At 36.1% G+C, this 57,671-nt stretch carries 52 protein-coding genes and 1 other annotated feature (1 of these 53 only partly in view); of the genes, 10 read left to right on the top strand and 42 right to left on the bottom strand.

The genetic code is table 11. The annotated features are described in order from the left end of the window. Nucleotides 1-801, bottom strand: the 5' portion of a protein-coding gene (locus tag M2M59_RS07760) for an oxamate carbamoyltransferase subunit AllH family protein (protein WP_249775919.1). It extends 102 nt beyond the left edge of the window; the window shows 801 of its 903 coding nt (coding positions 1-801); it begins with the start codon at nucleotides 799-801; the stop codon falls past the left edge of the window. Nucleotides 802-970: 169 nt separating this feature from the next. Between M2M59_RS07760 and M2M59_RS07755 the strand changes: the two genes are divergently transcribed. Next, a complete protein-coding gene (locus M2M59_RS07755; RefSeq protein ID WP_147193509.1) occupies nucleotides 971-2,629 on the top strand; it encodes a PucR family transcriptional regulator in 1,659 nt (552 codons plus the stop codon). 37 nt (nucleotides 2,630-2,666) lie between these two features. On the opposite strand, the gene M2M59_RS07750 is transcribed toward M2M59_RS07755, so the two are convergent. The 8 genes from M2M59_RS07750 to M2M59_RS07715 form a co-directional block, all read right to left on the bottom strand. Continuing rightward, nucleotides 2,667-4,043, bottom strand: coding sequence for an NCS1 family transporter (locus tag M2M59_RS07750; RefSeq protein ID WP_147193510.1), 1,377 nt, complete (start codon nucleotides 4,041-4,043; stop codon nucleotides 2,667-2,669). Between the two features lie 76 nt (nucleotides 4,044-4,119). Next, nucleotides 4,120-5,475, bottom strand: coding sequence for an allantoinase AllB (gene allB / locus M2M59_RS07745; protein WP_249775918.1), 1,356 nt, complete (start codon nucleotides 5,473-5,475; stop codon nucleotides 4,120-4,122). 35 nt (nucleotides 5,476-5,510) lie between these two features. Then, nucleotides 5,511-6,851, bottom strand: a complete 1,341-nt coding sequence (locus M2M59_RS07740) for an allantoinase (RefSeq protein ID WP_249775917.1) — start codon at nucleotides 6,849-6,851, stop codon at nucleotides 5,511-5,513. Between the two features lie 470 nt (nucleotides 6,852-7,321). Further along, nucleotides 7,322-7,525: a YbdD/YjiX family protein gene (locus M2M59_RS07735; protein WP_147193513.1), complete on the bottom strand. Its 204-nt coding sequence runs from the start codon at nucleotides 7,523-7,525 to the stop codon at nucleotides 7,322-7,324. Between the two features lie 18 nt (nucleotides 7,526-7,543). Next, a complete protein-coding gene (locus M2M59_RS07730) occupies nucleotides 7,544-9,595 on the bottom strand; it encodes a carbon starvation CstA family protein (RefSeq protein WP_249775916.1) in 2,052 nt (683 codons plus the stop codon). A 245-nt stretch (nucleotides 9,596-9,840) separates the two neighbouring features. Beyond that, the gene (locus M2M59_RS07725) at nucleotides 9,841-10,752 is read right to left on the bottom strand and encodes a pseudouridine-5'-phosphate glycosidase (protein ID WP_066786941.1); all 912 of its coding nucleotides are present in this window, start codon (nucleotides 10,750-10,752) and stop codon (nucleotides 9,841-9,843) included. Continuing rightward, the gene (locus M2M59_RS07720) at nucleotides 10,749-11,858 is read right to left on the bottom strand and encodes a carbohydrate kinase (protein ID WP_371923811.1); all 1,110 of its coding nucleotides are present in this window, start codon (nucleotides 11,856-11,858) and stop codon (nucleotides 10,749-10,751) included. The genes M2M59_RS07725 and M2M59_RS07720 overlap by 4 nt, the downstream gene beginning before the upstream one ends. A gap of 145 nt (nucleotides 11,859-12,003) precedes the next feature. Further along, complete coding sequence (locus M2M59_RS07715) at nucleotides 12,004-13,386, bottom strand: amino acid permease (protein WP_249775986.1); 1,383 nt, start codon at nucleotides 13,384-13,386, stop codon at nucleotides 12,004-12,006. A 674-nt stretch (nucleotides 13,387-14,060) separates the two neighbouring features. Between M2M59_RS07715 and M2M59_RS07710 the strand changes: the two genes are divergently transcribed. Continuing rightward, entirely contained in the window at nucleotides 14,061-14,609 is a 549-nt protein-coding gene (locus tag M2M59_RS07710) for a cysteine hydrolase family protein (RefSeq protein WP_249775914.1), read from the top strand. Nucleotides 14,610-14,655: 46 nt separating this feature from the next. Here M2M59_RS07710 and M2M59_RS07705 read toward each other — a convergent pair whose 3' ends face one another. Continuing rightward, nucleotides 14,656-16,095: an MDR family MFS transporter gene (locus M2M59_RS07705; RefSeq protein WP_147193517.1), complete on the bottom strand. Its 1,440-nt coding sequence runs from the start codon at nucleotides 16,093-16,095 to the stop codon at nucleotides 14,656-14,658. Between the two features lie 129 nt (nucleotides 16,096-16,224). Here M2M59_RS07705 and mscL point away from each other — a divergent pair, with 129 nt between their 5' ends. Next, nucleotides 16,225-16,602, top strand: coding sequence for a large conductance mechanosensitive channel protein MscL (gene mscL / locus M2M59_RS07700; protein WP_147193518.1), 378 nt, complete (start codon nucleotides 16,225-16,227; stop codon nucleotides 16,600-16,602). Nucleotides 16,603-16,768: 166 nt separating this feature from the next. Here mscL and M2M59_RS07695 read toward each other — a convergent pair whose 3' ends face one another. Together M2M59_RS07695 and M2M59_RS07690 are read right to left on the bottom strand one after the other, a co-directional pair. After that, nucleotides 16,769-17,365, bottom strand: a complete 597-nt coding sequence (locus M2M59_RS07695) for an SCO family protein (protein WP_147193519.1) — start codon at nucleotides 17,363-17,365, stop codon at nucleotides 16,769-16,771. A 92-nt stretch (nucleotides 17,366-17,457) separates the two neighbouring features. After that, nucleotides 17,458-17,580 carry a YvrJ family protein gene (locus tag M2M59_RS07690; RefSeq protein WP_084246878.1) on the bottom strand — a complete coding sequence of 41 codons (123 nt, stop codon included), beginning with the start codon at nucleotides 17,578-17,580 and terminating at the stop codon, nucleotides 17,458-17,460. A 231-nt stretch (nucleotides 17,581-17,811) separates the two neighbouring features. Between M2M59_RS07690 and M2M59_RS07685 the strand changes: the two genes are divergently transcribed. After that, nucleotides 17,812-18,240, top strand: coding sequence for a DUF2621 domain-containing protein (locus M2M59_RS07685; RefSeq protein ID WP_066786929.1), 429 nt, complete (start codon nucleotides 17,812-17,814; stop codon nucleotides 18,238-18,240). Between the two features lie 41 nt (nucleotides 18,241-18,281). Here the strand turns inward: M2M59_RS07685 and M2M59_RS07680 are convergent, their stop codons facing one another. The 7 genes from M2M59_RS07680 to M2M59_RS07650 form a co-directional block, all read right to left on the bottom strand. After that, nucleotides 18,282-18,782 carry a CcdC family protein gene (locus M2M59_RS07680; protein ID WP_147193520.1) on the bottom strand — a complete coding sequence of 167 codons (501 nt, stop codon included), beginning with the start codon at nucleotides 18,780-18,782 and terminating at the stop codon, nucleotides 18,282-18,284. Between the two features lie 23 nt (nucleotides 18,783-18,805). Continuing rightward, nucleotides 18,806-19,165: a response regulator gene (locus M2M59_RS07675; RefSeq protein ID WP_184117490.1), complete on the bottom strand. Its 360-nt coding sequence runs from the start codon at nucleotides 19,163-19,165 to the stop codon at nucleotides 18,806-18,808. Between the two features lie 26 nt (nucleotides 19,166-19,191). After that, complete coding sequence (locus M2M59_RS07670; protein ID WP_147193521.1) at nucleotides 19,192-19,902, bottom strand: cytochrome c biogenesis CcdA family protein; 711 nt, start codon at nucleotides 19,900-19,902, stop codon at nucleotides 19,192-19,194. A gap of 338 nt (nucleotides 19,903-20,240) precedes the next feature. Beyond that, nucleotides 20,241-21,632, bottom strand: a complete 1,392-nt coding sequence (gene argH, locus M2M59_RS07665; RefSeq protein ID WP_249775913.1) for an argininosuccinate lyase — start codon at nucleotides 21,630-21,632, stop codon at nucleotides 20,241-20,243. Then, complete coding sequence (locus M2M59_RS07660; RefSeq protein WP_147193523.1) at nucleotides 21,629-22,840, bottom strand: argininosuccinate synthase; 1,212 nt, start codon at nucleotides 22,838-22,840, stop codon at nucleotides 21,629-21,631. The genes argH and M2M59_RS07660 overlap by 4 nt, the downstream gene beginning before the upstream one ends. A 247-nt stretch (nucleotides 22,841-23,087) precedes the next feature. Further along, nucleotides 23,088-23,843, bottom strand: coding sequence for an SDR family NAD(P)-dependent oxidoreductase (locus M2M59_RS07655; RefSeq protein ID WP_249775912.1), 756 nt, complete (start codon nucleotides 23,841-23,843; stop codon nucleotides 23,088-23,090). Continuing rightward, nucleotides 23,830-24,774: an MBL fold metallo-hydrolase gene (locus tag M2M59_RS07650; protein WP_147193525.1), complete on the bottom strand. Its 945-nt coding sequence runs from the start codon at nucleotides 24,772-24,774 to the stop codon at nucleotides 23,830-23,832. The genes M2M59_RS07655 and M2M59_RS07650 overlap by 14 nt, the downstream gene beginning before the upstream one ends. Nucleotides 24,775-24,894: 120 nt before the next feature. Beyond that, nucleotides 24,895-25,102 (top strand) — a binding site (T-box leader). A gap of 78 nt (nucleotides 25,103-25,180) precedes the next feature. On the opposite strand from M2M59_RS07650, the gene proC reads away from it, so the two are divergent. Then, entirely contained in the window at nucleotides 25,181-25,996 is an 816-nt protein-coding gene (gene proC / locus M2M59_RS07645; RefSeq protein WP_249775911.1) for a pyrroline-5-carboxylate reductase, read from the top strand. Between the two features lie 73 nt (nucleotides 25,997-26,069). On the opposite strand, the gene M2M59_RS07640 is transcribed toward proC, so the two are convergent. The 9 genes from M2M59_RS07640 to M2M59_RS07600 all read right to left on the bottom strand — a co-directional run bounded on the left by M2M59_RS07640 (nucleotide 26,070) and on the right by M2M59_RS07600 (nucleotide 36,982). Next, on the bottom strand, nucleotides 26,070-26,390 hold the full coding sequence (locus tag M2M59_RS07640) for an LPXTG cell wall anchor domain-containing protein (RefSeq protein WP_249775910.1): 321 nt from the start codon (nucleotides 26,388-26,390) through the stop codon (nucleotides 26,070-26,072). A 111-nt stretch (nucleotides 26,391-26,501) separates the two neighbouring features. Continuing rightward, entirely contained in the window at nucleotides 26,502-29,579 is a 3,078-nt protein-coding gene (locus tag M2M59_RS07635; protein WP_249775909.1) for an AAA family ATPase, read from the bottom strand. After that, entirely contained in the window at nucleotides 29,576-30,745 is a 1,170-nt protein-coding gene (locus tag M2M59_RS07630; protein WP_249775908.1) for an exonuclease SbcCD subunit D, read from the bottom strand. The genes M2M59_RS07635 and M2M59_RS07630 overlap by 4 nt, the downstream gene beginning before the upstream one ends. 166 nt (nucleotides 30,746-30,911) lie before the next feature. Continuing rightward, the gene (locus M2M59_RS07625; RefSeq protein WP_249775907.1) at nucleotides 30,912-31,679 is read right to left on the bottom strand and encodes an alpha/beta hydrolase; all 768 of its coding nucleotides are present in this window, start codon (nucleotides 31,677-31,679) and stop codon (nucleotides 30,912-30,914) included. Nucleotides 31,680-32,195: 516 nt separating this feature from the next. Further along, on the bottom strand, nucleotides 32,196-33,878 hold the full coding sequence (locus tag M2M59_RS07620) for a methyl-accepting chemotaxis protein (RefSeq protein WP_066786897.1): 1,683 nt from the start codon (nucleotides 33,876-33,878) through the stop codon (nucleotides 32,196-32,198). 457 nt (nucleotides 33,879-34,335) lie between these two features. Then, nucleotides 34,336-35,004, bottom strand: coding sequence for an HD domain-containing protein (locus M2M59_RS07615; protein WP_249775906.1), 669 nt, complete (start codon nucleotides 35,002-35,004; stop codon nucleotides 34,336-34,338). A 25-nt stretch (nucleotides 35,005-35,029) separates the two neighbouring features. Then, entirely contained in the window at nucleotides 35,030-35,266 is a 237-nt protein-coding gene (locus tag M2M59_RS07610; RefSeq protein WP_249775905.1) for a hypothetical protein, read from the bottom strand. A gap of 68 nt (nucleotides 35,267-35,334) precedes the next feature. Continuing rightward, nucleotides 35,335-36,519, bottom strand: a complete 1,185-nt coding sequence (locus M2M59_RS07605; protein WP_150284288.1) for an NAD(P)/FAD-dependent oxidoreductase — start codon at nucleotides 36,517-36,519, stop codon at nucleotides 35,335-35,337. A 31-nt stretch (nucleotides 36,520-36,550) separates the two neighbouring features. Further along, on the bottom strand, nucleotides 36,551-36,982 hold the full coding sequence (locus M2M59_RS07600) for a helical membrane plugin domain-containing protein (RefSeq protein WP_066786888.1): 432 nt from the start codon (nucleotides 36,980-36,982) through the stop codon (nucleotides 36,551-36,553). Between the two features lie 458 nt (nucleotides 36,983-37,440). On the opposite strand from M2M59_RS07600, the gene M2M59_RS07595 reads away from it, so the two are divergent. After that, nucleotides 37,441-37,647: a DUF4017 family protein gene (locus tag M2M59_RS07595; protein ID WP_249775985.1), complete on the top strand. Its 207-nt coding sequence runs from the start codon at nucleotides 37,441-37,443 to the stop codon at nucleotides 37,645-37,647. Between the two features lie 63 nt (nucleotides 37,648-37,710). Here the strand turns inward: M2M59_RS07595 and M2M59_RS07590 are convergent, their stop codons facing one another. Continuing rightward, nucleotides 37,711-38,157 carry an SRPBCC family protein gene (locus M2M59_RS07590; RefSeq protein ID WP_147193534.1) on the bottom strand — a complete coding sequence of 149 codons (447 nt, stop codon included), beginning with the start codon at nucleotides 38,155-38,157 and terminating at the stop codon, nucleotides 37,711-37,713. 144 nt (nucleotides 38,158-38,301) lie between these two features. On the opposite strand from M2M59_RS07590, the gene M2M59_RS07585 reads away from it, so the two are divergent. Next, the gene (locus M2M59_RS07585) at nucleotides 38,302-38,898 is read left to right on the top strand and encodes a DUF421 domain-containing protein (RefSeq protein WP_184117492.1); all 597 of its coding nucleotides are present in this window, start codon (nucleotides 38,302-38,304) and stop codon (nucleotides 38,896-38,898) included. A 76-nt stretch (nucleotides 38,899-38,974) separates the two neighbouring features. Here the strand turns inward: M2M59_RS07585 and M2M59_RS07580 are convergent, their stop codons facing one another. The 4 genes from M2M59_RS07580 to M2M59_RS07565 all read right to left on the bottom strand — a co-directional run bounded on the left by M2M59_RS07580 (nucleotide 38,975) and on the right by M2M59_RS07565 (nucleotide 42,952). Continuing rightward, entirely contained in the window at nucleotides 38,975-39,160 is a 186-nt protein-coding gene (locus tag M2M59_RS07580; protein ID WP_147193535.1) for a hypothetical protein, read from the bottom strand. A 324-nt stretch (nucleotides 39,161-39,484) separates the two neighbouring features. Then, nucleotides 39,485-39,667 (bottom strand): hypothetical protein, encoded by a 183-nt coding sequence (locus M2M59_RS07575; RefSeq protein ID WP_147193536.1) that lies wholly within the window; start codon nucleotides 39,665-39,667, stop codon nucleotides 39,485-39,487. 455 nt (nucleotides 39,668-40,122) lie between these two features. Further along, the gene (gene topB, locus M2M59_RS07570; RefSeq protein WP_249775904.1) at nucleotides 40,123-42,252 is read right to left on the bottom strand and encodes a type IA DNA topoisomerase; all 2,130 of its coding nucleotides are present in this window, start codon (nucleotides 42,250-42,252) and stop codon (nucleotides 40,123-40,125) included. Nucleotides 42,253-42,379: 127 nt separating this feature from the next. Next, nucleotides 42,380-42,952 (bottom strand): YitT family protein, encoded by a 573-nt coding sequence (locus M2M59_RS07565; RefSeq protein WP_147195058.1) that lies wholly within the window; start codon nucleotides 42,950-42,952, stop codon nucleotides 42,380-42,382. A gap of 573 nt (nucleotides 42,953-43,525) precedes the next feature. Between M2M59_RS07565 and M2M59_RS07560 the strand changes: the two genes are divergently transcribed. After that, nucleotides 43,526-43,855: a zinc metallopeptidase gene (locus tag M2M59_RS07560; protein WP_147193538.1), complete on the top strand. Its 330-nt coding sequence runs from the start codon at nucleotides 43,526-43,528 to the stop codon at nucleotides 43,853-43,855. Between the two features lie 44 nt (nucleotides 43,856-43,899). Here the strand turns inward: M2M59_RS07560 and ade are convergent, their stop codons facing one another. The 4 genes from ade to M2M59_RS07540 all read right to left on the bottom strand — a co-directional run bounded on the left by ade (nucleotide 43,900) and on the right by M2M59_RS07540 (nucleotide 48,438). Then, nucleotides 43,900-45,666 carry an adenine deaminase gene (gene ade / locus M2M59_RS07555; protein ID WP_249775903.1) on the bottom strand — a complete coding sequence of 589 codons (1,767 nt, stop codon included), beginning with the start codon at nucleotides 45,664-45,666 and terminating at the stop codon, nucleotides 43,900-43,902. Between the two features lie 137 nt (nucleotides 45,667-45,803). Next, nucleotides 45,804-47,384, bottom strand: coding sequence for a long-chain-fatty-acid--CoA ligase (locus tag M2M59_RS07550; RefSeq protein ID WP_249775902.1), 1,581 nt, complete (start codon nucleotides 47,382-47,384; stop codon nucleotides 45,804-45,806). A gap of 153 nt (nucleotides 47,385-47,537) precedes the next feature. Then, complete coding sequence (locus M2M59_RS07545) at nucleotides 47,538-48,047, bottom strand: DNA-deoxyinosine glycosylase (RefSeq protein ID WP_249775901.1); 510 nt, start codon at nucleotides 48,045-48,047, stop codon at nucleotides 47,538-47,540. 16 nt (nucleotides 48,048-48,063) lie between these two features. Then, nucleotides 48,064-48,438, bottom strand: coding sequence for a hypothetical protein (locus M2M59_RS07540; protein ID WP_147193542.1), 375 nt, complete (start codon nucleotides 48,436-48,438; stop codon nucleotides 48,064-48,066). 268 nt (nucleotides 48,439-48,706) lie between these two features. Between M2M59_RS07540 and M2M59_RS07535 the strand changes: the two genes are divergently transcribed. Both M2M59_RS07535 and M2M59_RS07530 read left to right on the top strand, forming a co-directional pair. Then, nucleotides 48,707-50,767 (top strand): methyl-accepting chemotaxis protein, encoded by a 2,061-nt coding sequence (locus M2M59_RS07535; protein ID WP_249775900.1) that lies wholly within the window; start codon nucleotides 48,707-48,709, stop codon nucleotides 50,765-50,767. Between the two features lie 230 nt (nucleotides 50,768-50,997). Beyond that, a complete protein-coding gene (locus M2M59_RS07530) occupies nucleotides 50,998-52,299 on the top strand; it encodes an aminotransferase class I/II-fold pyridoxal phosphate-dependent enzyme (protein WP_147193544.1) in 1,302 nt (433 codons plus the stop codon). Between the two features lie 212 nt (nucleotides 52,300-52,511). Here M2M59_RS07530 and M2M59_RS07525 read toward each other — a convergent pair whose 3' ends face one another. From M2M59_RS07525 to M2M59_RS07505, 5 genes are all read right to left on the bottom strand, one after another. Then, entirely contained in the window at nucleotides 52,512-53,765 is a 1,254-nt protein-coding gene (locus M2M59_RS07525) for a dicarboxylate/amino acid:cation symporter (protein ID WP_249775899.1), read from the bottom strand. Between the two features lie 143 nt (nucleotides 53,766-53,908). After that, the gene (locus tag M2M59_RS07520) at nucleotides 53,909-54,907 is read right to left on the bottom strand and encodes a tetratricopeptide repeat protein (RefSeq protein ID WP_147193546.1); all 999 of its coding nucleotides are present in this window, start codon (nucleotides 54,905-54,907) and stop codon (nucleotides 53,909-53,911) included. Nucleotides 54,908-55,030: 123 nt separating this feature from the next. After that, nucleotides 55,031-55,252, bottom strand: a complete 222-nt coding sequence (locus tag M2M59_RS07515) for a hypothetical protein (protein WP_147193547.1) — start codon at nucleotides 55,250-55,252, stop codon at nucleotides 55,031-55,033. Between the two features lie 136 nt (nucleotides 55,253-55,388). Further along, the gene (locus M2M59_RS07510; RefSeq protein WP_147193548.1) at nucleotides 55,389-56,945 is read right to left on the bottom strand and encodes an aminotransferase class V-fold PLP-dependent enzyme; all 1,557 of its coding nucleotides are present in this window, start codon (nucleotides 56,943-56,945) and stop codon (nucleotides 55,389-55,391) included. Nucleotides 56,946-56,947: 2 nt separating this feature from the next. Then, nucleotides 56,948-57,499: a glycerol-3-phosphate acyltransferase gene (locus M2M59_RS07505; protein WP_147193549.1), complete on the bottom strand. Its 552-nt coding sequence runs from the start codon at nucleotides 57,497-57,499 to the stop codon at nucleotides 56,948-56,950. Nucleotides 57,500-57,671: the final 172 nt, after the last annotated feature.

Below are 57,671 nucleotides of genomic sequence, written 5' to 3'. Positions count from 1 at the left end.
TAAATTTTCATTTTGTGGATTTGTCATGATTTGCATCATGTTTATTAGATGGGAATGAAATTTACCTTGTGTGGCGTACATTAAGTATTCTAAGGCAATAGAAGTTGTTCGCTTTATCCCATATTCCACTAAATACGAGTGTAGCTTTTTTTGGAAACTATTCTTTTGACTACCGAGTGCCGTAATAGCAGCACATAAACCAGTTAATAAATCATCTCCACTAGGTGTTAAGCCCAATCCTCTACCAATCCAGAAATCGAAAACGCTTTTCGGTTCTACTGATTCATCACCAGAGGCAAGCAAACTTAACTTATCCAATTCCTTTAAAATCGGCTGAACCGGTTTGAAATTCTTAGTTAAGATATACTCCTTAATTAGTTGATTATCTTCTAGGTTTTGTGTAAGACCCGTTTGCCAGTTGTCTGAAGTAAGCTCTACTGCAATTGCCCGGATAATTTCATTTATGCTAGTAGAATTAACCTTTATATGTTGAAGAACAGGAATTGTTATAGCTGCCTTCTTCAATGAAATGGAAAGATTCGGTGCTAAAACAAGCGCATCCAATACGGAATTCCACATTACTTCTTCGTTTTGGATTACCTGTTGGGCAAGCTTTTGGGCTCCTTCCTTTAAGGTAATACCAAATGGAGGGGTACCGTTCTCCGATGTACCAATGTGAATGAGATGTTCACCGAACACCAAATTAAAACTGTTGTTAAATACACTATGGACGTTGCCTTGCGGATTATTTTTAAGTATAGGATGAATCTCAGCACTTATTGTGCGAGCTTGCCACTCCATGATCTTCCCTCCTATCGATATATTGTTCCATATATTAAAACATCCTTATAAGTTTAGTACATTACCACAAACTTGTCATTGTTTAAAATGGCTAAAAAACCATTTGTTTTTTGTTTATTGTTAACGTATAATAGTTACCTACACATAACCTTACAATGAGGGATTAACTATGAAAACAATGAATGACTTATTTATATTAGATGTTATGAAGGATTGTGTTGTGCTAGCTGGACATAGAGGTCTTGGCCGTTCAGTACAATTTGTGAACATTTCTGATACACCCGATGTGATCCAATTTTTAAACGAAAACCACTTGCTTCTAACAACTGGTTACGCTTTTAAAGACGATACAGAAAAGCTATATGAACTTATCCAGCAAATGCATGCACGTAACTGTTCAGGTATTATTATAAAGACACATCGTTTCTTAGGCCAATTGCCTGAAACAGTTAAAATGCTGGCTGATGAATTAGCCTTCCCTATTATCGATTTGCCAACTGAACATACATTAGGAAATGTATCGAGACATATACTAAATTATTTAAATGATGCGGAATCAGAACAATTATATTATGCCATGCATGTGCATAAAGAGTTCTCTGATATGTTAATTAAAGGGTACACTTTGTCAGCTCTTGTGGAACAGTTAGGATTCTTCCTTAAACGCCCTGCCTTATTATTAAATCATCGTGGAGAAAAAATTGCTCATACACATGAATTTAATAAAGAGCCGATGAAGATTGTAGAACAGGAAATCATCCAACTGGTGAAAAATGATCTTCATGAAGCGCGGCATGGAACAACGTATACGCTCACTTCTGAAAGCTATAAGTCAGCTGCAAGCTATCCTGTTAAAACAAAACGACAGCATGAAAGTATGCTAGTAATTGTAGATGCTTTGACTCTTCCTTATCCTGCTTCTAAAGTGGCGATTGAACAAGCAAGCAATGTCATCTCTTTTACTCTGGTTAAGGAGCAAGCAATTGAGGAAAACTCTCGATTATTTAAGAATAACTTTTTTGCAGATTTAATTGAAAAAAGGATTAGCTCCGAGGAAGAGATCATTGGAAGATGCCAATATTATGGATTATACCCGCAATTAGAAACTATTTGCATTGTTTGCAACATTGATCCTGTGGGAAGAAATTATGAGACGCTTCAACTGTATGAAAAAAAGGTAAGCGATTTGCATAATAGTATTTATGATCAGTTAGAAGATGAAATGGTTAACGGTGAAATGAACGGAACATTATTTACAAAGGAAAAGTATTTTGTACTGCTCTTGCAATTTGAACAATATTCAGAAGCAGAAAGACAAAAGTTACTAAATATTGTACAGAACATTCAAAGTATTGATGGAGATTTTTCATTGTCGTTTGGAATTAGTAACCCAACTCCATCGCTCAATGACATTTCACTGATCTACCAAGAGGCAGCCGAAGCTATTTCAAATGGGTACGATTTGAAAAAAACTTCTTTCATTCATTTTTATAAAACAAGAGAAATAAAAGAATTATTCAATATGATACCTAAAAAGAATTTAAAAGAACTATATGAAAATACACTTAAAACCCTTGCTTATCCTAAATCAAAAGAAGATGTGGAATTAGTAAAAACTATTCAAGTTTATCTCGATTCACATTGCGAGATATCTGAAACCTCTAGAAAATTATTTATTCACCGAAATACAGTAAAGTATAGGATTGAAAAAGCAGAAGATATGCTAGGCCGTTCTTTTCACGATCCGCAAGACTCTCTGCGAATAAGAGTGGCATTATTGATTGGTACCCTTCTTGAAGAAAATGAAGATCCGTCAATATTATTGTAAAAAAAGGATTGGAGATAAATCTCCAATCCTTTTCCTTTTATTTCTCGAATATTGTTCCTTTTTTGAAAGGAGAATTTTTAAATCCAAATTTCGTGATTAAGTAATAAGCAATACCAGCTACGAAGAAACCAATAATCCAAGCTAAGTCTACTTCAATAAAGGCTGCTGCTGCACCAACCAGCATTGCAATGATCGCTGCAGGGTTAAACCCTTTATATGGGCCGTTCGCATTATATAAATCCGCAACGTCGACTTTACCTTTTCTAAAGATATGGTATTCAACCAATAGAATAGCAACGATTGGTCCTAAGAATGCTGAGTAGATTAAAACGAACATATTTAAACCTTTTGCTGAAGATTCTTGAACAAGCATCCAAGGGAATGAAACAAGTGCAAGTACCCCAGTTACAGTAACAGCTACTTTGTATTTCGCTTTTGTTAACAATGTAATAACGTATGCAGGCGGGATAATATTAGCAACCATGTTTGTTGCAATAACACCTAACACAATGAATGCTGAAACACCGATTGTGATTGCATCATTATTAATAATGATTGCTAATGCTTTTGAAGGGTTTGTAATACCAGTTACTGATGCAAGCATTGCACCAATTGTAATAACAAATCCATAAGCAATCACGATTGGAGAAAAGTATAAGAATCCTCGTTTTGTATCACTATAACCTGCTTTTAATTCACGAGAATAGTCAGCAGCACTTAGGAAAATCGCTGCGTAGTTACCTAAGAATACCATGATGAAACCGAAGAAATGTAGACCCCAAGAACCTTGAACATGGATCCAATTTTTCGCTACTTCAGCGCCATGTGAACGCACTAAAATGATGAATACATACAATAATGCTACCATGATAACGACAGAAGCAAGAGTTTCTACCCATTTAATAGCATGGAAACCGAATAAAGATAGAACAATTTGCAATAATACAAGAGCAACGAAGCAAATAGCAATATTATCAAAAGCACCATTCGTTGCGATTGTTAGGATTTCGTTTAATGCAGTACCACCAATCCAGCTTTGAATACCATACCAGATTATCGCAGGAACGCCTCGCAATAAGGATGAAATGATTGTTCCTTTAAAACCGAATGACATTCTTAGTTGTACAACATAAGGAACGCCTTCTTTGTAGCCTAGTCTGTCATTTAAGATGAAAATGGTTGAAATAATTGCGATGGCAATAATAGCTGCCGCAAATGTTTGGAACATGTTTAATGTTGCAGCACCAGCTACTACCAAACTCGCTCCCAAAGTCATATTCCCAAGGTTAACACCATCACCAATCCACATAAACATATATGAAAGTGGATTTACTGTTCTTTTGTCAGCCGTTTTCGGGTGTAGAGTTTCGTCTTCACCGCTGTGTGGCTGAACCTCATTTGTATTATTTGTCATTCTAAAATACCCTCTCATTTAACACGGGCATTGCACAGCAATACCCGCGCCCATTTCACTTTTTTAATTTAAGGAATTATTTTTGAGCAGCCATCAATTTTCCGATTGGCTCCCCGACAATACCCTCATTTAAGTCGAACACAACGTTACCACGTACAATTGTTTTAGTGACACGACAATCAATTTGTCTGCCTTCATAGGCACTAAATTTGTTTTTATAGTAAAGATCTTCTCTTTTCACTACATAAGATTGGTTAGGGTCAACAAAAATAATATCCGCATCTTTACCGACAGCGATTTCACCTTTGTTTGGCAAGTTAAAGCGTTCAGATGGATGCGTCGCAATTAAGTCAACAAACTTGTTAACTGGTAAACCGCGTTGTTTTACAGCTAAGTCAAACATCAAATCGACATTATTTTGAACACCACTAATACCGCCCCATGCTTCAAATATATTGCCTTGTTTTAAGTCTTCAGTACAAGGAGAGTGGTCAGATGTAATCCAGTTAATATTACCTTTCATTAGCTCATCCCAAAGTTTTTCTTGGTCTTTTGCTTTTCTTAGTGGCGGCTGACATTTTGCACGTGGCCCAATTTCTTCCACTTGTTCGGCAGAAATAGCCAAATAATGAGGACAAGTTTCTAGTGTTACGTCCACACCTTCTTGTTGTGCTTTTACGATAACTTGTACTGCTTCAGATGTACTAATATGCACAAGGTGAAGTTTACAGCCTGTCTCTTTGGCAAAAAGGATTGCACGGGAAACTGCTTCTACCTCAGTAAAGATAGGACGTGATTCCACGTAATCCATTGCAGTAGTACGGCCTTCTCTTACCATGTCTTCAGCAAGTTTTTTCGTTACAGATGGGTTTTCTGCATGTATGCAAAGCAGTTGGTCTAACTCAGCCAATTTTTGCATTCCTTTATACAATGTATAATCATCTACATTTGTAAAGTCACCAGGAATATCACTCGTTATGTCAGATAAGAAACATTTAAATGCAAGTACTCCAGCTGCATCTAATTCTTCCAACTTGTCCAAGTTATCAGGAACAAGACCTCCATAAAACGCATAATCCACATAGTTTTGTGTTTTGGCTGCTTCCAGTTTAAGATCTAATGCTTCTTTATTAATTGTAGCTGGAAGAGCGTTTAACGGCATTTCTACATAACTTGTAGTACCACCGGCTGCCATTGATTTAGAGCCTGTTTCAAAACCTTCCCATTCTGTACGACCTGGTTCACTGATATGCACATGCGTATCAATCATACCTGGCATTACAAATTGACCTGCTGCATCAATCACTTCTTTAGCATCTTCAGTGATATGTTCTGCAATGCAAGAAATTTTTTCATCTTTGACTCCAATATCTACTTTGCGAACGCCATCATGAAAAACAACGTTACCGCCTTTTATTAATAAATCAAACATACTTTAAGTACTCCTCTCTCGAATAAAGAATAAGCTTATTGCACTTTATCGACTATAATTTTGCCGTTTTCAAAGACAACTTCGCCATTTACCAATGTGTTTTTAACTTTCCCTTTGAAAGTCATGCCCACATATGGAGAGTGTTTGTGGCGATAGTATAAATCTTCATTATGAAGGGTAAAGCTTTCATTTAAATCAACAATTGCCAAATCAGCATCATAGCCTGAAGCTATTTTACCTTTTGTAGAAAGTCCAAAACGTTTCGCTGGGTTTTCAGCTGTTAGTTTTACGATTTTTTCTAATGGTAGATTGCGTTTATAGTACCCTTCTGTAAGCAAAATATTCAGTGTTGATTGTGCACCTGAGATTCCGCCCCAGCCTTCAAAGAAATTATCTGTAATAGTTTTCATAGAAGCTGGTGCTGGAGAATGGTCTGAACCAATGACATCAATTTCGCCATTAGCTAGTGCAGCCCATAACTCTTCCACTTCATCTTCATCGCGTAAAGGAGGAGCACATTTTGCTAAGCCGCCTTTTTCTTCTAAATCTTTTACTGTTAATGCAAGATAGTGAGGACATGTTTCAACGGTTACATTCACGCCTCTTTGTTTTGCTTCTTCAATGATTTTTACAACTTTACGGCTGCTCGCATGTACTACATGTAGTTTACAACCTGTCGCTTCTGAATAAGAAATAATTCTTCTAACTGCTTCAATTTCAGAAATGATAGGTCTAGACTCTACATAGTCTCTTGCAGAAGTTTTACCTTGACTAATTTTTTCTTCAGCAAGCTGCTCACAAATGACAGTGCTTTCAGCATGCACAGCAAGAATAGAACCGAATGAAGCAATTTCTTTCATTCCTTTAAAAATGGTTTCATCATCACTGTGATTAAAGTCAGCAATGCCGCTTGGAGACATGAAAGCTTTAAAACCGATAACACCATTGTCATGCAATCCTTTTAAATCTTTAATATTTTCAGGGACTAGACCACCCCAAAAACGAGGATTAACAACAGCTTTTTGATCAGCAAGCGCTTTTTTCAAAGCTAAGTTTTCAGCGTTAATTGTCGGAGGAGTACTATTTAACGGCATATCGAAAAATGTTGTTGCGCCACCTGCAGCTAAACTCTTGCTACCTGTCTCTAAACCTTCCCACTCAGCTCTACCTGGTTCATTAAAGTGAACATGTGAGTCTATTAAACCCGGAAAGACATGAAGACCTTCTGCGTTAATTTCTTTAAGGGCATCTCCGTCAATTTTTCTTCCGTATGTCACTTCTTGAATTTTTCCGTCCTTAATCGCTATATCTCCTAGCTGAACAGAATCAGCACTTACTATATTGCCGTTTCGTATAATCAAATCATATGAAGTCATAATTCCTTCTCCTCTCAATGTCTGTTTTGACTATTTCTAATATAGTTTGCATGGCTTAGCTAGTTTAATACGCAAACACTTATTATTCAAGCAGCGTATAAAGAGGCAAAGTCTTTACTAATATTCTTGAAATGTTCAAAGATTCGTCGTAAAAACGCTCGAATTTTGTCATATACTAGATACATAGATTATTATAATCATTTTGTATAAGTTGGTCGTTAGACACTTTAAACAAATTACACAATAGCTAGTGTACATTTTTTCTAATAGATTTTCAATTTTTGTTCACTTTGAACAAATCGTTTATTTACAATAACTATCTTAAAGTAATATTTATTTTTGTTTTGTTTACCCGTTTTTGCTAAATTTTACTTAATAAAAACCAAAATATTCTATTCTTTGTATAATAAAAGCCTTCAATTCTAAAAGAATTGGAGGCTTTATAAATTTCTATTTATATAGTTGAATGCCTAGCAGCAACGTGAAACTTTACCATCTTTCCCATTGTAACGTTCTTCCTGCGCTTCGCAGAAAAACTCCTTCCTGCTTTTTATTTGCTGATCTGGATTTGCCTCTTTCATATGTTTTACATATGTTTCATAGCTCGGAACTCCAACTAATAGCGAGATAAATTGACTTCGTTGTTCTAGAACCTTTTTTAAAATAGTTAGCATATTAGCTCCTCCTATCCTTTATGCACTTCGTTTATAGACGGTTTCATGAAGCGTTACTTTTTTATTACCTAATACTTTGAACCAAATTCGTAGAGCGGAAATAAAGACAGTAATCACGACAATCATAAAGATGGCACAAAGAGCTGCATCTACATAATCATTGACTAAAACTTGACGCATTTGAGCTATAGTAGCTGCAGGTGCCAATACTTCCCCTTTATCAAGCGCATTTTGAAATACTTTCGCATGTGATAAGAAACCGATTTTAGGGTTGTCATGAAACAGTTTTTGCCACCCCGCTGTCATTGTTACAACTAACAATAGAGTGGTTGGTAGCAATGTGACCCATGTGTAAACTTTTTTCCCCATTTTAAAGAGAATAGTTGTTCCCAAGACGAGCGCAATCCCCGCGAGCATTTGGTTGGCGATACCAAATAACGGCCAAAGTGTATTAATTCCACCTAATGGGTCTACAACACCCTGATAGAGGAAATACCCCCACCCTGCAACACATAGTGCCGTAGCAATAATGTTCGGTATCCAGGCATCTGTCTTTGCGAATGGTTTATAGAAATTCCCTATTAAATCTTGAATGATAAAACGGCCAACCCTAGTACCCGCATCGATAGTCGTCATAATAAACAACGCTTCAAAAAGAATGGCAAAGTGATACCAGAAAGCCATCATAGTCGTTCCGCCAATTACTTTCGAGAATATGACTGCCATTCCGATTGCTAATGTAGGAGCTCCACCCGTTCTTGAAAGAATAGAAGCTTCACCTACCTGATCGGCAAGCCTTGTTAAATCATCTGGAGTCAATTTAAAACCCCAATCACTTATTGTAGCAGCTACAGTAACAGCATCAGTACCAATTGCAGCTGCAGGGCTGTTAATAGCAAAATAGATGCCTGGTGTAAGAACACATGCTGCAATCATGGCCATCACAGCTACAAAGGATTCAGTAAGCATAGCACCATAGCCGATCGCTCTCGCATGTGACTCACGTTCAATCATTTTTGGAGTAGTACCTGATGAAACTAATGCATGGAACCCTGATACCGATCCACAAGCTATAGTAATAAATAGGAATGGGAAAAGGTTACCCGAAAAGACAGGACCAGTACCATCAATAAATTTGGTTACTGCAGGCATTTCTAATGAAGGAGCTACAATTAATATGCCTAGCGCCAAGCCGGCAATAGTTCCTACTTTTAAAAACGTACTTAAATAATCACGCGGAGCCAGCAAAAGCCAAACCGGCAATACAGAAGCAATAAAACCATAAGCGATCATCATAAGAGCAATTGTTTCACCTTTAAAGGTAAACATTTGCGCTAACGTTTCATGTTCTGAGACATATTGTCCGAAATAAAGAGATAATATTAATAGAATAATACCGATGATTGAACCTTCGCCCACTCTTCCCGGACGGATATACCTCATATAGATCCCCATTAAAATAGCAATAGGAATCGTTGCTGCGATGGTGAACATACCCCAAGGGCTACCCGCTAAAGCCTTAACAACGACTAGAGCCAATACAGCTAATAATATGACCATAATGCCTAAAATTCCTACCATTGCAATAATGCCTGTTACTTTGCCAATTTCATCTTTAATCATTTCACCTAACGATTTTCCGTCGCGTCGCATTGATCCGAATAGAATAATAAAATCTTGAACTGCTCCAGCCACCACAACGCCTACCACAATCCAAAGTGTTCCAGGCAAATAGCCCATTTGTGCAGCTAAAATTGGCCCAACAAGCGGACCCGCTCCTGCAATAGCCGCAAAATGATGTCCAAATAAAACCCATTTATTCGTAGGAACATAGTCTTTTCCATCATTGTTTACTACTGCTGGCGTTTGTCTAGAATCATCGAGCTGAAAAACCTTATTCGCTATAAATTTACTGTAAAAACGATAGGCAATAGCATAAACGCAAAGAGCTGCGGTCAAAATCCATATTGCATTGATACTTTCACCACGTTTTAAAGCAACATAACCAAAACTTATTGCCCCAATAGCAGAAATTACTCCCCATAATAAGATGGATCTTAATGCTTTCAATTTTCCTGCCCCCTTATGATTCTAATTCTGTATAAATCTCTTTTTCTCTCCTCCTGACAAAAGATTAATATACAGTTTATTCTGAATTATATAATAATATAATCTGGAAAACAAAATAATTTTAATGTTTATATATATAAAGAAGAAACTCGACAATTTTAAAAGTATTTCTCCAAAATAAAAGGCCTTAATCTTTCAGATTAAGGCCACTCATTTTCTATTCTATTTATCTAATCTGTTAATACTTAAAGTTGATTGTAGTTGACAGCTAGTTTTGCACCAATCACTGCATTATTTTTCACTAATGCAATGTTGGCATCAAGACTTTTACCTTTTGTTAGTTCTTTTACCTTTCCTAATAAGAAAGGAGTTACATTTTTACCCGTAATTTGTTTTTCTTCTGCTTCTTTTAATGCAGATTCAATCACTTCATTAATTACAGATTCGTCCATTGCATACTCTTCAGGAATTGGATTGGCAATAACAGCTCCGCCTTTAAGGCCTAAATCCCATTTCACTTTTAATGTTGAAGCAATTGTCTCTACATCTTCTGCTTTAAAGTTGACGGGGAATTCGCTTTTGCGTGTATAGAAAGCTGGTAGTACGTCTGTGTTATAACCGATTACCGGTACACCTTTTGTTTCAAGATATTCCATAGTTAATCCTAAGTCTAGAATAGATTTAGCTCCAGCACAAACTACTGCCACATTTGTTTGACCCAATTCCTCTAAATCTGCTGAAATATCCATGGTGTTTTCAGCACCTCTATGAGCACCGCCAATACCACCCGTAACAAATATATTGATTCCAGCTGCTTCTGCACAAATCATTGTTGCAGCTACAGTAGTTGCTCCAAGTTTTTTTGTAGCAAGCAAATAAGCTAAATCACGGCGTGACGCTTTCGCTACATCTGAGCTCTTGCCGAACATTTCTAATTCCTCATCTGATAGGCCAATTTTTATTTTTCCATCCACTATAGCAATTGTTGCTGGGACTGCCCCATTATCACGGATTATTTGCTCTACTTCACGAGCTGTTTTTACATTCTGCGGATAAGGCATGCCATGAGAGATAATGGTTGACTCTAAAGCCACTACTGGTTTCCCTTGTTCTTTTGCTGCACGTACTTCCTCAGATAAAGTGATGTATTCATTCATGATAATTCCTCCATGTCTTTTTGTAATTGTATTGCGGATAAATTTTGTCTAACCGTATATGGAGATGCTAATGTTTTTGAAGCATTCACACTTGCAGCTCTAGCTATTTCGGTTAAAGGTTTTCCTTCTAGCCAAGAGTAAATTACAGCAGATGAAAACGCATCTCCCGCTCCTGTTACATCAGCAATTTCATCGACTGGGATGGGTGGGATATGTAGGATTCCTTCATTTCTATTACCTATCATAGACCCCTCTTTGCCATTTGTGATGACTACATTAGCAATACCTAAATCTAGCCACTTTTCAACAGCCTTTTTCCAATCTTCATTTGTTTTAATTTCAGTTTTAAAGTAAGTTTCCGATTCATCTCGGTTGGTAATTATCCATGATACCCCTGCCAAATCATCTGGCAAGCGATTCATTTTCGGAGATGAAACAGGAATTATTACAATTGGCAAGTTATGACTTTTAGCAAAGCTGCACAAAAATTGGATGGTTTCCTTAGGGCAATTCAAATCTGCCACAATGCATTTGGATTGACTTAATAAAGCTTCATTTTTCAACAGCAAATCAGGCGTGATAGCTTCATATACTTCCATATCTGCAAGGGCTATTATTAATTCACCCTGTGCATCCAAAACAGCAGTATAAGAACCTGTTGCCTTTTCAGGGAATTTAGCTACTGTATCAAGCTTCATATAAAGAGATGATGCGTCTTCAATGAATGACCAATCCATATCAAGACCACTTGCAGATAACAGCGACACATCACAACCAAGTTTTCCTAAATTCTCTGCAATATTACGGGCTACTCCTCCAGCATTTTGGGTAGTGTAACTTGGATTCGAAGTGCCTAGTTGAGCGCTATCTTTGATATGAAATTTACGATCAATATTGGCTCCGCCAACACATATGATTTGTTCGGATTCACTTAAAATATAGGCCCTACCCAAAATATTACCTCGTTTAGTTAAACCAGAAATCATATTAGCAATTGATGGACGCGATAAGCCTAGCATCTCTGCAAGCTCTTGCTGCGATACATAAGGATTCTTACGTATTGCATTCAAAATCAACTGCTCTTTATCAGTTATTTTTTCAGGCATCTTATCACCTTTCAAACATTTGTTTATTAACCAAACATTTGTTTAATCATAATATGTTTTCTAGCTGTTGTCAATAAAAATATGAAAGCCTTTTCATTTTAATCAACAAAAAAAGAAGCAGGAATATACCTGCTTCTTTTTATCGTTAATCTTTAAACGTAAAATCCATTTCCTCTGGTTTAACAATTTTAGACTTTCTGACAAATTTATAACCAAAGAACAAGATTAAAAATAATGGAATACCTAGATAAGCTGCTACTACACTTCCCCAGTCAACTTTATCAGCTAAAAAGGCTTGGAAGTTTTGTGCAATAATCACAATTATACCGCATGCAACTGCGAAAATCGGTCCAATCGGGAACCACTTGGCACGATAAGGCAATTCATCTAATGAATGGCCTTGCGCTAAAAATCCTTTTCGGAAACGATAATGGCTTACTGAAATACCTAACCAGAATATAAATCCAGTAATACCAATGGCATTCATTAACCACAAGTAAACAGTTCCATCACCGAAAAATGATGCTAAGAATGCAAGTGCGCCAATTGCACAAGTGAAAATCATACTCACTACTGGTACACCGCGTTTATTTAATTTACCAAAAATTCGAGGTGCTTGTCCCTCCTTCGCCATTGAAAACAGCATACGAGTTGAAGCGTAGACACTTGAATTTCCTGCTGATAATACGGCAGACAATATAACTGCATTCATAAGAGACGCAGCGAAAGCAATCCCTGCTTTTTTCAATACTAATGTAAATGGACTCACCATAACTGAATCATTTTGTAAATTGGCATTTGTATATGGAATTAATAATCCTATTACAAAGATAGCAAAAACGTAGAATAACAAGATCCGCCAAAATACGCTTTTGATTGCTTTAGGAACATTTTTGGCAGGGTCTTCACTTTCCCCTGCTGCTACACCGACAATCTCAGTCCCTTGGAAGGAGAAACCAGCCGCAATAAAGACTACGAATACTCCTAGAATACCTCCTGAGAAAGGCGCGTCACCCATTGTAAAGTTTTTAAACCCTACTGCTTCGCCACCCATAATTCCGAAAATCATTAAGACTCCGACAATTAAGAAAATAACAATAGCACTAACTTTGATTAACGATAGCCAATACTCACCTTCACCATAGCCTTTAACTGATAAATAATTTAGCAAGAATATAATAGCTAAAAATGCGCCGCTCCAGATCCATGACGGGCTATCCGGAAACCAAAATTTCATAATCATTGTAGATGCGGTCAATTCCGCAGCAATTGTCATTGCCCAGTTAAACCAATACAACCAACCTATTGAAAATCCAAAAGCAGGGTCAACAAACTTGGAGGCGTATGAACTAAACGATCCACTTGTTGGCATATATGCAGCCATTTCTCCTAAGCTTGTCATAACAAAATAGACCATTGCTCCAACTAACATATAACCGAGCAGCGCTCCACCTGGCCCTGCTGTATGAATGGCTGAACCACTGCTTAAAAATAAACCAGTACCAATCGCACCGCCAATTGAAATCATTGTCAGATGGCGAGATTTTAATTTTCTCTTTAAATGTGTTTCTTCCTGTGCTCCCGCAGATATTTCCCCTTGTTTAACCAACACTTTTTGTTCATCTTGTTGCAAAGTCAATCAGAACACCCCTTTGTAAGCGGTAACATTTATTAGTATGAGGCTTTAAAGCAGCAAATTTGCTAATCATTGTGTTCTACAAATATAGTTTTCAAACCGCTATACAATAAAGCGACCTAAAATAAAGTGTCAGCCTACTGATTTCTAAAACTTTATACTAGAAATATAATTTAAAATTGTCGAAAGTGTCAATGTTTTTTTCGACAACTTTCGCTTCTCCATAAATATAACCATATAAAAAAAGCTTCCCTTGCGCAGTAATCTGCATAAGAAAAGCCTAGAAGATCATCTTTTATTCATGTTTATTTTAATGAATCGGGATTTCGATAAAATCAAAAGCAAGATTTAGAAAGAAGATAGAATGTATAAAAACAAAGAGCAATGCTTGCTTATTTAACTTTTTTCCTACAGTTTGATCCATTAGCTCCAACACCCTTCTTGTTTTTTGTTATTATAGTCTAGATAATATAAATATGCAAAATATTTTTTATTTTAAGTTTTTTCGTAATTACCCTTCAATTATGTCATGATATATGTAAAGACACAAAGGAGCTGTTTATTAAATGGAGAAAGCATTAATTATTATTGACTATACGTATGATTTTGTAGCTACAGATGGGTTGCTTACTTGTGGAGAGCCTGGACAAATGATTGAAGAAAAGATGATTGAACACATCAATGAATTTGTAAACAAAGGAGAGCTAGTGATTTTTGCTTGTGATTTGCATGAAGAAAATGATCCATTCCATCCAGAAACTGCACTTTTCCCTTCTCATAATATAAGGGGAACAAAAGGCAGAGAATTATACCATAGCGTCCAGACTCTGTACGAAGAGATAAAACACCTGCCTAATGTCAAATGGATGGACAAAACACGTTATAGCTCTTTTGCCGGAACCAATTTGGAACTGCTATTACGAGAAAGAAAAATTAATGAATTATATTTGGCTGGCGTGTGTACAGATATCTGTGTATTACATACAGCTGTCGATGCTTACAATTTAGGATATCACCTCCATATTTATTCTGATGCAGTTGCAAGCTTTAACCAAGATGGCCATACATGGGCTCTAAGACACTTTAAAGAAGCTTTGGGCGCGAATGTTTTATAAAAAAAGAACCCATTAAACAATTACTCGTTTAATGGGTTTCTTTTTGTTATGCTTCGGTTTTTCTTTTAGCGATAAAGATGGAGAAAATAAATCCTATAATCGCAAAAATAAACGCCCCTGTATAAACAGAGTGAATGCCGCCAGCTATAATATTTATAATACTTTCGATTTGTTCTGGCGAAAATAACTTCGTGTCAAATGTACCGTTTAAATTGATATGGCTTGCATGCATGTCAGCAAGTTTACTACTTGTAGCAGTATTGAACAGTACACCAAAAACTGCTGCACCAATAGATTGGCTAAATGTATTCGTGAACGAATTCAAACCTATTCCAATTCCAAACTGTTCTTTTTTTACAGAGGCTTGTACTGTAATAATTAGCATTGGTGCGATAAAACCCATGCCAAGTCCTAAAAGCCCTGTTGATAGATAGACAAATAACGGTTGTGTTGTAGAAGATAAGAACATCAGCATAAATGTCGCAATCAATAAAAAGACAGTACCTGTCATAATGTTTGTTTTACTTGTAACACGTCCAATTAAATTACCTGCAATGATGGCGCCAACTGTCCACATCACTGATAACGGCGTTAGCATTAAACCAGCTGCAGTAGCGTTTTTTCCTAAAACAGCTTGTGCATATACTGGCAAGTATGCCGATAAGCTAATGACGATACCAAAGCAAAATAACGTCAAGCCATTAACTATATTTAACTTCTTATTTTTAAATAATGAAAGTGGGATAATAGGCTCACTTGCCCGTCTCTCAACAGCAATAAATAAACCTAAGAATAATAAAGCTAGAATGTACATAATAATTTGTTTGACTGTAAGCCATTCTTGTGTATTACTCCCTGTAATCAGAGCATATAGCAAGGAGACCATTCCAACAGAGAAAAGAAATGCCCCAGCGTAGTCGATTGAGCGTTTGACAATTACACGTTCTTCTTCGTAGTATTTAGCAATTAAAAATATAGCACCGAGTCCAAATGGTATATTTAGCAAGAAGATAAAGTGCCATGTTAATTGATCGACTATGAAGCCCCCAATCAACGGACCTACAACTCCGGCAACTCCCCATACCATACTGATATATCCTTGTCCTTTTGCGCGTTTTTTCTCTGTTTCGAAGAGTTCGCCAACAATAGTTAAGGTAATCGGTAAAATGGATCCTGCTCCAATCCCTTGAATAGCACGGAAGATGATGAGCATTTCCATTGAAGTCGCGATACCACACAATAAGGAACCTAATAAGAAAATACTAATACCTATCATGATCATTCTTTTTCGGCCAAATAAATCTGCTAATTTACCAAAAATAATAGCGGCAATCGCGGATGTTAGTAAATAAGCAGAATAAATCCAACTAATAAGTTCAGCCCCTGAGAGGTCTGAGGTAATACTTGGAATGGCAGTCGATACGATTGTCCCTTCAATCGCTGCCAGCGCCGTTGCTAATAAGACAGCGGCAAAAACTTTATTCATATATACAACCTCTATTCTAATAAATAATCGTCAAATATTAATATTATCATGAAATAAGTGTTTTACCTAGAGGTGAATTACTAGATTTGATATGATGGGTGTGACTTTAAATAGAAAGAGGAAATTAGTTTGTGGGAAGATTTTAAGAAGTTTGCTTTAAAGGGTAATGTCATACAGTTAGCTATAGGGGTAATAATCGGTGGAGCTTTTAGCAAGATTGTTTCTTCTTTAGTGAATGATATTATTATGCCGATTTTTGCACTTTTCCTTGGAAAAGTAGAATTTAAAGAGTTACATTACCATAAAATCATGTATGGTGTTTTTATTCAAAATGTTGTAGATTTCTTTATTATCGCTTTTTCCATCTTTTTCGTGACAAAAATAGCCTCGAAACTTGAATTTCGTAAAAAAGAAGAAACAGCAGATGATGTACCAGTGGAGACTACAGAAGATGTTTTGAAAGACATAAGGGATTTGCTAAAAGAAAATCAAAAAAAGAATACTTAAATGGAACAGGAAAGGCGAACATATACAATCTGGCTTATATGATTCGTCTTTTATTTATGCTTGGGGTTTAGTAAGAAATAAAGAAAACCCAATCCACGCGCCATTTTTACGCGATGATTGGGTTCAATTTGGTTTTAAAATATTTATAAAGATAATTTCAATTTAATTATTTTCCATCTTCAATGATTGTTTCCATATCTACAGCAATCGTATCATATGGTACTTCTTTATAACCACTATAACTCTTAACAACGACGCCTTCTTGGTTAACTAGGAAAAAACTTGACCCGTGAATTACTTGATTGGAGTTAGGATCATCTTTGACAAATGTTTTAAAGGATTTAAGTGCAAGATTAGCAATATCATCTTGTGAGTACCCTGTAAGTAGGTCCCATTTAGAAGTGTCTGGAACAGGATATTGTTTTAAATATTTTTTAAGCTTTTCAGGTGTATCTGTTTTAGGGTCCACACTAAAGCCGACAATATTGTAATCCTTTAATCCCTTTTCTTTAAAATCCTTTTGAATCGCTGTCATATTCATAGTCATCGGTGGACACACTGTTGTACAGCTCGTAAAGATAAACATGGCAAGCCAAGGTTTTCCCTTTAAGCTGTCGAGTGAAACTTTCTCACCATTTTGGTTGGTATAGTTAAAATTTTGTACTTTCCAATCCGTTTCAGCCTTAAAATTGCCACCGCCGCATGCAGATAATAAAATCGCCGATACGATTAATAAGCATGGTAAGAATAGTATTTTTTTCATATAACTTTCACCTCATGTACGATATTCCTAACTAAATTGTATCATAGAATAGACTCGCACAAAAAAATTCTTTGGTCAACTTTGTGAATCTTCTACTTCAAATCTAAGAGTGCCTCGTGAATTGCTTGTAACTTGGTTTCCACTCGATGCATGAGATAGAATGACACAAAAATAGGGAAACCTATTTCTTGTATGAGTGAGACCCATTCAGCCAACGCATTTCCTCCTCCCTTATCTCCTACCTCTTTAACACAAATAGCTTCTTTAATTCTTTAACGGAAAATCACTCTCCATCCATTGAGCAACTTAACTTTCCTGAAGTTCAATTATAAAAGGTATTCAATTACTCCCCCTCCTTATTTCCTATATAGACATTTCTAGTGAAAAGGAGACTAATAGATGCAAATTTATTACTTTCCTTTTATAATGGTGATGAGGTGAATAGTGTGTTAAACGGCTGGTTTTTAGTCTTTATATTATTTTGGGTAGTTGTACTCGTTGGTCTATTTGCTATTGGTGGTTTTTTCATGTTCCGCAAGTTTTTAAAATCTATGCCAAAAGATGATGGCAAATCCACACTAGATTGGCAAGATTACTATGTACAAAAAACTTTGCACATGTGGCAGCCAGAAGAAAAAGCGTTGCTAAATGAGCTAGTAAGCCCAGTTCCAGATTTATTCCGAGATGTAGCAAAACAAAAGATAGCTGGAAAAATTGGTGAGCTTGCTCTTGAAGAAAGAGCAAAAAAAATTAACATGGACCTCATCATTAGAGGATACATACAGGCCTCACCGAAAAGGGATCATAAGTTTTTGCGCAAAAAACTTAATCAAATGCAAATTGATATATCCCCATACGAAGATATTTTAGAATAACAAAAGGTTCTTTTCCTTTAAGGAAAAGAACCTTTTGTTATTTATGGCTGTTGCTGTAAATGTAATTGTTTTTCCAACTTTTTGTATTGGATCAACATAGCTATACGCCAAGGTGCAATCATAGAGTATGCAAGCAAGAAGAAAATTCCTCCAAGCTCTCCTAAATGGATAGTGTTGCTTAAATAAACTTTAACAACAGTTCGTATTATCAACAACCCTATTAAAATAAAGAAGAAAGCTTTTGATGGTTTTAGATATACATCTCCATCGACAATATGGAATTTAGAAGTAGCAATCAATACTGTTGAAAAAATCACTCCAACTATAACTACCTCAAATACTTGCGGCCACGGCACTCGGAAATAATCAAAACAAAACATTAAAGCACCTGTAGACATAGCAATTGGCGGTATAATTATCTTCCTTGCACTTGCAGGCTTTTTAGCAGATCTCGCACGGATAAACATCATCATGATGCCCATGAATACGACAGCCACTGTTGAGCCTACCAACATATATTGAGAAGGTATGGATTGTAGCATAAAGGTCACCTATCTTTTAATAATTATTCGGTCATTTGACGTATAGTTGCGGCTAAACGTTCCCTCTCAAAAGGTTTAATAACAAAATCCTTTGCTCCATATTTCAGCGCTTGAAGGATCAATTTTTGTTGGCCTAATGCACTTACCATACAAATTTTAGCATTAGGATCTTCTTTTATGATTTCTTTCGTTGCTTCCAAACCAGACATAATAGGCATTGTCACATCCATCGTGACAATATCAGGGTTCAACTTAAGATATTGCTCAATTGCTTCTTTGCCATTTACTGCTTCACCAACAACTTGAAATCCCGCTTCTACTAGCATGCCTGATATCGCTTGACGCATGAATGCTGCGTCATCTACTACTAAGACTGTTGACACCTTTTCACCCCATCACCATTCCTAAACTAGAATCCTTGGAAACCACCAAATAGTGGCGATATTAACCGGTTAAAATAAGTCATACCATCGAAAAATAGAACTATGCCGACTACTATCATAATATAGCCGCCGACTTTAACGATTTTTTGGCTATTTCTTCTAATCCAATTCATACGAGAAATAAAGAACGAAAGAACAAAGAAAGGAATAGAAAAGCCTAAAACATAAGCCAACATATACCAAATCGCTGAATCTGGATGGGTAGAACCCAATAGCATAATAGACCCCAGAATTGGACCGGTACATGGAGTCCATCCAGCCGCAAATACTAACCCAATTAGTATAGACCCAATGTATCCTGATGGTCTACTTTTTAACTCAAATTTACGGTCTTTCATTAAAAATTTTGGTGTAAAGATGCCAGTAATCACTAAACCAAAAACAACGATAAGAATTCCGCCTACTTGGCGTATTAACTCATCATATCTTACGAATATACCTTTCACAAATGAAGCTCCAAAGCCTAAAGCGATGAAAATCATTGAAAATCCAATTAAGAAAAAGACAGTATGCAAAATAGCTCTTCTTTGCATCATTCCTTTTTGACTCTTTAGCTGATCAAAGGATACACCTGTTATGTAAGATAAAAACGCTGGATAAAGAGGCAGCGTGCACGGCGAAATAAAGCTTAAAAATCCAGCTCCAAACGCCAGAAAAACATTAACGTCAGTATTCATTTATGTACGTCGCTCCTTTTGATTATTGTTTCTATCGTAACAAACTTTGTACGAAATAACATAAATTTAGGGTGTGACATATTTTTGAACTTTGTGATGATACACCTATTGATTTAAGTTATAGTTGTTAAAACGCTTGCTATAGAGAAGGCTTTTCTCGTTTTAACACAATACTTTTTGGCCCTCATTTGGATACTTTCCACAGAATATTTCAATACTTGGGCAATCTATTGCTATTATTATAAGGCGGAATGACAAGAAAAGGGAAGTCTTTTTGGTGCAATATCTTGAAATCGAAGAAAAACCAGCCCCCCATTGGAAACTGGTCGTGATTTTCATTACATACTTATTAGAGAACTTAAGATATCTTGTGCTTTTTCAATTTGCTTCCGAACTTCTTCAAATCCTGTTCCACCCTGAGAGTTACGGCGACTAACTGCTGTTTCAGGAGCTAATACTTTGAATACATCGCTTTCAATAAGAGGGCTCGCTTGTTGCATCTCTTCTAATGATAAATCCAGTAAAAAATTGCTATGTTCTATACAGTAATATACTAACTTACCCGTAATTTCGTGTGCTTCCCTAAATGGCAAACCTTTTGTCACTAAATAATCTGCTAATTCGGTAGCATTTGAAAAATCATTATGAACTGCTTTATTTAAACTATCTTGGTTTATGTTCATAGTACGAATCATTCCCTCAAATATACGCAGTGAGCCAGTAATTGTATGAAGTGTATCAAACATGCCTTCTTTGTCTTCTTGCAAATCTTTATTGTAAGCAAGTGGCAAGCCTTTCATTACCGTTAGCAAACCGATCAAATTGCCATATACACGGCCTGTTTTTCCCCTTATTAACTCTGCCATGTCTGGATTCTTTTTCTGCGGCATAATACTCGAGCCAGTTGAAAAAGAGTCATCTAATTCAATAAATCTGAATTCCTCGCTCGACCAAAGAATAATTTCTTCCGCCAATCTAGATAAATGTGTCATCAGCATTGAGCTATTGCTTAAAAATTCGATTATGAAATCACGGTCGCTTACAGCATCTATGCTATTTTGGTAAATATCTGAGAATCCCAATAGATTTGCAGTCAACTCTCTATCAATTGGAAATGTAGTTCCAGCCAAAGCTCCTGCTCCTAGAGGTGATAGATCAATTCTGCTGATTGACTCACTAAACCGTGATTTATCTCTTTCAAGCATCCAAAAATAGGCCATTAAATGATGCGCAAACGAGATAGGCTGAGCACGTTGCAAATGAGTATAACCAGGAGCTATCGTTTCAATATGTTCTTTTGACTTTTCAATAATTGTATTTTGCAAAGATATGATAAGAGCAATTGTTTTCTTTACGTGTCTTTTTAAAAACAGATGCATATCCGTTGCAACTTGGTCATTTCTACTTCGTCCCGTATGCAATTTTCCACCTACAGGGCCTACAATATCGATGAGCATTTTTTCTAGATTTAGATGAATATCTTCTTGCTCAACGGAATAGTGGAGCTCATTTTCTTCTGCCTTCTTCTGTAGTGTATGAAGGCCTTTTTTGATAGCGACAACTTCTTCGTGGTTAAGAACTCCCGTAGTACCGAGCATCGTCACATGGGCAATACTTCCTTCCAAATCTTCCAAGACTAATTCTTGATCGAAGCTGATGGATGCGCCGAATTCATCTACCCATTGTTCGGCTGCTTTTTGGAAGCGCCCTCCCCATAGCTTGCTGCTCATACTTGCACCTTCTTTGTTTCCTTGTTGTTGATCATAGCATTAACTTTTGTAGGAAGACCAAATAACTCAATAAATCCAATCGCTGAATTATGATTAAAAGCATCATCTTTTGTATACGTAGCTAGCTTTTCATCATATAAAGAGTTAGGTGATTTACGACCTTCTACAATTGCATGACCTTTAAACAATTTAACGCGTACGGTGCCGTTAACAAACTTCTGCGTTTCTTTAATAAAGGCTTCTATGGCAATACGTAATGGTGAGAACCAAAGACCTTCATAAATTAATTCGGTTAACTTCTTCTCGACTACTGGTTTGAAATGAGCCAATTCTTTTACCAGCGTTAAATCTTCTAATTCTTTATGCGCAAGAAGAAGAGTGTGAGCACCAGGCACTTCATATACCTCACGTGATTTAATACCAACTAAACGATTTTCCACATGGTCAATGCGTCCAACTCCATGTTTGCCTGCTAGTTCATTTAGTTTTAAAATCAGATCTGCCAACTTATACTCTACTCCATCGATTGCAACAGGTACTCCTTTTACAAATTCAATTTCTAATGTATCTGCTGTTTCAGGCGCATCTTCTAGGGATACAGTCAACTCATACGCATCTTCTGGCGGTGCTGCCCAAGGATCTTCTAAAATGCCACATTCATTTGCACGTCCCCAGAGATTTTGATCGATTGAAAAGGGGCTATCTAAATTGATAGGAATAGGAATGTTTTTAGATTTTGCATAATCAATCTCTTCCTCTCTACTCCATGCCCATTCTCTCACAGGCGCCAATACTTCTAAATCTGGGTTTAAAGATTGTATAGATACTTCAAAACGAACTTGGTCGTTCCCTTTCCCTGTACAACCATGTGCCACTGCAGTTGCTCCTGTTTTTTCTGCAATTTCAACGAGTTTTTTTGAAATAAGCGGTCTTGATAATGCTGATACAAGCGGATATTTTTGTTCATACCATGTATGACCTTGTAATGAGAGGAGCGCATATTCCTCTGCAAATTCATCTTTCGCATCTACCATATACGACTCTGAAGCACCGACCTCGAGTGCTTTGTTCTTTACAAAATCCAAGTCCTTACCTTCCCCTACATCTAAACAACAAGCAACCACTTCATATCCTTTGTCCTTCAACCATTGGATTGCTACAGATGTATCCAAGCCTCCTGAATAAGCTAATACTACTTTTTTTGACATTGCCCATTCCTCCTTTATGTATTTTTATACATATTTATTTTATATTTATGCATTTATGTTAACATGTAATATTTATTAATTCAAGTGAATGTTCATGCATTTTAATAAATTATTTGTTTTTTCACTTGAATCAGTCTTTTTTACTCAAATTTCATTCAGTACTATCCACATAGGAAATCTTCATTTTCAAAACACAAAAATAGCGGTAATACGTATAGTACGTATCACCGCTATAAGAATAAAACTCTTACTTTTTATAAAAAAAACTCTTCCCCAGCTTCTCAATCAACGCCGGTGCTACAGCATAAAATTTGCTTGTAATGCCCATAACTCTCGGCAAATTGACTTCCCTTATTCTTGTTCCTATTGTACGGATTGTAGCATCCGCCACTTTCTCAGGTTGGAGTAATATGTTTTTCATAGCACTCCTATAGGAGGCTGTACGGTCCGCTTTATCTAGAAACGGTGTATCAATAGGACCTGGATGTATACAGGTTACAGCAATGCAATAGGGTTTCAGCTCCATTCGCAATGCATTAGTATAACCAATGAGTGCATGTTTTGTCGCTGCATAGATAGCGGACTTTGGAGTTGCTACTTTCCCTGCTTGCGAGCCTATATAAATCAGCTGACCGTATCCTTTTTCTTCTTTCATTTTTGCAGCTAAATACTTCGTTAATAAAATGGGTGCCTGTACGTTCACTGAAATCATGTCCATAATATCCTGATTCTCTGTTTCTGTGGCATACTCAAATGTACCAATACCAGCTGAAAAAATTGCAACATCTAGCTCTGGCAACTGATTTACTAACCCCAACACACCTTCTGCATTTGATAAATCACTTTGTATTACGGTAATACCTTTTGAACGGATCTCTTCTAAAGCCGATAAATTTCGGCCTGTTGCAATTATATTATCACCACGTTCAGCAAGCTTTAATGCAATGAGACGTCCTACTCCAGACGTTGCACCAGTAACCAAAATGGTTTTATTTTTTTTCATACCAAAATACTCCATTGGAATCCGTTTCTTCTCTAATTAACTCACAATCTAGCAAATAATCGATTTGACCGATTGTTTGGGAAAGGGTCAGACCCAGTTGTGATTCATAATGTGTAGGGAAGATTATTTTAGTCAGCTCAAATGTATTTTGAGGCTTTCCTTCTAATAAACTTAATACTTTCATTGCTCGAAGATGCTGCTTTTCAAGCCTTGCATTCACTAGTTCTGAAACATTATGAATATCGCCACCATGTCCACTGTATAGGACATCTATTGGTAATGTTAATAGTTTTTTCAATGAATTGTTATATTGTAACAATGATTTAGCTCTTTTAGACTTTGGATTCAACGGTGGTTCTATTAACGGATTAGAAGCGATACGATCCAGGAGCAGGTCACCACCAAAAATACATCTTTTCTTTTCGTTCCAAAAAGCAAAATGACTTTGTGCATGACCTAGTGTTTCTATTGCAACGAGTCCAGGATGACCTGGTATTTCATCTCCTTCATGTATAAGGTCGGTCAAAGTACGCTCCCCAAGCATTTCTATCGAACGAGTCATTTTTTTAACCCATCCAAAGTATTTTTCTGGTACCCCTTCCTCTTTCATCCGATCGAGGTAAAAATCATAATGTGAATTAAGGAAAACGGGGTCACGTCGTAGCCACGCATCTATATAAACATGCCCTAATACTTTGGCGTTAGGAAATGCATCAATTAAACCAATATGGTCTGGATGGTGATGCGTTAGAATTACTTGTTCAATATCAGTCATTTGATAACCGGCATTTTTTATTCCCGCTTCCATTGCTTCTAAAGCAACACTTGTTTTGGTTCCTACATCAATAATGGAAAGCGCATCATCTTTTAGTAAATATGAGTTAACCGTTCCTTCTGGGTATGGAACAGGTGTCGTTATTTTTTGTATCATACCAAAACCCCTTTTGCTTAAATGAATTACTATTCACTTTATTGTATCTCTTTTTAGAGGAATCGTCATTCATTTGATTTGACAGATTTAACAATTTTGCCTATAATCTCATTTACATATCTAAAAGCGAAGACGAAGAATAGTACACAGAAAATTTGTTTCAAGAGAATGCGGCCCCGTGCTGAAAGCTGCATATTCAAATTTCTTTGGAACCTGCTTCCGAGCTGCTATGCAAACATAGCCGTAACTCTGCGATAAAGGGCAATAGTTGTGCTGCACTCGCAGCGAAACAAGGTGGTACCGCGGATTCTGCATTTTCGTCCTTTTTAGTTAGGATGAAAATGCTTTTTTATTTGCAAGTATAATTTCCGCGCTTATAGAAAAATTACATGTAGGAGGCGATTATATGGAGACAATTGTATTTGCAGGCGTTGGAGCAATGGCAGAAGCAATCATTCAGGGCTTTGTGAAAGAAGGTGTCGTACCGCCGAGAAACATGTACGTTATGAATAAATCGGATAAAGAAAAGCTACAAAAAATTGCTCATAAATATGGAGTCCAAATCGTCTGTGAAAATCGCGCCATTTTAGCGAAAGCAGATCTTTTAATCCTCGCTATGAAACCAAAAGATATCCAAGGAGCCATGGAGAATCTATTTCCTTATCTAGGTGCAAATACCACTGTGTTATCGGTGGCAGCTGGTGTCTCTATGCAGTCCATTGAAGAGAAACTTGGCAAACGCCCTGTTGTGCGGGTCATGCCAAACACATCTGCTTCAATTGGCATGTCTGCAAGTGGTATAGCGTTTAATCGCTTAGTTACTGATTCACAAAAAGACGTATTTATAGGCATGCTTGAAGCCATTGGATTAGTTATTGAAGTCGAGGAAGATGAGTTGCATGCAGTCACGGCATTATCGGGCAGCGGTCCTGCCTATCTATACTATTTGGTCGAGGCTTTCGAACAGGCTGGTATGAAATTTGGGTTAAGCCAAAAAACAGTACGCAATTTAGCTGTTCAAACGATTGCCGGCGCTGCAGAAATGTTAAAACAAACCGATGAAGAGCCTAGCGAATTAAGAAGGAAAGTGACAAGTCCCGGCGGAACAACAGAAGCAGGCATTAAAGCATTAGAAGAACATGATTTCAAAGAAATTATTATGGCCTGTGTACAAAATGCGGAAGCTAAATCGCGCGAACTATCAGCTTTATTGGATAAATAAAAATGCAAATCTGTAATAAAAAAGCTATTGATGTATATATACATCAATAGCTTTTTGTCTTAAATAGACTAATTTATTTATTTTTAGTTTTTTCATTGCTACGATTTGCTGTTTTAGAACGACTTGTAATCAAAGCCAATAATAAAAAGAACCCTGCAATTGAAAAATATAAACCTGAATGGTTTGCTTCTACACCTGTTTGGGGTAGTGTATTTTGTACAAATTCTGCTTTATTAACATCATGTGAGCTAGCAACAGTTGCTGTATTACTTTCCACACTCGTTAAATTGGTAGAAGAAGCCGTTTGTGCATGGGCATAAGAACCTTGTCCCATCAAAAAAGTGAGTCCTAGAATACCAGAACATACTAGATTTATACAATATTTCTTTATCATTTTTTCACACCTCAACATTAATATACAAACATGCTCTTTGTAGACTTTACGTCCCATCGCCCCATTATATACCTAACATCGAGATTAGGCTATTTTTTTCTTATAAGTTTGCTATTTTAAAACGAATTTTGTATGACTATGCCCTTCCTTGCTTTTCTTCACTTCTAATAGAGCGGGCATTGCGTCTTTTAATTCGGCCACATGCGAAATAATACCAACAATCCTACCATTATTCTGCAGATCAATCAGTGTTCGAATTGCTTTATTTAATGCTTCTTCATCTAACGTGCCAAATCCTTCATCAATAAACATCGTGTCAATTTGAATATTGCCTTGGAATGATTGAATAACGTCGGACATACCAAGAGCTAATGATAAGGATGCGTTGAACTTTTCGCCACCTGATAGAGTTTTTACATCTCGTTTTTGTCCAGTATACGCATCATAGACATCTAAGCCTAAACCACTCTGTTTTCCCCTTGCTTCTTGTCGGTCACTTCTAACAAGTCTATATTGTCCCCCTGACATTGGATGCAATCTCGTATTGGCTGCATGGATGATTTGCTCCAAATATTCAATTTGCAAAAAGCGTTCAAAAGAAATCTTCAATGAATTCTGACCACGTAAGACATTATACAAGTCTATAATTTTCGCAGTTTTTTCTTCTAACTGCTGTATCTCTTTACCGCTTTCTTCTATTTCTTTTACCAACCGGTGCCCATCTGCTTGATACTTTTTAATAGCATGGATTTGTTCATTTAAACTCTTTGCTTCCAATTGAATAGCGGCAAGCTGACGCTCTAAATTAGTTTCATCTTTTGTTTGTTGGCCTGCATATTCTTCCACGCCTGCTTTAATTTGCTCCTTCAATGCGTATAAATGCAATTTATATGCTTCATAGGAAGATTCCAATGTTTCAATGTCTGAAAGCTTCAGCCTCGCTGCTTGATAGGCGCTTCCTTGATCAAAACCCGCAGAATAGACCGCTTCTTTAAACTGACTTTGCGCCTCTTCTAAGGCTTGTTTAGCCAAGGTATGATTTTTCTCTGCACTATCGATTGTTGCTCTAAGAGAGACAACCTTATTCTTCGATTGTTCTATTTTCTTTTCTATTACTTCATAATGCCTAACTAACTCAGCTTTTTTAAAAGATAGCTCTTTAATTTTTGAAGTCAATGCTTGTATAGAGGAAAGGCCAGCTGGAATCTCCTTTTGTAAGCTTTCGTATTCTCCTCGTACTTGATAAAAGCTCTCAAGATTTGCATTTTTCTCTAGTTCAAGAGTTGAATATTTTTGTTGTAACATTTCCCTCTTATCATCAAGTAGCTGCTTCTCTTGTCGAAGTACTTCTAACTTCTTCTTTTGTCGCTTTAAATCGTTGACTTCTTGCTCTAATAGTTGAAACTCCTGGGAGACTTTTTCACCATCTGTCGGCTCCATATCCAATCTACGTAGCTCTTCTTCCCACTGAAGACTTTGTTGTCTACCGGCATTTACACTGGCTTGGTATTCAAAGTAAGCTGTAGAAGCTGTATCAGCCTCGTATTTCAATGCAGACAATTGCTGCTCTGTTAGCGAAATATCATGATTGCCTTCTAGCGATCGATGTTCCAAGCTTCCGCAAACAGGACATGGTTCACCATCCACAAGCTTTGTGGCAAGGACACTTGCTTGGTTATTAATCCATTTCTTTTCTTCACGCTCATAGTTTTCAAGTTTTGTTTCATACATTTGCTTTTTGGCTTTTTCATCCATGAGCAACTGTTCTAAAGATAACATTTGTCTCTGCCACTTTTGCCAAGTTGATTGTTTTCCTTTTAATTCTGTTAGAGTGACGACCTTTTCATCATAGGTTTCTAATTGTTTATGAAGTGATGTAATTTGTGTTGCATGCTGATTTCGTTGATTATCAACCGTCTCTAAGTCAGCTGTAATCAACTTCAATCGATTAGTAAAGTTCTCAACATCTAGTTGTCTTTTCGATAATTTTTCAGAAACCTTCTCAAGTTCATTGAGCTTCACTTCAAGCTTTTGCAATGTTGAAAGCTCAATAGTGAGCTGCTCTATCATTGGCATATTCTGTTTTGCTTCGTTGAATTCCACTTCTAGCTTTTGATGCTCCATTGTTGTGAGTCGAAATTCTTCTTCCAACTTGGCTAATTCTTGTTCTTTCTGCTTCTTTTCTTGTAATTTTTCATAGTATCTTTCTTCTATCGGAATAATATGGCTGGCTTTTTTAGCATTTTCAATTCTTTGCTTTATTTGTTCAAAATGCTCTTTTTGTTCTTCTAACCGTTTCAGCTCTGCTTCTTTTTCCTTATAAGATATTAGACGTTTGTTAAACTCTTTTGTTTCAACAAGAAGGGTATGATGTAAGTTGATTTTCAAGTTAAGCTCTTGGATTAAAGCTTCTTTTTCAGCCTGCTGCTCTTGGTAATATTGTACCTCTTCAGCTAACGCAAATAGCAACTGGTAAATATTAATATGTTCTGCGCTTAACACTTCGTTGAGATGTGAATTACGTTCTGGTATTACGGATTGAATTTGTTTAATATATAAGTCTCTCTTTGCATGCGCTTTTTCTAAAGAATTCATTGCTAAGTCTCTTTTAATTTTTAAACTATCCGCTAAATGTCGATAGGATTCCGTTTTAAAAATTTTCCGCAGAATAGCTTCTTTATTCTCCGTTTCTGACGTTAGCAACTTACGGAATTCTCCTTGTGGCAACATAACTATTTGTTTAAATTGATCCTTCGATAAACCTATCAGTTCTTCCATTTTCCGATTTATTTCTGTGAGTTTTTGTGATTCAACTACTGGCTTTTCGCCATCAGATTCCACTTTAACAAATTCCAATTTATCGCCAGTAGCATTTTTATTTCCTTTTTTCTTGTGAGCTAATTGACGAAAAATACGGTAAGTGCTGCCCTTAATTGTAAATAAAAGTTCAGCTGATGTATGAATATCCTCTGCTGCAAAATGGCTACGTATTTCCCTTATTTCCGCTCTGTCTTCACCACTAGCAGAACCATATAAGGCAAAACAGATTCCATCAAAAATTGTTGTTTTCCCAGCACCAGTCATTCCAGCAATAACGAAGAGTCTATGTTCCCCAAGCTCCCTAAAATCAATGATTTCTGTTTGTTTGTATGGACCAAATGCGGTTAATTTCAGCTGTAATGGCTTCATTTGGATTCCACCTCAATTTCTTGCTTGTGAAGTAATTCTTCTTGTAATACTTCTTTGAACAGGTCAAGCGTATCCGAATCTGGTTCTTGTCCCGTAATTTCATAATAAAAAGCCTCGAACAATGTCACATCATCCATTTTTCTCTTTGATATATTTTCTTGTAACGGTTTATTTCTATAATCTAACAATGATAAGCGTTCCACATGCATCGCATTTGGATAGACGGATCTAATCTTTTCCATTGGAGATATAATGGGACTTTCATCTAACAACTTGATAAACAAATAATCTTCGCAAGTCGGTGACACTAATATTTGTTCCATTGTATTTTCGATCGTTCTCATATCTCGTTTTGGCAATAAGGGTTTCTTGGTTGTTGTAATTTGCCCAGCACCATCTATTTCAACAATTAAATAACTCTTTTTATGATTTTCTTCAGAAATAGAATACTTCAACGGCGAACCCGAATATCTAATTTTTTCTGAATCGACAAAGTGTGCTTGGTGCAAATGCCCAAGAGCAGTGTAATGAAAAGGCTCAAAAAGCTTGGAATCAATACATTCAGATCCCCCAATAGATAACGGTCTTTCAGCGTCAGAAGGATTTTGTTCTTCCGCCCCATTCTTTGTAACGAAAGCATGTCCAATAAAAACATGTCGGGCTTTAGGATCCATCTTAGGGACAATTGATTCGATAATCTTTTCCATCGCTTGTTGCTGTGTTCTTATAGCTGGATCTTGGTAAAGATATCGAACTTGCGTTGGATCTGTATATGGTACAAGGTGAAAATGAACTTCTCCCGTATCATCTTTTAAAATAACCGGTGTTTGATCTAACGACAGATTCCCGATTAAATGAAGCCCACGTGAAGCCATAAAACGCGCACCAAAGTGGATACGATTCGAGCTATCATGATTACCTGCTATTGCAAGAACTGGTATCTCACGTTTGATCACTATTTCAAAGAATATGTTATCTAACAGTTGGACTGCCTCAGTTGGTGGAACAGCACGATCATATAAATCTCCTGCTATGATAATAACGTCGGGTTTTTCCTTATCAATTTCTGCAATAAATTGTTGTAGTATATATGCTTGGTCTTCAATCATGGAGACCCCTTGTACATATTTCCCTAGATGCCAATCAGCCGTATGGAAAATTTTCAACAGTCTCACTCCATTCGATAAATATTTTCTTTATCATACCATATATGTAGCAAACGAATGTTCTGAAATAATAGGGCTTTTTGATGACTCTTTATAATATAAAAAAAGAACATCACGTTATAAAAGTGATGTTCTTTCTCTGTATAATTTTTTTACCGCTATAATACTAGGCATGAAGCATTTGAGCTTCTGTAGACCAATCTAATTCATCAAGGAAATGTAGAGTATCTTCAAACACTTTTTCACGTTCTTTACCTAAAGTTATAATATGGCCAGAATTTTGATACCAGATGATTTCTTTTTCATCTGCTTCAACAGTTTCATATATATATGGTGCACTCTCTTGGTATAAAGAGTCATCCAATTTGCCTTGTAGTACTAAAGTAGGTGAATGGATTTCTTCTATTTCATCAGAAGTATGCTGAATCATCTTTTGGACCTCATCCAAAGCCTGTCTTGGCATAGCTTTTAATGCGTCTAATTCAATTTGAATTTGATTATCGTCTTTACCCTCTAGTTTTTTATATACTTGCGCATAATTGTATAAGCGTTCGAAAAGACCTTCTTTTGATTTACGTTTGATCGGTGCACACATTGATACCACACCTTTAACAGGAAATTCTGCTCCTACTTTTAAGGTGAAGACTCCACCTAAAGAAATACCTGCTACTGCAATTTCCTGATAGCCAAGTTCTTTCAAGTGATGATATCCCCGTGTTACATCTTCCCACCAATACTTCGCACCATATTTCAAGATTTCTTCAGCGCTGACCCCATGACCACGATACATTGGCGCATGACAAGTATAGCCTTGCTTGTTTAAAAATTGACCTAATTTTTTAACGTCTTTTGTGCTTCCTGTAAAACCATGCAATAATAAGACAGCTCTGTGGTCCCCTTTTAATGTAAATGGTTGAGGTGCTAATAACTTCATTGTTTAAAACTCCTTTTTATATAATGAGCATATAATAGTTAATTCCTTGTCAAACAAAAATCACTATTTTAATCTTTATTTTGAGGAAAACGCTCAATATTTGTTCACAATTAGATTACATCAAGACTAACACCTTTTATTTATAATGTACAGTATATTATCTTATGTTTTATCATGCATTTTTGTAATGGTTATTATGAGAAATATGCCTTGTTACGCTGATGAGTTAAAGTCTCTAATAATTCTACAAGGCGTATTGTATACGCTTTAAAATGCATATTTTTTATAAACAACGGTTGAGAAAGAAAGGCTATAAATTTTTCTTCTTGTTATAAGTAGAACGTAAAAATAATAAACTACGATTGGAATCTCCTAATAACATATACTTGTTTTATTAAGGAATCTTCATATACATGTTTTTCACCAATCCTATATAGTAAAAAAAGAAAACCTAGTAAGAAGATAATATCTCACGAAGTTTTCTTTTTCTTCAGTATTTAACTATTGCACTATTGATCATACTCTAAATTTATAGGTCAAATCCTGGAGACCTGTCGCTTGTTTATTAAGTTCTTGTACAACTCCATTAATTTCTTGCAGTGTTGCATTTTGCTCTTCCACAGAACCAGAAATATTTTTTGCTGAGGTGGCAGACATTTCTGCTCGTGTGGCTATCTCTTCTACAGATGCGGTAACTTCTTCAGCAGCAGCTGAAAGTTGCTCTGATGTTGTAGTTACATCTTCTAGGCGTGTCGTCATTTCATCTACTGACTCTACTATATCATCAAAAGAGTTTGCAGCATCCGTTATTATATGAACACCTTCGTCTACGTTTTTAAGATTCGAATTTACCGATTTTGCAACTGTCTCAGTATCCATTTGGATTGTGGTAGTTAGTTTTACAATTTGTACAGCAGAGTTCTTGGATTCTTCTGCTAATTTACGAACTTCATCCGCTACTACTGCAAAACCTTTACCATGGTCACCAGCTCTTGCCGCTTCAATAGCTGCATTTAAAGCTAAAAGGTTAGTTTGTTCTGCAATATCCGTTATTAAATTCGTCATATGCTGAATCTCTTCAGCTTGTTTTTTCAAACCGATAATCAAGTTATTTGTCTGATTAGTAGAATCTGAAATTAACTGAACTTGGTTCTTCGCAACATTTAAGATTTTACCGCCCTGATTTGCTAGTTCTGTTGCATTTTTAGCTCGATCAAAGAGTGTCTGTGAAGCCTCTGCGATCCGCTGAACACCAAGTGATGTTTCTTGCATGGCTTTCGCTGCTTCCTGAGCTACATCTACCGAGTCCTGTGCTCCTCGGGATGTTTCATCAACATTATCTGAAACCTTATCTGCGGCATGTGAAATTTCTTCTGTGGATGCAGCTAATTCTTCAATCGAAGATGAGAGCTGGTGAGACCCTGCTGCAATATGCCGAATAATACCTTGCAAATTCTTTTTCATTTCATTGAAAGAAGCAGCCAATTTCCCTACTTCATCGTTAGATTTTATAGGAATATCATCTTGCAACAAATCACCTGCTGCAATTTGCTGTGCACCTTTAACGACATCCAACAGTGGCTTAACAATGATTCTTCTTACATTATTAATAAATAGCAAGGCAGTTAAAATACCGAGAATCGCTATTACAAAGTTTAAAATTTTCGCATTTTTTGCGATATAATCTACCTGATCTTGTGCAGCCTTCAACGAGTCTTGTTCATACTTATCGGCTGATGCTACAATCCCCATTAAATCATGGCTAGCAGATTCTGCACTCGTTAATTGTGATGCTGCATTATCATCCATATTTTGTTCTTTAGATTGAACAATCCCATCAATAACTTTGTTGTAATCTGTTGTTAAGTCATTCATCATCTCAGAATAGTCACGAAGCTTTTTAGTATTAGCATTCTTTTTTAAATCATTAATCGATTTGGTTGTTGCTTCTTGGTAAGACAATAATTTTTGCTTATTTGATGCATTGCTGTCTAACAAATAACTTCTCACATATAAACCTTCAAAGGCAAGATTTGATTTAATTGCGTTGATTTGGTTAATCGTATGTATATTTGTATTGATTAGTTCATTAAACGAACCAACCAATTTGTTCATTCTATTTGCATTTACACCCATCAAAATCAGTAGAAAGAGTAATAAAGCAATAAATCCTACACTTATTTTCTTTTGAACAGACATAATTCTCTCATCCCCTTTATTATTCCAAATAGAAGTACAAACAAATAAAATCCAGTAATTGTCTTACTAACTTCTACTTATAGAATTCCCACCCTTCAATATCTACCTAGAGTTATAGTGACATATCTAAGTACTAATATAATAGCATTATTTTACACTAAAATATATTAGTCCAAAGTACCCAAATTTATTGATTTATTTAACTTGAATAAATTTTTGAACTTTTTATAAGCTATTCTATCAAATTCCTATCAAAACCAAGATATTTAATATAGTTTCTTGAAAAATATATTTACAAATAGCAGCTAAATAACATTGTAAACTCGATGAACTAGCATAGATTAGAGCTTGATTATGAATGGCCGAAATAATGTTAAAAAACAAAAACCACAGGCATCTGTAAAAAAATTACAATGTGCCGTAGTCTCATGTTTACTATCAACAATACAAATAATATTTACCTTTTGGCATCCCATTCAGCATAAAATTGTTCTAAATAAGTTTCTAGGAATAGATGCCTTCCTTCTGCTAGTTCCTTGCCCATATTAGTATTCATTGTGTCTTTTAGTTTTAGTAATTTCTCATAAAAATGCATAATCGCTGTATCTTTACCTGAACGATATTCTTCTAGTGTTAAGTTATCTCTAGGTTTCATATCAGGGTGATGTATTGGTCGACCTTTAAAGCCCGCATAGCACATAACTCTAGCGATACCTATGGCACCCATTGCGTCTAATCTATCTGCATCTTGTACAATTTTACCTTCTAGTGTATTCATTTCTTTTTTCTGTGTTCCACCTTTAAATGACATAGTCGTAATGATTTCTAGAATGTCAGCTGCAGTGACATCATCGACTCCATTATCCTTCAACCACAGTTTAACTTTATTAATTCCAGTTTCTTCATCTTTATTTAATTTTTCATCTGCGACATCATGCAATAAGGCTGCAAGCTCACATATAAAAATATTTGCATCCTCTTTTTCAGCAATTGTTTTTGCCAATTCTGTTACTCTGTGAACATGCCACCAATCATGACCACTACTATCTCCACCCAGTTCTGCGTATACAAATTCTTTTGCTGAGTTAATAATCTTTTCTTTACCAGCACTACCGTATGTATTCAATTTCTCTACCTCCTTTAAAACTTACTTATATAAAGTAGCCATTTTTATATTTCTGAATAACATAGTCTTTTATAGACTGAATGCATTCAGCTGATAAAGGGCTCTTGTTTTTACTAATTATGTCTCCATATGGTGTACCATCCACCATACGTATCATTCCTGAAAATTTTTGTTCTTTTGTTTCGTCATATCCTTGAACATGAATAAAACAGGTTATCGGCCCGTGAAAGGCATAATCAATAATGGTGATTTGTTTTTTCATTCTTCCACCTTCTTTTGTTTTAAAAAAACCGACTTCCATTTAAAGAAGTCGGTTTTGCTATCATCGGCTTAGTAAGCTAGTCCGTATAATGCTTTAATATGTGATAAGTAGCGAATATTACTTGCTTCTTTCATTAACGTAGCTGACAAACCTTTAAGTTGTGTGTTATTAGCACCAACTGTTGCTACGCCATCTTTACGACCTAAAGATGCAAGTGTACCAGAGTTCACTGCTACAAATGTTTTCATTGGTTGACCTTTCAATAGAGCAAACAAGTTATAACCCGCTGTTTCACCCATTTGCCATGCTACTTGAGCTGTTGGAGCATATAGTGGACGTGCACCTGGCTCAGGAATCATAACAGAAGAGTCACCTACTACGAATACATCAGGGTGTGAAGTAGATTGTAAGAACTCATTAATTGTTGCTTTACCACGATCTACTTCTAAGCCAGACTCTGCTACTACTGGAAGTGCTGCAACTCCGCCTGTCCATACAAATGTATTGGCAACGATCACTTGACCATCTTTTAATGAAATTTGGTTACCTTCTACAGAAGTAACAGGAAGTCCTGTTAAGAATTCAACACCGCGTTTTGATAAAGATTCAGTAGCTCGTTCAATTAAAGTATCTGGTAATACAGGAAGCACTTTAGGACCTGCTTCAACTAATTTTACATTGAACTCTTTAAAGTCTACACCATATTTTTCAGCAACTTTTGGCATATTGTCGATAATTTCACCAACAAGTTCAATACCAGTCAAGCCGCCTCCACCGATTACGATAGTTGCATCTGCAGGATCTTTTGTTTCTGCATAAGCTTTAATTTTTGATTCAATATGGTTGAAGATATTGTTTGCATCGTTAACAGATTTAAGTACCATACTGTTTTCTTCAAGTCCTGGAATTCCGAAGAATCCTGTTTGGCTGCCAAGTGCAACTACAAGGATATCGAAAGAAAGAGATGAACCATCATCTAATTTAACGAATTTGCCGTCTGGAGAAATTTCAGTCACCTTAGCAATGTGAAGGTCAATGTCTTTACCTTTGAATAGTTTTTCAAGTGGGAAAGAAACTGCTTTTTCATTGATTGTGCCGCCAGCTAAACGGTGAAGTTCTGTAATAATTTGATGAGTAGGAAATTGGTTGACAACCGTTACTTCCGCGTCATCTTTTGTTGCGTATTTGCGGAATGTTAATGCAGCTAAAACGCCACCGTATCCTCCGCCTAAAATGATGATTTTTTTTGACATAATAAATCCTCCATGTTCAGAATTAATAATTCTATTTTAAATGTTTATGTTCTTCGTTCACTTGGATGAAAGCATTCGCAAAACGGAAAAGTTGTTGTACTTGAGGTTCTTTAATCAAGCGAAGCATACCGAAAAGGCCAATTGTTTCAGTGCTAGCATCAGCACGGTCTTTCGCTTCGATTGCTGTTGCTGCTAGTCCTTTAGCAGATTTTACTACTGGGTTGGCCATTTCACTAACAGCACCAACGATATCGTTTTTCAAAACTTCATCTGTTGTTAAAGATTGAGCTAAGTCATAAACTTTTGTAAGAGTAGTCATCATTTCTGTCAATTTTGGCAATTCATTAACCAAAGCAGTGATTGATTCTTGTACCTCAGGTTTCAATAATTGATCCAATACATCCAGTTTTTCTTGGCTTACAGCTTTTTGTTCAGCTTGTAATTGATTAGTCGTTTCTGACATATCCAATTCTCCTTTGCAATAACTATTATTAACTACATATTTCAAAGTAACCTAAAGAAGCATTACTTGATAATCCTTAGACATCTAACAATAAGACGCTTTTGGCCAAGCATGCCAAAAAACATCCAAATTACACACTTTCACTCTAAAAGTGTGTTTGCCAATCATGTTAAGCGCCTTGAAAATCAGTATGCTTCGAATATTTAAATGGAGTATACTCCCCACTTTTAACCTACATAATGAATAATACACCTTTCTTCACAGACTTTCCATCTTAAAAGAGTATTTTCTGTGAAAAAAGTCAAAATGCATAGTTTTCTTTTGGTAAATTTTATATAATTAATTTCTTTATATTATTGAAATCTATTTCAGGAACGAAATGTATATGCTAGAATAAAATAGTAGAAATAGAAATCACTTAGAGTACGATAAAGGCTAGGAGGCAGTTGTATATGAAAATGAATTACTTTGTCCCCCCTATACTAGCTTATCTGATTGTTTGTATAATTTGTACCACCCTCCCAGCTTCTGAAGGATATAATTCAGTCGGCTGGAAATTATTTATTGGTCAAATTTACGCAATACCCATGTTGATCATTGTTTCCATAATCATGTTCATTTTAAAGAAAAAAACACCAGAAGCAAAAAAAAGAATGGATTGCTAAAAGCAATCCATTCTTTTTTTAAAATACATACGTGTATGTAATACCTTCAAATACTGTTTTCTCTTATACGTGTACTAAACCGATTCGATTAGCTACACGATTCGTCAACATACTTGTTGCCTTTGGCAGAACAGCCTGGAAAATCGGGTTTAACACAGGTGCAGCAAACCCTCCAGCTTTCACTTCTAGATAACCAGTCATTTTCGTTTTTTCTTCACTAATTGCTTCTCCTTCAAAGTAACCGTTACCAGTAAACTTATCAGTCAAACCTGTTAATGTAAATGAAATTTTATTAGGCTCATCCCAGCTTGTAATAGTAATCTCCACTTTTACTTCTTTTTTCAATACACCAACATTTCCTGCAAATGTCCAATTTGAATGTTGTTCATCCATCATTTCATGTTCTCTATAGCCAGGCACTAAAGTTGCCCAATTTTCCATTTTGCTAACAAATTCCCAGACATCTTTTTGTGGAACATTTACTTCTACAGTGTGTGAAGCTGTTGCCATTATGATCACTACTTTCTATATTTTTAGTCCACCATCATTATACATAAAAACATTTCAAAGGAATACTGCTAAACCATAATTCGTATAGCAATACAATTATTGCACAGTTTAAAAAGACAAATTCAATTGAAAAGAGTGAATGATGTGGCATTAATCTTGAAAACGTTGCTTCTCATTTTATCAGGTGTAATCTTATTAAGAATTTCTGGCAGAAAATCCATTTCACAGATGAACTTAAGCACCACCATTTTAATGATTTCTACTGGAACAATTCTTGTTCAACCGATTGCAGGTCAAGGAGTCACTCATACAATTATGGCTGTAGGAATTCTTGTATTATTAGTACTTTTTTTAGAATATCTCCAATTAAAATTTAATGCCATAGAAAAACTTATTACGGGAAAAAGCAAAGTTGTGATTGAAAATGGAAAATTAAACATTCGTAACATCAAGAAAGTTCGATTGACAATAGACCAGTTGGAAATGCGACTTCGCAACCAAGGTGTATCGCGTTATCAAGATATTAAAACAGCTACTATTGAACCCAATGGTTTACTTGGTTACGAATTAATGGATGAAGCCAAGCCCTTAACTGTTGGAGAATTTAAAAAAATAATGGAAACTTACCAACGAGAAATTTCTTCACAAACAACTACAGATGCTGCAACACAACAACCAACAATTTTTGATGAGTTAACTGAAAAGCCTAAAGAATATGATCACCCTGATTATCTTCAATAAGATTACTTCATATTAAAAGCCTAAAAAGTGCCCAGACGGTACAATAAATAAATTGTATCAAGTGGGCACTTTTTATTTAATCGTTGTTTTTAGTAGTATCCGCCTCAGTTTGTTTACCTACATTATACGTATCACTTTTCGCCTTGGCAGCATTATCATGTTTTGTTTCCTCAAAATCATCTGGGTTCAAATCAAAACTCAAACCAGTTTCCTCACGATCTTCTTTCTTGGTAGATAAATTTTTCTTTTCATTGTTTGCCATGTTTCTTCACCTCCACCTCTAGAATGCTCGAAAAGCATTCATTCATGCAGATAAATGTCCACAATTGGACAAGGGGTATATCTGCCGTTATGCATATATACCCCTTGAATCAATATTCTATAAGCTAATATAAAAAAAATTCTTATTTTATCCTGGCCAACCGGAAATATCTATCAGTATACTGATACCACAGTTAAATCCTGCTATAAGTTCTTCCCTTTAACTTAAGCAATGCGAACGAACCCTAACTACTTTCGAGTTCCTATACCTGTAGAAAAATTGCCTAATTGTAATAACACATTGAATCAAATGGATACTTTTTAATTATTCGTTGAGACGTGAAGGATTTGTTTTATTTGTTGGTCTATCCTTGTTTTCATTATCATTTTTAGCTTTTGCTGAGTTATTTTGCCCTATTACATCTAAATCGTCTGGACTTAAATCATAGCCGTAACCAAATTCCTCTCGGTCTAAATTGTTTGACTTTTTCTTTTTGTTGTTAGCCATGTTTTTCACCTCCACCTCTAGAATGCGCAAAAAGCATTCATTCATGCGGATAAACTCCCTAAATTGGACAAAGGGTATATCTACCGTTATGGCAAATATACCCTTTGGATTTGATATTTTATTAGCTAATTTAAAAAAGTTCTTATTTCAACCCGATCATCCGGGGAATATCTATCACGTTTACTGTTGCCGCGGTAAAATCCTACTGGAAAGTTCTCTAACTTAAGCAACGCGAACCCTACCTACTTTCGCGTCCTTGTAGCCCTATAGCCACGCCAGTATGAATAAGTATCTTCAAAAACACATCGTAGAATGCCAATAACTTTAAAATTAGCTAATCAGCATAAATTATATTATCTCTTACTTATCTCAAATTGTCAACCCAATTGAATGATATTAAATCAACAAATATGAAAAGACCAGAATATCTATCGATTTTCTTTTAATAGCCACCACTAATTAAATACAAAGGTTACTTTCCCTTGTTCAAGCTTTAACTTAGCCGAAAAGGTCGTACCTTTTTTTGATTTAAAACCCTTGATTTCTTTCGTGATTCCATTCTGGCATAGTTCTTTAATCTGGTTTGGTGATAGCATTTTGCTGGCCACTCTTTTAGATATAATTAAGCTACAGCCTTCTTTATAGTGAGAACAACCATAAAAATTCTTTTGCGAGACCAGCTTACCCTTATGGCAAAGTGGACATAAAATATCTATTTTTTCTTTACATAAAGATTCTTGTGGGATCTGAATTGTAGTCTTCTCCACTTTATCAGGCGTGGTCTCTATCAAATGATGGAGGAATTTTTTTACACTGTTTAAAAAAGCTTCTTGCGTGCCAGTATTATTTCCAATTTTACGCAAATAGTTTTCCCATTTAGCAGTCATAGATGGACTTGCGAGAAGTGAGCCTTCTAATGTTTCACAGAGTATGCGTCCTTTATCTGTGATGGAAACAATGTTTTTAGCGACATCAATATAACCGTGTTTTTTTATTGTTTCAATAATACCTGCTCGCGTGGCCTCTGTCCCTAATCCCTCCACCTCTTTCAAAATATCACTTTCTCCTGAATCCTCGATTATTTTGCCACAGGTTTTCATCATTTGAATTAGTTGGCCTTCTGTATAAGGTTTTGGAGGTTGAGTAGTACCTTCATGGATATGAAGAATGGCCTCCACACTTTCATTCTTTAAAACTTTGGGCAAATACTGTTCTTCTTTCTTTTTCGTTGGAGCTGGCCATAATTCCTGAAAGCCTCGAACAAGTTCAATTTTCCCTGTAGTTTTAAACTCAATACCAACTACATCTGTGATAATGGTTGTCTCTTCATATAGATAGTCATGGTGGAACATTGAAATAGTCGTACGGACTACCTCTAGGTAGAGATTTTTTTCTTGAAGCGACAACCCGTTCAACTTAGCTGCAGTAGGAATCGTTTTAGTAGGAATAATAGCATAATGCTCTTCCACTTTAGATCCATCAACATACCTTCTTTGTGGTTTGGTATGAGTTGCTTCAAATTGCTGGCCGATGAGTTGTTGATATCCTGATAGCCCTCCTGAGATATAGGTAAATTCTGCATCCGTAATGTATTGGCAATCTGAGCGTGGGTAAGAAATCAGTTTTTTTTCATACAAGGATTGAGCAATTTCCAACACCTTTGCGGGGCTATATTTCCACGTCTTGTTGGCTTTTGCTTGTAATGTAGAAAGTGAATGCAACTTTGGCGGTCTAATGGACTTCTTTACTTTCTTTACATCTTTAACAATACCATTCAACGGAGTATTTTCATGCACTCCTGCTTGCTTCAACAATTCTTCTACTTCTTCGCGCTTGTCCTTTTTTATATTAGCTTTCCCTTGGTATTTTCCTTGCTGCGAAGCAAATTCACCAGTTAGCTCATAAAATTTGGCAGGCTTAAAATCTTCAATCTCGAGTTGTCTTTGATAAATCATGAAAACAGTTGGTGACTGAACACGGCCGATGGACATCGTTTCATTGTACCCTTTTGCTTTCAGAAGCATTGTATATAAGCGGCTTGCATTCATGCCGACTAGCCAATCACTAATTTGGCGTGTTTGCGCTTCTTGATAGAGCAACAGATCTTTTCGGTTATCGCGTAAGTTTGAGAAACCTTTTCTGATTTCCTCTGCTTCTAAGGAATTAATCCAGAGCCTTTGAACTGGCTTATTTCTTACACCTGTCTGTTTTAATATAGAATAAAAGATATTAGAACCTTCCCGATCGACATCACAAGCATTAATTAAGAGGCTCGCTTCCTTGAACAACCGTTTCACCTCTTGAAATTGTTCCCACTTTCCCTTCCCTACTCTAAATTCATAGCGATCCGGAATCATGGGCAATTGTGAAAGCGACCACCGCTTCCATTCAGCTTTATAATCAGCAGGCTGCTTTAGTTCTACCAAATGGCCGATACCCCATGTAATCGTTGCTCCATGAGGTAAAACTGGAGAAGGTTTTAATTCTATGTAATGTTTTGTTTTTCTAGCAACTTGAAAAGCCTCTGCATAAGCCTTAGCCTGCGAAGGTTTTTCAGCGAGTATAACAACTTGTTCTATTGTCATTCAACCTCCTGTCTCTCTCCTTAACTATGACTGTCAGCCCTAAAAAGAACACATATTCTTATAATGCTACTCTTATTGAAATAAATCAATATATGTTGTTTAAGAAATAACCTGCCAAGTGCGAATTTCAAGACGTTAATGTTCTGGTAAATGTTCTACTTGTTACTAAGCTAGTTGTCATGCCTGCAAAGAAGATAGCCACAATCGATAGCAAGAATGTATTTGCAGAAAGCAATAACCCGCCAAGTGTGATGACGAAACTATCAAAGATAAAAATAAGCAGGCCTACATTTAGACCGGTCTTTCCATTAATAAAGAGAGCAAGTAAATCACTACCACAAGTACTGATACCCGCACGTAACATGATTCCAATGCCAAGGCCTATAAGTATACCTCCGATTATTGCACTAAACATGGCATCCATCCGAATAAGCACTCGTAAAGGCTTAAATAAATCAATCATCAAAGAAGAAATAATTAAGCCATGGATACTATTATAAAGATAAGCACGATTTTTAAACCAAGCAATTATAAAGACAGGTATACTTAAGATGATTATCATTAATCCAGGTGTTAAATTGTAAAGATAATAGAGAATTAATGATAATCCAATAAAGCCACCGTCCAATATTTGATTAGGTGCCAAAAATAAATTAATTCCTATAGACAGTAAGATACTGCCACTAAATATAATTTTCATCTTTCTAAGCAGAACAATGCCGCCTCCTTGCAAATATTTATTAGTTAATCTTATGAGTAGTTAAATTAATATAGAATTGCCTTCCCCACCCTTATGATTTTTGGTTTGTCTTTTCTGAAGTACACCATGAAAACAAAGTTACAGAAGATTAATTTATAATAGGCCATATCATGGCTGCTCTTTTAGTAGCATGGAGTGTCGGTCTTTTTAGCGAAACAGCAATAAATATTACCTTTACAGAATTAAGTCACATTTTCATTGTAGATCCTCTGTTATCCCATGGTTAGTGTCAGGATATTACGGCAGCTAGTGCATCTTTCATATTTACTCTTGGAATAATTTACGAAAATAAATGCAATTAATTTTAGCCTTACAAAAGAGACATTGTCTGTTCTACATTAGACAATGTCTCTTTTTATATCTTCAAAAATGTAGATCTGGAATAGTTCGATATATCGCACTGAGTCCTTTAATTCAAACCCTTTTATGTGTAGTAAGAACATTGCCATTTAACCCAACCTCCGAACAATGAACAAGCATACTATACATAGAAGGAATAGGAGGTGAAAATATATGATTTCAAGTTGGTTGAGAATAGCATCCATCTACTTTGCAATTAGCGTAGGATATGGGATCTATATGTATGCAACCGATACTTATAATTGGGTAATATATGCACATCTGCTTGTACTAGGATGGCTTTCCAATGTGGCAATCGGTTACTCTTATCAGCGTAAAAATTGCAAATCGAAGGAATTAGAAAGATGGCAGTTTTACCTATTTAATATAGGGCTGCTCTTATTCTTCATCGGGCTAATATTTGGCTCAGTTGTCCTTGTTTGGATAGGGATTGTGCTAATCGCATTATCTATCCTTCTCTATTTAGTTCGGTTGTTCTTGTAAAGCTTAACAGCAGATTCCTTCTAAAGGAATCTGCTTTACATAGTTTATTTGTGGTTTAAAGGAATGAATTTGAACTCTTTCGTATTAAATAATCCTTGATCAGTCAGTCTTAAAGCTGGAATGGCAGGGAGGGCAAGAAACGATAGTGTAATAAACAAATGAAATGATAGGTTTGTATCTATTTTTCCAAGTGCCTTATGAAGCTCTCTCATTTGTTCAACCACTGCTTTTGCGTCTAGATCTGACATTAATCCACCGATAGGTAGTGGGATTGAACTCAACACTTCACCATCTGCTGTAATCGCATAGCCGCCTTGTATCTTATTTATTTCATCTATAGCTAGCAACATATCTTCATCGTTCGTTCCACATACTATCAAGTTATGAGAATCATGTGCAAATGTTGTAGCAATGGCTCCTCTTTTTATCCCCATTCCCATTACAATTCCCTTTCCTATGCAATTTAGATTATGATGGCGTTCAATGACCGCTAATTTTAATAAATCGTCTTTAGGTGAAGGATTAAATTCATTATTTTTCACAGGGACATTTTCTACTTTTAATTTAGTCTCTAATTCATTTGGGATAATTTCAATTATGTGTACTTGCTCGTTCGGGTTAAGTGGTATCGCCAAATCTTCTTTTTTCACGAGTGGCAGTTTAACGGAGTGTAAAATTGAATGAGGTACAGGGATTCTTTTCTTTCTCTCGGTTAGCATTTTTCCATTTTCAGCGACTTTTTTCCCGTTTTTCCATACAGCTTGAGATTCGCATTTTTTCAAATCCTTTAAAAGAACAAAATCTGCTAGATATCCCTCTGCTAATGCACCTTTTTTATGTAGCTTATAGCATTCAGCCGCATTCAACGTAGCAATTTGTATTGCTAACAATGGCTCCATTCCTGCTTCAATCGCAATTGAAACAGCATGATTAATACTGCCTTCTTTCATTAGTTCATCAACATGCTTATCATCGGTACAAAAGCAAAATCGCCTAGCATTAGTTGCGGTAACAGCGGGTAAAATAGCCAAAACATTTTTAGCAGCAGACCCTTCTCTCATAAGAACATACATCCCTTGTTGTACACGAATACTTGCTTCTTTTGCTGAAATACTTTCATGATCAGTATGTATGCCAGCCGCCCGATAGCCTCGAATTTGAGTCTTCGTCAATTCAGCTGCATGACCATCTACAAGTTTTCCAAGGTTCTTTGTTTCCACAATCTTTTTTAGGATGTCATCTTCCATCTTAAAAAAAGCTTCATAATCCATTACTTCAGCTAATCCAAGCACATCATATTCATTCATAAACAACCCAACAGCTTCTGCATCTAGTTTAGCGCCTGCATGTTCAAAGGAAGTAGCAGGGACACTGGAAGGGACCATTGTATATATATCCATTTCTGCCTGACGTGCACTTAAAAGCATATATTGAACCCCAAGTGTACCTGCAACATTTGCAATTTCGTGGGGATCTGTAATAGCAGTCGTAACGCCAAATGGTAAGATTACACGGCTAAACTCAGAAGGGGGCAGTAAAGTGGATTCTATATGGATATGAGTGTCTATCAACCCAGGAATAACATGTTGGCCTTTCGCATCTTCCTCTTCTAATGCTTCAAATTCCCCCTCTTCATCAATCGCTACAATCATTTCATTTTTCACTACAATGTCAGCCTTTCGCCAAACAAGGTTAAACACATCCGCTACTTTTGCGTTACGTAAAATAAAATCTGCTTGCTTTTTTTGCTGAGAGCTTGAAATCTTATCTTTAACTTTTTGTATTTTGCTATCCACTTCTTCTTTATTCATCTAAAAACCTCCTTTTATAATTGAGCAATCACTACCTTTATATGCTACCCTTATAAAAAAATGAATTATAAGAAAAAAATGTAAATCTAATTATTTAAGAAGAGTTCACTTTAATAGAAAGTGAACTCTTCTTACCATCATTTATGAATATGAGTGCTATCTGAATAATTAGTGCGCAAATGCACTTTTTGTATTTTGCCAGAAGCCGTTTTAGGTAATTCCTCAATAAATGTAACACTTGTTATTGCTTTAAAATGCGCTAATTTGGATCGAGAGAACTCAATTACCTCAGACTCTGTTAATGTGCTGTCTTTCCGTAAAACAATGTATGCATGTGGAGTCTCTCCCCATTTTTCATGCGGAACAGCGATTACAGCTGCTTCAAGGATATCTGGATGATCATACAAGACACCTTCTACTTCTATAGATGAAATATTTTCTCCACCGCTTATAATGATATCTTTTTTACGATCCGTAATAGTTAAATAGCCCATTTCATTTATATGGCCTACATCTCCTGTATGCAGCCAACCATCTTTGACTGTTTGAAGAGTAGCTTGTTCATTTTTCCAATATCCTTTCATTACACTATTGCCTCGAACAATGACTTCTCCGACTGTTTCCCCATCGTGTGGCACTTCTTCACCTAGTTCATCTACAACTTTTACTTTTGTGCCAATCATGGGTGTTCCGGCTTTCGCCTTTAATTCATACTTTACCTCTTTTGGTAGATGCTCATATTGAGGTAATATACGTGAAATTGTACTTAGTGGAGAGGATTCTGTCATGCCATATACTTGGACAAATTCCCATCCGATTTCCTTTTCTACTGTTTCTACAAATGCTACTGGAGGAGCAGAACCCGCTATTACTACACGAAGTTTATCAGACCGTTCAGGCTGTTCTTCATCGAAATATTGAATTAAACTGTTTAATACGGTAGGAGCCATATGGACAACGGAGACATTGTGTTCAGCTATTTCATCAAAAATTGCTTTTGGAGAAGATTTTCGTAAAAATATTTGGGTTGCTCCATTGGCTGTATAATAAAATGGTGACCCCCATCCATTCACATGGAACATTGGTAAAACATGAAGGAGCACATCTTCATCTGTCACTCGTAAATGGTGCATTGTTGTAATTGCATGTAAGTAATTGTTTCTATGTGTTAGCATCACACCCTTTGGATCTCCTGTTGTTCCACTTGTATATAAGAGGCTTGCTACGTCATTTTCTTCAAGCGTCTCTCTTGGAAAAGGAGCTTCACTAAAACCAGTAAGCCACTCATCATAACCAAGTTCGGATGTTCCATTCTCTTTATAATGAACTACAATATGCTCTACTGTTTCTAGTTTATCTTTAACAGGTAAAATTAAATGATAAAAATCTTGATCAACAAACAATATTTTTGATTCACTATGATTTAGGATAAATAGATAGTCTTCAGGTTTCAGTCGAATATTAAGAGGTACCATGACTGCTCCCAATTGATAAATGGCATAAAAACCTTCATACATTTCAATTGTATTTGAAGCTAAATAAGCAACATGATCGCCTTTTTTAACTCCCATTGAATGTATCCCTCGTGACAATCGGTTTACCCGACCATTCAGCTCATGGTATGTAAGCTCTCTATTTTCATCTATAATTGCTTTTTTCTCACCATATAATTCCACTGCACGATCTAAAAAATCTGTAAGCACTAATGGTACATTCATCGTCCTACACCTCATTATCTTTTAATATACCATTTATTTTACAATATTCAGATAATTATGTCATTAAAAACATTGCGTATGATTTTTATAGTGTAAAAAATACTCTTCTAGTATTATGCCATACAAAAAAACCAGTGAATTATTCTCACTGGTTCATAATATATACCTTTCTATTATCCGCCACTCTTCTATCTTTTCATTGAATGATTTGATGTTCTTTCCTGGTATTGGACTAGTAGAAGGCATTTTAGCAAAATCAACATCTACATCTTTTAAAAAATCTAAACCAATATACTTTTTAAATACATCAAAAGACTTTCCTCCATTAAATAAGATCAAGCGAATAGATGGATATATTCGAAGTATTTTACTAAAATCATTCGGAACAATCTCTTTAATCGTAGAATCAAGGCTTCCCTGCCGTTCACAGGATTGTATAGTGTCCCACAAGCCAATCCTGTGCTGAATAAGAAGTTGGATTTTCAGTTGATAGTCATTTGGAATATCAGAACCTAGAATTTCACCTATAATTGGCCAAAAATGGTTGCGGGGATTGCCATAATATTGCTGCTTGGTAAGCGATTGTTGGCTGGGCATAGAACCAAGGATCAGCACACGGGTATCTTGGTCGATAATTGGCTCCAAAACATTATGAATTGGCATTCTTCAACCACCTTTTCTAAAATCTTTTGGCATCTAGTCTGCGATCCAACAAATTAAATTCAATCACCATCTCATTATAAGAAGTGAAGGTTGCTTCATAAATAGAATCTACTAAAGAAATATCCATTGTTTCATCAAAGTTTGTACTAACTACCTGGAAGGTATCTCTAAAAGCTTCCATATTCTCTTGGAAAGCCTTAATTTCACCCATCTCTTGTATAGTTGGATCAGTAAATGTATATACGCCAAAAGAATGTTGGTTCGCACAAAATTTTTCAAACGCATCAAATCTAGCTTTTCCTTTTTTCTTGGCGAGACGTTTTAATTCCTTCATGCTTTTTAAAACATTTTCACCCTGTTCAGCCAGTAAGGTATTGATTGTTGAATTCATAAAATAACGGCCCTTCTATTTAAATATTTTTGCTTACTTTTATCATATCATAGCGAGGATTTTTTCACATATGAGCTGTTTGATTCCACTAAATAGTGTATTAAAAAGTAATTCTTTAGCCTGAATGCCTAATCTATTTTCTTTAACTAAAGAATTGTCGATAAAAATCGAATTAGTAGTATTGACTACATTTATCAATCTAGTTTATAGTAATAAAGTTGTTTAATAACTACATTACAGAAAAATTTTACTAAGGCAGGAGATAAAATTGAAAAAAAGCAAGTTAGCGCTTTCATGGCTGAAAAAAAGTATTTCAACCAAATTGTCACTTTCACTGCTAGTTGCCATCATCATTGTTTTTTCAGTAACTGGCGTGATGAATTATACCTATACGAAATCTCTTCTTATACACGATATTGAAGAAGAACTTTCAACAAAAAGTAATGCCACTGCAGAGTCCGTTAATAGCATGTTTTCTGAAAAACAAGCGATTGTCCGGCAAATTGCTGCAAACCAAGAAATTACGGACTATTTACATACTACTCATTCACGTAACGAGGCTAGAACAGATTCTCATTATAAAACGGTTATGCAATCACTTGACAGGATACCTAAAGCTGATGAGTCTATTGCTATGGTATGGGTTGCCAGTATCGATGGGAACTTCTTAATAGGGAACAACAATTTATTGCAGGATAAGAGTTTTGATATTAAAACTCGGCCGTGGTATCAGCCTGCTTTAGCAGATGATGATGTTTATTTTACTGAACCTTATATGGACCAAGTGTTTGGCAAGGTTATTTTAAGTGCCATTAAACAAATAAAAGATGGCAATAAAACGTTAGGATTTGTTGCAATTGATTTGTTTTTAGATGATCTACCTGGAATTATGCAGTCATATAAACTAGGTAAAGGTGGCTATTCATTTTTACTAGATAATAATGGAACCATTTTGTATCATCCTGATAAAAAATTAATCTTAGAAAAGAAATTGTCTGATTTAACAGGCGATATGGGTAAAATCGGACAAAAAATGGTAACTGGAAAAGAAGGTCTACAATTAGCTTCAGTTAAAGGCCAGAAACAATATGTCGGTTACTCCCAGGTACCAGCTACAGGCTGGTCAGTAGGTACGTCTATACCTCAAAAAATAGCACTTGCTAGTCTAGATGAGTATGTTAAAAAGATGATTTTATTCTTTGCAATCGGCGGCTTGCTTCTTATATTAATAGTCTATTTGCTTTCTAAAAAAATGCTTCAATCAATACCGTATATGTCCAAAGTTATTAAAGTGCTAGCAACTGGAGATTTGACACCTAGATTGAAAGTACAATCAAGCGATGAGCTTGGACAAATGGCAACAGATATTAATCTTATGATTGATTCATTTGCTGACACTATTAATCAAGTGAACGACTCTGTGGGACAATTAGCCGCTTCATCAGAAGAATTGACTGCTATCTCAGATGAAACCGTGAAGTTTTCAAATGAAGTAGCTTCTTCGACTCAGCAAATTGTAAAAGGTTCTGAACAACAAATTGAGGGTGCAGACCAAACATCCTACTCAATGGAAGAAATGGCTAACGGCGTTCAGCGAGTTGCAGAGTCAACAACAAATGTTTCTGAACAGACAAACATGTCAGCAAATGAAGCAACAGAAGGCTATAATAATATCCAACATGCCATGGACCAAATGGAACAAATTAGAAACTCAGTTGGTGATGCTTCAAGCGAGATCCAAAAGTTAGAAGTGTATTCGAAAAATATTGATGAAATGGTATCAGGTATCACCAATATTGCCTCACAAACACAATTGTTATCTTTAAATGCTTCAATAGAAGCCGCTCGAGCAGGCGAACACGGTAAAGGATTTGCAGTAGTGGCTGCAGAGGTGAAAAAATTATCTGCAGAATCACAGGAATTCTCCTCTCATATCGCTGCTATCATTCAAAAAGTGCAATCGTCTACAGCGGCTGCTGCCAAGTTAATGAATAAAGGCGTAGGAGATGTCGATGAAGGCTCTGCTATTCTTAATACAGCGGGAAGTTCATTTAAACAGATGACAAATGCATTCCAAACTATAGCGGACCAAGTTTCTGAAGTTTCAGCTGCAGCAGAAGAAATTTCTGCCGGCACAGAAGAAGTTTCAGCTGCTATGAATGATATTTCATCAGTAACCCGCAATACCTTTGATCATACTAAAGGCATTGCAAGCGCGGCAGAGCAGCAATCTGTCTTTATGGAAGAAATCTCTTCTTCAGCCAAGACTCTTAGTGAAATGGCAGAAGATTTACAAACAGCATTAGCTAAATTTAAAACTAATCAATAAAATTAAAAAGCAAAAATATGAGGAGCATTGCTCTATCATGTCTTTGCTTTTTTTCTCTTTAATTTCTTCAATTTCAGTTAGCTTCTTTTTGTTTTTATTTTAAATAGACTAGCGAGGTTTATCTTTTTAAAAAAATTCAAGTAATAACAATATTATTGGCTATACCCCATCCTTTTCATCATAAAATCATGTATAATATCGTTAGCATAGAGAAAAAGAGGCGATCAATTTTGCATAGTTTAGCAAAAGAATTAAATGAAAAAATTCAATCAGAAAATCCATTTGTATTTGAGATGCTATCGGATCTAGGAAAAGCATTATACTATCCAAAAGAAGGAATCCTAAGCCAATCAGCCGAAGCTGGGAAAAAGGCTCATAAATTTAATGCGACTATCGGAACTGCTCTTGAGAATGGACAGCCGATGCATTTAAACGTAATTCAAGAAACTTTATCCGCTTATAAGCCTTCTGACCTTTATCCTTATGCCCCACCTGCTGGCAAACCTCAACTTCGTGCAGAATGGCGTAAAAAAATGCTAGTGGAAAATCCTTCATTAGAAGGTAAATCCTTTGGCAATCCAATTGTGACGAATGCATTGACACATGGTTTGAGCACTGTTGCTGATTTATTTGCAGATCAAGGCGATGCGCTTATTATCCCTGATAAAAACTGGGAAAACTATGATATGGTGTTTGGTATTCGACGCCATACAAATACTGTCACTTACCCTTTATATAATAACGAAAATAAATTTAATGCAGATGGATTGTACGATGCGATTATGGCGCAAAAAGAGAAAGGCAAAGCCATTGTCTTATTGAATTTCCCAAACAATCCAACAGGCTATACACCTCTAAAAGATGAAGGCGATGCGATTGTGGATGCTATCCATAAAGCAGCAGATGCTGGTATCAATGTTGTAGTTGTTACAGATGACGCATACTTCTCCCTTTTCTTTGAGGATTCTTTACATGAGTCTTTATTTGGTGCATTGAGCAATTTGCATGAACGCGTCCTAGCAATTAAAGTAGATGGCGCTACAAAAGAAGAATACATTTGGGGATTCCGAGTTGGTTTTATCACTTACGGAAATAAAAGCGAAGCAATCCTAGCTGCTTTAGAAGATAAAACAATGGGGATCATCCGTGCAACAATTTCAAGCGGTTCGCACCCTTCTCAAACATTCTTGCTTCATGCATTACAAAGTCCAGAATTTGAAGCGCAAAAACAAGAGAAATTTGATATCATGAAAGCCCGCGCCAACCGTGTGAAGGAAGTCTTAAATAATAGCAAATTTAACGCTGTATGGGATTACTATCCATTCAATTCTGGCTATTTCATGTGCTTGAATTTAAAATCTGTTGATGCGGATACACTCCGCTTACATTTGTTAGACCGCTATGGTGTAGGCACAATCGCACTTAGCGAAACAGATTTGCGCGTTGCATTCTCATGCATTGAGGAAGAAAATATTGAAGAATTATATGAATGCATCTATCAAGGAATTAAAGATTTAGAAGCGACTAAATAATTTAAAGAAGAAAAACCAAAATAAAAAACCGAGCTTCATGTGATAAAAATTCACATATGCTCGGTTTTTCTTTTTATTTTATTATAATTAAATCCAATCATAATAGAGAACTTAATTTAGTACTCCGCTGTCGATGCGATTACCAATCTTAGAAGGAATTCTTCACTTTTAAAATTGATTTTGAGAATGGCTAATCTTAAAAACTACCATTTTTATTGAGCTTGCTGCAATTGAGTTTCATTTACAGCACTCTCTTCTACTAAATTACTTTCTGTATTAGCAACGTACATTGCGCACACGGCATCTCCTGTGACGTTTACAGCTGTACGGGCCATATCTAGAATTCGGTCAATACCAATAATGAGAGCAATCCCCTCTACCGGCAATGAAACTGCATTTAACACCATTGCCAACATAATTAAGCCTGCTCCAGGAACAGCAGCTGTACCAATACTTGCCAAAACTGCAATGATAACAACAGTAGCTAATTGCATAATTGTTAATTCCACCCCGAATACTTGTGCGATAAAGACAGTTGCTACTCCTTGCATAATAGCAGTTCCGTCCATATTGACAGTTGCTCCAAGTGGCTGAACAAAACTTGAAATCGATTTAGGTACACCTAATTTCTTCTGTGCAATATCCATTGCAAGCGGCAAAGTGGCTCCACTACTTGATGTACTAAATGCGACAGTCATTGCTGGGAAAAAATCTTTGACAAATTGAATCGGATTCCTCTTCGCCATAAATTTTACCGCTCCACCATAGACGAAAATAAAGTGCACAATCAACCCTAAAATAACAACAATCATATAAAGGCCCATTGCTTTAATTGCATCAAATCCTTGTTTACCAATGGCCGACGCAATCAGGCCAAAAGTACCGAACGGAGCAAATTTCATCACTAAAGTCACTAAGTACATCATGATTTCATTACCTTCATCGATAACCTTCCATGCAGTCTTTACCCGGTCGCCTAAGAACGCCAGGGCAATACCGATAAAAACAGAGAAGAATATGATTTGAAGCATATTGGCTTCCACAAATGCTAGAACAGGATTTGAAGGAATAATGTTTAATAATGTATCAGTTACTGCAGGAGCTTCATTTGTTTCGTATTGAAGCCCATCTGTTGCAAAAGTTCCGACAGTTCCTGGTTTTATAACTGAAGCCAACACAATTGCAATAATAATAGCAATCGCCGTTGTCGCTAAGAAAAAGACAATTGCCTTTACGCCAATTTTCCCAAGTTTCTTTGGATCACCAATATTTGCCGTCCCGAGTGCAATAGAAAAGAATACAAGTGGAACAACAAGCATTTTAATTAAATTAATGAAGATCGTTCCAAGTGGGGAAAAGAAATACTGATCAACTTTAGGGAAAATGGATGGTGCTGCAAAATTCATCACTAAACCGACAACTGCGCCGACAATTAACGCGATTAAAATATTTCTAGCCAACTTCATCGTAACGCCTCCTTTTTATAGAATATTCTAATATATTGAAATATTAATAAAATTATATATCATTACATCGAATTTTGTAAACAAAAATCCAAATTTTATAATCATATTCTATAAAAGGATATATATTACATTCACTCAACTTCTTATAAGAGCTTTAGTTTTTCTCTTGCTTCTTGATCTCCTTGTAAGGCTGCTTTTTGGTACCAATATTTTGCTTTCTTAAAATTAACTTGTGTACCAATCCCTGCTTCGTAGCAAAAACCAAGATTGAACTCCCCATCTACATCTTGTTGATCTGCCGCAAGCTGATACCAGCGCATCGCTTCTACCCCATCGCCATTTTGAAATGCCTCATGTCCTAGACGATTAGCAGCAAATACATCCCCTGCTAGCGCTGATTGTGTAAACCAATGGTGCGATTTGGTTTTATCTAGATCGACACCCACCCCATTTTCGTACATATAACCAAGCGTATACATCGCCTCTGCAACGCCTCTATCTGCAGCAATTGAAAAAAGTTCAAATGCGCGCTGTTCATCTTTTTCAACAAACTCTCCTCGTAAATACATATCTGCATAGTTATTCATTGCATCAGCATGTCCTTTTAAAGCCGCTTCTTTATAAGCAAGGTATGCCTTCTCCCAGTCTTCTCTTACAACCACTCCATCATAATAAAAATTGCCTAGCCAATAGATCGCATCCAGATTTCCTGCAGCTGCAGCTTGTTCATACCATACAAATGCCCAATCATCATGGCCAATAGTTTTATAGATTTGACCAAGTAATAATTGTGATACAGAGTCTCCTTTCATGGCTTTTTGATATAGATGATTTGCTTCCTGTAATTCTTTTGCATTCCAATAGCTGTTTGTTTCAGTTATTTTTTGCTCAAGAAATGCCTCTAACAATAAAAGAAAATCACGATGTATAATTTCACAATATTTTCTATCGTATACAGTCAGTTGCTTGAACTGTCGGAAGAGCAATATGTAGTTGTTATCGAGACCTTCCTCTTTGAAAAATGCTAATATCTCTTTTAACTCATTAAGTGAGCATTCTTTCAATTCTATTTGTGAAATATTGTTAAGGATAGTTTGGTATTCTTTTATTTCAATTAGCTGTTTCAATTTTTCTGTATTCATTTGGGGATTGTTCTCCTTTTTATTTACATAGTAAAAGGCTACGCAAGAATTCCATACTCACATAGCCTTACCCCTTATTTGAGCTTCTATTACTAATATTAAGAACTAAGTATCTTCCGCTGTTTAAAATTTTTTGAACAATGGAAGCCACGGTTTTTGGCCTTGAGTTTGTTGTTGCTGCTCCATAGGTGATTCAACTGGTACTTCATCTTGTGTTAATGCTTTTGTAGCATTTGGCTTAAATGGAGGCGGCCCCATTGTTGTCTGCACTGCTTTAATGAGCGGCGGAGGGGGTACATCTGTAACATTCTTATATTCTTCGCCATTAAAGGGTGTCATAGCCAATCCAATCCCTCCTTTCTTCATACCATAATATATGAATGAAAGGAGTAGGGATTCTTGGCGACCGCCCGGCAGCATGTATGGATCTGATAAATGAAAAATAAAATTGATTGTGGTATTACAATTTGTTTAACTTTTTTTAATCACTTGTTTGTAGAACTAACGAAGTATTTATATATTGATCAAAAAATTGAATAAAATTTTCAAAAGCTACTTCAAAATCTGGTCCTATGGTGGAGATTTGAAAGATATGCTTCTCCTTCAAGTATACACTTTCACCATGTAAAAAGAATCCGTTTAATTTAGCATCATCACAAAAGTTTTGAAGAGAATTAGGAAAAACAAAAGACATAATGGTCGGATAATTTGAAGAAACACATATTTTATAACGAGATATACTGGAATCCTCTACACTATCTAAGCGATTCTTCAATATTTTATATCGTTCTGGATATTCCTTTAATGCCTCGACTGTATTAGATACGAGGAATGCTGGAATTGTAAATGGGATTGGATGGTAAAAATAATGTGCTAAATTTAAATAAAGTGGCGCATTGTTAGTTTGTGGTACTTGATTTAAAAATACAAAGGAAAGGCCACTTAATGCTCCGAGTGCTTTCCCGCTGACAGCAGATGCCATATAGAGCCCTCTCATTGAAAAAGCTAAAGCACCAAATGTGCTAATACAATCTACACATACCTTTACTTGGTATTGTTCCGCTAATCTCGTGATTGCTTGGAGATTATTGCATTCACCTGTAGATGTCTCACCATGTACAAGGGCTATCCACCGATACTCACCTGTTTTAAACATTTCTTCAATTTCCGCTAGTTGAAATGTCTCACCCCATTGATATAAACAACTATGAAACTGTAAATCCCAGTGTCTTGCTTGCCTGATGAGACGTTCTCCAAATTCTCCATTTGAAAGAATGATACCCTTTTGTTGTTGGAAGTCAGCTTTCATTTGTCCAAGCATTGCTTCATTTGCTAATGTTCCAGAACCGACAATTGTTGTAACAAATTTCGCTTGTGCTTCTTGTAAAAGCCGATCCAATAACTCTTGATAAAGATTCTTAAAATTCCCCGACCTATGAGACAAGCTAGTATTGGTCAAAGTGCTTGTTTGTAAAACTGGACCAGGATAAAAATAATGTTGCTTTAAACGAATTTTTTCAGCCATTTGAGCACAATTTTTTCGAGTTAAAATCATAGGAATAAATTTCGCTTGTGATGTTCCGACTTCAGAACCAAAAGGTGTAAAACCTAAGTGCTTATACAGCTTCTCTTCCTTTGTAAAACCTGAAATTATAGCTCCAGAATAATTTCTTTCATATACGTACGTATAAATAGCTTTTGCTAACTGTCTGAATACACGGCCGTTCCTAAATTGTTTTTTCACTGCTAATAAGCGAATTTCACAAAGTTTTTCATAGTCACTGCTATCTAAATAATCTTCCACATTCCCTATTTTCTCATCTAATGAAAATGGACGTTGATCCCGAAAAGCGAGCATACCTACAATATCGTTATTTCGATATACTAATATATATGTATTTTCATTATGAAAGCGATCTTGTAATTTTCCATCTTCATTTGGCGAATGCTGAGCGATTTCTTCTACAAAAGTTTGATAATTAAACCGTGCAATTTCATCGAATTCTTTATCTGTTCGTGCTATTTTGCAATAATACATGATTAGCTCACTCTTTCCCTAAGATTTTTGCGGTGCTTATATGTAATGAGCAAAAAGCTCAACAATAACGGTGTATAGACAGGTATATGGAAGGTGAGAATAACCAAACTGCAAGCCACAAAACCAAAAATCATTCCCCTTGTAAGGTTTTTGAAAAATGGCAGAGCGATAGCAGTAGAAGTAGCCAATATCATTAAAAGCATTGGATTCAATACGGCCACACCACCAATCAATGCTGCTACCCCTTTCCCACCTTTAAAATGGAGCCAAACTGGAAAAAGATGCCCTAAAATACATAGACATACACCACAAGCAATTACAAACTCATCAAGCAATAGTATATGACCTATCATGGCTGTTACAGCAGCTTTAGCTGCATCTCCTATAAAAGTATAAAGGAACGCAAGCTTCCCCAATGTTCTGCCAGCATTCCTTGCTCCTAAATTACCGCTGTTTAGATTAGCCAGTGATACACCATACCATTTGCCGATAAACCATGCTGCCATGATACTTCCTATTAAATAAGAACTCAAAAGATAGATAAGTATTATCATTTATTTCAGCAATTACATCTTTAAGGATAGTTGCTTTTTCACCTGCCTTCTAGGTTCTTTTTATATTTATTCGCTATTAGTACCCTAAACCCTTGCTTTTACAATAAAACTTTCGCAAATTTTTTCTTTTCGCATATGTTGTATATGAGAATGAAAGAGAAGGTGGGGGTTA

The sequence above is a fragment of the Rummeliibacillus sp. G93 genome, assembly GCF_023515935.1.
GTDB lineage: Bacteria > Bacillota > Bacilli > Bacillales_A > Planococcaceae > Rummeliibacillus > Rummeliibacillus stabekisii.
The sequence above is the reverse complement of the archived record's forward strand: the minus strand, read 5'-3'. Positions and strand labels throughout refer to the sequence as shown.

Bases quoted from the DNA above. Each gene is read 5' to 3' on its own strand.
- M2M59_RS07755 (WP_147193509.1), top strand. From the start codon at position 971: ATGAAAACAATGAATGACTTATTTATATTAGATGTTATGAAGGATTGT.
- M2M59_RS07750 (WP_147193510.1), bottom strand. From the start codon at position 4,043: ATGACAAATAATACAAATGAGGTTCAGCCACACAGCGGTGAAGACGAA.
- allB (WP_249775918.1), bottom strand. From the start codon at position 5,475: ATGTTTGATTTATTAATAAAAGGCGGTAACGTTGTTTTTCATGATGGC.
- M2M59_RS07740 (WP_249775917.1), bottom strand. From the start codon at position 6,851: ATGACTTCATATGATTTGATTATACGAAACGGCAATATAGTAAGTGCT.
- M2M59_RS07735 (WP_147193513.1), bottom strand. From the start codon at position 7,525: ATGCTAACTATTTTAAAAAAGGTTCTAGAACAACGAAGTCAATTTATC.
- M2M59_RS07725 (WP_066786941.1), bottom strand. From the start codon at position 10,752: ATGAATGAATACATCACTTTATCTGAGGAAGTACGTGCAGCAAAAGAA.
- M2M59_RS07720 (WP_371923811.1), bottom strand. From the start codon at position 11,858: ATGCCTGAAAAAATAACTGATAAAGAGCAGTTGATTTTGAATGCAATA.
- M2M59_RS07715 (WP_249775986.1), bottom strand. From the start codon at position 13,386: ATGATTTCAATTGGCGGTGCGATTGGTACTGGTTTATTTTTAAGCAGT.
- M2M59_RS07710 (WP_249775914.1), top strand. From the start codon at position 14,061: ATGGAGAAAGCATTAATTATTATTGACTATACGTATGATTTTGTAGCT.
- M2M59_RS07705 (WP_147193517.1), bottom strand. From the start codon at position 16,095: ATGAATAAAGTTTTTGCCGCTGTCTTATTAGCAACGGCGCTGGCAGCG.
- M2M59_RS07695 (WP_147193519.1), bottom strand. From the start codon at position 17,365: ATGAAAAAAATACTATTCTTACCATGCTTATTAATCGTATCGGCGATT.
- M2M59_RS07680 (WP_147193520.1), bottom strand. From the start codon at position 18,782: ATGCTACAATCCATACCTTCTCAATATATGTTGGTAGGCTCAACAGTG.
- M2M59_RS07670 (WP_147193521.1), bottom strand. From the start codon at position 19,902: ATGAATACTGACGTTAATGTTTTTCTGGCGTTTGGAGCTGGATTTTTA.
- argH (WP_249775913.1), bottom strand. From the start codon at position 21,632: ATGAGCAGCAAGCTATGGGGAGGGCGCTTCCAAAAAGCAGCCGAACAA.
- M2M59_RS07660 (WP_147193523.1), bottom strand. From the start codon at position 22,840: ATGTCAAAAAAAGTAGTATTAGCTTATTCAGGAGGCTTGGATACATCT.
- M2M59_RS07655 (WP_249775912.1), bottom strand. From the start codon at position 23,843: ATGAAAAAAAATAAAACCATTTTGGTTACTGGTGCAACGTCTGGAGTA.
- M2M59_RS07650 (WP_147193525.1), bottom strand. From the start codon at position 24,774: ATGATACAAAAAATAACGACACCTGTTCCATACCCAGAAGGAACGGTT.
- proC (WP_249775911.1), top strand. From the start codon at position 25,181: ATGGAGACAATTGTATTTGCAGGCGTTGGAGCAATGGCAGAAGCAATC.
- M2M59_RS07640 (WP_249775910.1), bottom strand. From the start codon at position 26,390: ATGATAAAGAAATATTGTATAAATCTAGTATGTTCTGGTATTCTAGGA.
- M2M59_RS07635 (WP_249775909.1), bottom strand. From the start codon at position 29,579: ATGAAGCCATTACAGCTGAAATTAACCGCATTTGGTCCATACAAACAA.
- M2M59_RS07625 (WP_249775907.1), bottom strand. From the start codon at position 31,679: ATGAAGTTATTAGCACCTCAACCATTTACATTAAAAGGGGACCACAGA.
- M2M59_RS07620 (WP_066786897.1), bottom strand. From the start codon at position 33,878: ATGTCTGTTCAAAAGAAAATAAGTGTAGGATTTATTGCTTTATTACTC.
- M2M59_RS07610 (WP_249775905.1), bottom strand. From the start codon at position 35,266: ATGAAAAAACAAATCACCATTATTGATTATGCCTTTCACGGGCCGATA.
- M2M59_RS07605 (WP_150284288.1), bottom strand. From the start codon at position 36,519: ATGTCAAAAAAAATCATCATTTTAGGCGGAGGATACGGTGGCGTTTTA.
- M2M59_RS07600 (WP_066786888.1), bottom strand. From the start codon at position 36,982: ATGTCAGAAACGACTAATCAATTACAAGCTGAACAAAAAGCTGTAAGC.
- M2M59_RS07595 (WP_249775985.1), top strand. From the start codon at position 37,441: ATGAATTACTTTGTCCCCCCTATACTAGCTTATCTGATTGTTTGTATA.
- M2M59_RS07590 (WP_147193534.1), bottom strand. From the start codon at position 38,157: ATGGCAACAGCTTCACACACTGTAGAAGTAAATGTTCCACAAAAAGAT.
- M2M59_RS07580 (WP_147193535.1), bottom strand. From the start codon at position 39,160: ATGGCAAACAATGAAAAGAAAAATTTATCTACCAAGAAAGAAGATCGT.
- M2M59_RS07575 (WP_147193536.1), bottom strand. From the start codon at position 39,667: ATGGCTAACAACAAAAAGAAAAAGTCAAACAATTTAGACCGAGAGGAA.
- topB (WP_249775904.1), bottom strand. From the start codon at position 42,252: ATGACAATAGAACAAGTTGTTATACTCGCTGAAAAACCTTCGCAGGCT.
- M2M59_RS07565 (WP_147195058.1), bottom strand. From the start codon at position 42,952: ATGAAAATTATATTTAGTGGCAGTATCTTACTGTCTATAGGAATTAAT.
- M2M59_RS07560 (WP_147193538.1), top strand. From the start codon at position 43,526: ATGATTTCAAGTTGGTTGAGAATAGCATCCATCTACTTTGCAATTAGC.
- ade (WP_249775903.1), bottom strand. From the start codon at position 45,666: ATGAATAAAGAAGAAGTGGATAGCAAAATACAAAAAGTTAAAGATAAG.
- M2M59_RS07550 (WP_249775902.1), bottom strand. From the start codon at position 47,384: ATGAATGTACCATTAGTGCTTACAGATTTTTTAGATCGTGCAGTGGAA.
- M2M59_RS07545 (WP_249775901.1), bottom strand. From the start codon at position 48,047: ATGCCAATTCATAATGTTTTGGAGCCAATTATCGACCAAGATACCCGT.
- M2M59_RS07540 (WP_147193542.1), bottom strand. From the start codon at position 48,438: ATGAATTCAACAATCAATACCTTACTGGCTGAACAGGGTGAAAATGTT.
- M2M59_RS07525 (WP_249775899.1), bottom strand. From the start codon at position 53,765: ATGAAGTTGGCTAGAAATATTTTAATCGCGTTAATTGTCGGCGCAGTT.
- M2M59_RS07520 (WP_147193546.1), bottom strand. From the start codon at position 54,907: ATGAATACAGAAAAATTGAAACAGCTAATTGAAATAAAAGAATACCAA.
- M2M59_RS07510 (WP_147193548.1), bottom strand. From the start codon at position 56,945: ATGTATTATTGCAAAATAGCACGAACAGATAAAGAATTCGATGAAATT.
- M2M59_RS07505 (WP_147193549.1), bottom strand. From the start codon at position 57,499: ATGATAATACTTATCTATCTTTTGAGTTCTTATTTAATAGGAAGTATC.